Source organism: Paraburkholderia sp. GAS333 (assembly GCF_050435665.1).
In the GTDB taxonomy this organism is placed as follows: Bacteria; Pseudomonadota; Gammaproteobacteria; order Burkholderiales; family Burkholderiaceae; genus Paraburkholderia; species Paraburkholderia fungorum_A.
In genome coordinates, this window is record NZ_JBNDKS010000002.1 from 56,478 (window position 1) to 112,456 (window position 55,979).

Genomic DNA, 55,979 nt, shown 5'->3' on the forward strand with positions numbered 1-55,979 from the left:
GACAGCTCGGCGCTGGTCTCGGACACGAGATGTTCCGATGAAACGATCTTGGTGGGATGGCGCGACATGGCGAAAATTCTCGGGGAAACAGGGTGGGAAGGTGTCGGGAGTGTACGACGAGCCGTGAATCCCGGGGAGCCTGGCAAAAACGCTTATTGAGAAATTGTTGATATTTTATTGATAATGTACGCTTCATTCATCGTGCATCGACGAGTGTGCAGTGTGCTCACTTCCTTCGACCCGACCTGGGCTGTCAAGTCATGAGCCAACCAAGAATTTTTCCGCTCGGCGATGCCGCGCTTGTCTGCGAATCGCCGCCGCCCGCGACGCTTGCGTGCCAGCGCCGCGTGTGGGCCGCAGCTGAGCTCGCGCGCGACTGGCCGCATGTGCTGGAAGTCGTGCCGGGTATGAACAATCTGACGCTCGTCTTCGATCCGCTCGAGGCCGACCGCGAAGCGCTCGCCAGCGAGTTGCTGAAAGCGTGGAACGCGGCGGGCGCGACACCGGAGCCGGGTCGCGAAGTGGAGATCCCCGTGCAGTACGGCGGCGAATTCGGCCCGGATCTGCAAGCGGTCGCCGATCACACGGGCCTGAGCGTCAACGAAATCGTGCAGCGCCATTCGGGCGGCGAATACGTCGTGTTCTTCCTCGGCTTCCAGCCGGGCTTCGCCTACATGGGCGGACTCGACGCCGCGTTGCACGCGCCGCGCCGCGCGTCGCCGAGGTTGGAGGTGCCAGCGGGCTCGGTCGGCATCGGCGGAGAGCAGACGGGCATTTATCCGGCCACGTCGCCCGGCGGCTGGCAGTTGATCGGACGCACCGAGCTACCGCTTTTCGACGCCACGCGCCGCCCGCCCACGCTGCTGCAGCCGGGCGACCGGGTTCGCTTCACCATCGCGGGGATACACGCATGATCGATGTGATTCGCGCGGGTCTGCTGACTACGATTCAGGATCTCGGCCGTCATGGCTATCGTCATCTCGGCGTGGCGATGGGGGGCGCGCTCGACCGCCTGTCGCTGGAAGTCGGCAACCGGCTGGTGGGCAATCGCCCCGACGCAGCCGGTCTGGAAATCACCTTCGGCCCGACCGTGCTGCGCTTTCTGCGCGCCACGCGGGTGGCGATCACGGGCACCGAATTCGGCGCGACGCTCGACGGCAAGCCGGTCTATTCATGGTGGAGCCTGCCGGTGCAGGCCGGTCAGGAACTCGTGCTGAACGGCGCGAAACGCGGCATGCGCGGCTACGTGTGCGTGGCGGGCGGCATCGACGTATTGCCGATGCTCGGCTCGCGCAGCACCGACCTCGCCGGCCAGTTCGGCGGACTCGGCGGTCGCGCGCTGCGTGACGGCGACCGTCTGCCGGTCGGCGCGCCGCCGCCGCGCGACCATGTCGGCTTCACGCCGGAGGCGCCCGAATTCGGCGTAAAAGCGCCCTACTGGTGCAAATTCGTGCTGGTTCACGAACCGTTGAGGCGCGGCCGTCATCCGTCGGGCGTGCCTTGGGCGATTCCGATTCGCGTGCTGCGCGGCCCCGAATACGACAGCTTCACCGAAGCCGCGCACGAATCGTTCTGGTCCGACGAGTGGCTCGTCACGCCGAACAGCAACCGGATGGGCTATCGCCTCGCCGGTGCCGAACTGAAACGGACGCAGAAAACCGATCTGCTGTCGCACGCGGTGTTGCCCGGGACCATCCAGGTGCCACCGAACGGCCAGCCGATCGTCTTGATGAGCGACGCGCAGACCACCGGCGGTTATCCGAAAATCGGCGCGGTGATCCAGGCGGATTTGTGGAAGCTCGCGCAGGTCCGGCTGAACGCGTCCGTACGCTTTATCCCGACGACGCCTTACGAAGCGCGTCAGGCTTTGCTGGAAGAACGCACGTATTTGCGGCAGATCGACGCCGCGATCGCGATGCATGAAGAACGCTGCGCGCGCCAGTTGGCGGTCGCGGCGGGGTAACCGGAATACGCGGGACCACCCCGGTTTTTGCTCGAACGGGCTCTCCCCTTCGGGAGTCCGGTGCAAAAGACGCCGGGTTGGAAAGCACCTGCAATCAGTAGAGGAACACCATGGAAATCGATTTGAACGCCGACCTCGGCGAAGGCTGCGGCTCCGACGAGGCGCTGCTCGCGCTCGTCAGTTCGGCGAACATCGCGTGCGGCTGGCACGCGGGCGGCGCCAACACGATGCGCGACTGCGTGCGCTGGGCGGTGCAGAAAGGCGTGTCGATCGGCGCGCATCCGAGCTTCAACGATCCGGAAAATTTCGGCCGCAAGGAAATGGATCTGCCGGCCGGCGAAATTTACGCGGGCGTGCTGTATCAACTCGGCGCGCTGTCGGCGATTGCTCAGGCTGAAGGCGGCCGCATCGCGCACGTCAAGCCGCACGGCGCGCTGTACAACCAGGCCGCGCGCGACGCGAAAATCGCCGACGCGATTGTGTCGGCGGTGCACGATTTCGATCCGTCGGTGGCGGTGTTCGCGCTCGCCAACAGCGGTCTCGTGACGGCGGCACGCAACGCAGGTCTGACCGCGATCGAAGAAGTGTTCGCCGACCGGGGTTATCGCGCGGACGGCTCGCTCGTGCCGCGCAACCAGCCCGGCGCGTTGCTCGACGACGAAGAGGAAGTACTGGAGCGCACGCTCGCGATGATCCGCGACCAGCGTGTGCGAGCCGTGGACGGTCAATGGGTGCCGCTGAACGCGCAAACCATCTGTCTGCATGGCGACGGCCCGCATGCGCTCGCGTTTGCGAAGCGTATTCGCGGCGCGCTGGAAGCGGCCGGCATCGAAGTGCATGCGGCGGGCGCCGCGCGCGTCTGAGCGACAGCGCTGATTTAAACGCCGACGTCACCGCAACAAGCAGCGCAATTCAACCCTTGTGACACCTCCGACGCCCCGCTCTCACGCGGGGCGTTTGCCAGGTGCCGAACGTATTCGCGGTATTTGCATCGGCTAGCCGATGCGGGTGCCGGCAGTGGAAGTTCGAAGTCACACGGCCATCAAGAGCCGTGACAACAAGAAGGCATAGGGACGGGCCGCCCTGCGCCATAACCATGTTCGCCGTCACGAGCGGCGAGGTTGAACCCTGTTTGGAGATCCAGATGCAGACAACTGTCAGTCTATGGCCGCTGATTGGCGTGGCCGTTATCATCGTCGGCTTTTTATTGCGCTTCAATCCGATGCTGATCGTGGCCGTCGCCGCGATCGTCACCGGCCTCGCCGCGAATTTTCCACCCGAAAAAATTCTCGCGCTGATCGGCACCGGCTTCATCAAGACGCGCAATATCCCGCTGATCATTCTTCTGCCGCTCGCGGTGATCGGCCTGCTCGAACGGCATGGCCTGCGCGAACGCGCACAAGCGTGGATCAGCAGCATCAAGGCGGCGACCGCCGGGCGTCTGCTGATCGTTTATCTGCTGGTGCGCGAACTCACGGCTGCGGTCGGTCTGACCGGACTCGGCGGACATCCGCAAATGGTGCGTCCGCTAATCGCGCCGATGGCCGAAGGCGCAGCCGAGACGCGCTTCGGCAAACTCAGCGACGCGGTGCGATTCCGCCTGCGCGCATTCTCCGCTGCCACCGACAACGTCGGCCTGTTCTTCGGCGAAGATGTTTTCGTCGCCTTCGGCGCCATCGTGCTGATGACCACCTTCCTGAAAGAGGCAGGCATTGTCGTCGAACCGATTCACGTGGCCGTGTGGGGCATTCCGACTGCGATCTGCGCGTTCATCGTGCACGGCTTCCGGCTGTATCTGCTCGACCGGCGGCTCGAACGCGAGCTGCGCGGCAACGCGCCGTCTTCGTCGACGCAACCCGCTGCGGGAGACAAGGCATGACCTTCACCATCAACTATCTGTTCTGGCTGCTGGGCCTCGTGCTGCTGGTGATCGGCGGCATGATCGTCACGGATAAGGACCACCCGCGCCGTTTCACCGCCGGCGGCTTCTGGATTCTCTACGCGCTGATCTTCCTGATCGGCGACCGGTTGCCGCCCGCCGTCGTCGGTGTCGCGGTGATCGTGATGGCGCTGATTGCCGGCTTCGGCGGCGTCACGGCGGCAAAGCCCAAAACCTTGTCGCTCGAAGCGCGCAAGGCGAGCGCCGCGCGCCTCGGCAACAAGCTGTTCGTGCCTGCGCTGACGATTCCGGTCGTGACAGTGATCGTCACGCTGTCGGCGAGTCATCTGATCTTCGGCGGCGTTCCGCTGATCGAAAAAGCCAACGTCACGCTGATCGGCTTCGGCATCGGCTGTGTGATCGCACTCGCGATTGCCTGCGTGATGACGCGCGACACCGTCGGTCAGTCGATGAAGGAAGCGCGCCGGCTGGTCGACGCGTTGTCATGGGCCGCCGTGCTGCCGCAAATGCTCGGCATGCTCGGCCTCGTGTTCTCCGACGCGGGCGTCGGCAAGGCGGTCGCGCACGTCACCACGTCGTACATCAGCCTCGATTACCGCTTCGTCGCGGTGGCTGTGTACTGCATCGGCATGGCGCTGTTCACGATGGTGATGGGCAACGGCTTCGCCGCGTTTCCGGTGATGACGGGCGGTGTGGGCGTGCCGATTCTGGTCGGCGTGTTCCACGGCAACCCGGCGGTGATGGCGGCAATCGGCATGTTTTCCGGCTACTGCGGCACGCTGATGACGCCGATGGCCGCGAACTTCAACATGGTGCCGGTCGCGTTGCTGGAGTTGCCGGACAAGAACGCGGTGATCAAGGTGCAGATACCGACGGCGCTGACCATGCTGGTCATCAACATCTTTCTGCTGAATTTCCTGATGTTTTTATAGCGAGCGCGTCAGCCCGGTTCGACCACGAAGCCGCGCTGCCGCAACAGCTGCAGCACGCCCTTCGGGCCGCCCAGATGCAACGCGCCGATGGCCACGAACACCGGCTTGTTCGGCGCGGCGATCTGCAGCATCCGCGAGACGAAACGGCGGTTGCGTTCGTAGACGATCTTGTTGTCGATCGAATCGGAAACGCGCTTGTCGCGCGCCAGATTTTCGGATTTGGCGGCCTGCCACGCGGCGATCGCATCCGCATCGCCGACCTGCCATAGCCGGTGCAACGCTCGCACATCCGCGACGTTTTGCGCGGGCGTTTGCACGAGATCCTGCGCGAGCATTTCGCGCTGCTGCGCGAGCGACAGATTCGTGAACGCACGCATTTGCTGCGGCAAGGTTTCGAGGCCGACGATCTTGCCGCGCGTCTTCAGATACACGTTCTGCAATTGCGCTTCCGAGCCGTACTCAGTCTGCAAGCCGGCGCTCAGCGAATCGTAGGTTTCGACGACCAGCGACGCGAGCCACGGCCGCATCTTCTTGATTGCATCGAGCGCGGCGGGATTGCCGCGCAATCTCATCGCCAGCTTGTGCCACAGCGGCTCGGGCAACAAGCCCGGCAGACAGTCGTGCCGGCAGACGCCGTACTTCGACACATCGTCTTGCGACACCAGCAGTTCGTCGGGCGACAGTTCGAGCGCGAGCGTCGGCGACGCGGCCAGCGCGGCGAGAATCTGCGGACGGAACGGCTGCGTCGCCGGATAGTCGTTCGGATCGCCGACATGCAGCGTGCCCAGCAGATAGATCGTGGTCGTGCCGCGCGTGGCGACATAGAACGGCATGCGCGCCGGCTGCGCGCGCACCGGACCACTGGCGGTCGTGCCCGGCGTAGCGGGCGGCAACGAAGGCGCGCTGTGAAAGCCCGGCAGACTCGCGGGCGGCGATGGCGGCACACCCGGCACCTGAACCGCCGGACGTCCCGCCTGCGCGGGCGTATTGGCGGCCGCTCCCGCGGCGTAGGCGAGACCGGACGGCGCAAGACGCATCGCGGGAAAAGTACAGACGCCAAGGAGCACGGCACCGGTCAGTGCGCGCGCTCCCCAGCGGCGCGCGAAAGCGGCACGGCGGCCACCGTCACGCGAGCGGCGCGCAATACGACGCGCCGCCACTGCATCAGGCATCCACGTCCCCCACCTCCTCGGCGCGATGACACGAGACCTGACGGCCATCCACTTCACGCAGCTTCGGCTCTTCGCTGCGGCAACGGTCGATCACATACGGGCAGCGCTGATGGAACGTGCAGCCCGACGGCGGATTCAGCGGCGACGGCATCTCGCCCTGCAGCTTGATCTTGATGCTGCGATCCGCTTCGAAGATGGACGGCGTGGCCGACATCAGCGCGCGCGTGTACGGATGCCTCGGCTTCGCGAAAATCTTCTTCTTGTCGCCGAGTTCGGCGACGCCGCCGAAGTACATCACCATCACGTCGTCGGCGATATGTTCCACCACCGACAGATTGTGCGAGATGAACACGTAGCTGGTCTTGAACTGTTCCTGCAAGTCCATGAACAGGTTCAGGATCTGCGCCTGGATCGACACGTCGAGCGCGGACACGGGTTCGTCGGCGACCACGATCTGCGGATCGAGGATCATCGCGCGCGCAATCGCCACCCGCTGACGCTGACCGCCGGAGAACATATGCGGATAGCGCTTCGCATGTTCCGGGCGCAGGCCGACGGTGCGCATCATCTGCGCGATCCGTTCGGCGCGTTCGGTGGCGCTCAGTTGCGTGTTGATCGCGAGCGGTTCGCCGAGTGTCTGCTCGACGGTCTTACGCGGATTCAGCGACGCAAACGGGTTCTGGAACACCATCTGCACGCGCCGCCGCAACGCGGCGATTTTCGCGTGATCCGCACCGGCCACATCTTCACCGTCGATCAGCAGACGACCCGCGCTAGGCGTTTCGATCATCGTGAGCTGGCGCGCGAGCGTGGATTTGCCGCAGCCGGATTCGCCGACCACGGCCAGCGTCTTGCCGCGCTCCAGCGCGAACGACACCCCGTTCAGCGCCTTCACCGTGCCCGACGCGAACATGCCGCGCTTGACCGTGTAGTAACGCGCGAGCTGGTCGGCGACCAGCACGTGATCGCCCGCATGGTTCGACTGGCGCCGCGTTTCGGGTACTGCGTTCATCGTGCGCCTCCATGGGTGTGAACGTTCGCGTCGCCGCTCAGGTTCAGGGGTTTGATGCAGCGCACGCGCGCCACTTCGGCGTGACCTTGCATCGGTGCGAGCGCGGGCCGCGCCTTCACGCAATCGTCGACCACGTATTTGCAGCGCGGCGCGAACAGGCATCCTTTCGGACGGTCGTCGCGTCCCGGCACCATGCCCGGCAGCGCCGCGAGCCGCACCGCGCCGACGTTGTGCTCGGGAATCGCCGCCAGCAGCGCTTCCGTGTACGGATGATGCGGCGCGGCGAAGATATCCGGCACCTTGTTGGTTTCGATCACTTCGCCAGCGTACATGACCGCGACGCGCTGCGCGACCTCGGACACCACCGCCAGGTCGTGCGAAATCAGCACGAGCGCCATGCCGCGTTCCTTCTGCAGCTTGATCAGCAACTCCATGATCTGCGCCTGGATCGTCACGTCGAGCGCGGTGGTCGGCTCGTCGGCGATCAGCAGTTTCGGGTTGCACGCAATCGCCATAGCGATCATCACGCGCTGGTTCATGCCGCCCGACATCTGATGCGGGAACGAATTGATGCGTCCCTTCGGATCGGGAATGCCGACCTGATCGAGCAGTTCCAGCGCGCGTTTGTCGAGCGCGCTGCCGCGCAGGCCTTCGTGCAGCTTCAGCACTTCCTTGATCTGATAGCCGACCGTGTAGCTCGGATTCAGGCTGGTGAGCGCGTCCTGGAACACCATCGCGATATCTTTGCCGATGATCTTGCGGCGTTCCTTCGCCGATGCCTTCAGCAGATTCGTGCCGTTGAACGTGACTTCGTCGGCGGTGACTTTGCCGGGCGCGTCGATCAGGCCCATCAGCGCCATCATCGTGACGCTCTTGCCCGAACCCGATTCGCCGACCACGCCGACGACTTCGCCAGGCGCGACGTCGAGGCTGATGCGGTCGACGGCGGGAAGGCCGTTGAAATTCACCGCCAGGTTGCGGATGGTCAATAAGCTAGTCATTTAGGCCATCCGTTTCAGTTTGGGATCGAGTGCGTCGCGCAGCCCGTCGCCGAGCAGATTGATCGCGAGCACCGAGATCAGAATGGACAGACCCGGCATCGTGACGATCCACCATGCGCTGTCGATGTAATCGCGCGCCGAGGCCAGCATTGCGCCCCACTCCGCCGACGGCGGCTGCACGCCGAGCCCGAGAAAACCGAGCGCGGCCGCATCGAGAATCGCCGACGAAAAACCGAGCGTAGCCTGCACGATCAGCGGTGCGGTGCAGTTCGGCAACACTTGCGAGAACATCAAACGCATCGTGCTGGCACCTGCGACACGCGACGCGGTCACGTATTCCTTCTGCAACTCGCCCTGCGCCGATGCGCGCGTCAAACGCACGTAGCCAGGCAGCGCGACGATCGCAATCGCGAGCATCGTGTTGACCAGACCCGGGCCGATGATCGCGACCACGGCCACCGCGAGCAGCAGCGACGGCAACGCGAGCAGCACGTCCATGATCCGCATGATCGGCGTGTCGGCCCACTTCTCGAAGAACGCGGCGATCAGCCCGAGCACGATGCCCGGGATCAATGCGAGCACCACGGAAACGAAGCCGATCCAGAACGACAGCCGCGCGCCGTACATCAAACGCGAGAGGATGTCGCGGCCCGCTTCGTCGGTGCCGAGAATGAACTTCCAGTTGCCGCCGTCGAGCCACGCGGGCGGGATTTTCACGTTGTCGCGGTACTGTTCGATCGGGCTATGCGGCGCGATCAACGGCGCGAAAATCGCGACGAAAACCAGCAGCAGCACGATCACGCCAGCGGCGACAGCGCCACGGTTACGCGAGAAATTCGCCCAGAATTCACGGGCGGCGATTGCACGGCCACTGGGAGGTGTGACCGCCTGGGGGACTGTGTTTTGTATGTCTGCCATGTTCGTATTACCTCGTATGGCGGATGCGTGGGTTCAGCACGCCGTACAACAGATCGACGACGAGGTTCACGACGATCACCAACGTGGCGATCATCAGGATACCGCCCTGCACGACCGGGTAATCGCGGCGGCTGATCGCGTCGATCAGCCATTTGCCGATGCCCGGCCACGAGAACAACGTCTCGGTCAGCACCGCGCCCGCGAGCAGCGTGCCGACCTGCAAGCCGATCACCGTCACCACCGGAATCAGCGCGTTACGCAGCGCATGCACGACGATCACGCGTGCCGGCGACAAACCCTTCGCGCGCGCCGTGCGGATGTAATCTTCGCGCAGCACTTCGAGCATCGACGAACGCGTCATGCGCGCGATCACAGCCAGCGGAATCGTGCCGAGCACGATCGCGGGCAGGATCAGATGGCTCAGCGCGGATTTGAACGCGCCTTCGTCGGTGCCCGGCATCAGCGCGTCGATCAGCATGAAACCGGTCACGCGCGGAATGTCGTATTCGACCGCGATGCGGCCCGACACCGGCGTCCAGCCCAGATCGACCGAGAAGAACATGATGAGGATCAAGCCCCACCAGAAGATCGGCATCGAGTAGCCGGTGAGCGCCGTGCCCATCACGCCGTGATCGACCACCGTGCCGCGTCGCAAAGCCGCGAACACGCCCGCCGGCAAGCCGACGACCAGCGCGAAAAACATCGCGCAGATCGACAGTTCGACGGTGGCGGGAAAGCGCGCGAGGAATTCGCCCATCACGCTCGTGTTGGTGATGATCGAGGTGCCGAGGTCGCCGTGCAGCGCGCGGCCCAGGTAGTGGACGTACTGCATCGGCAGAGGTTCGTCGAGTCCGAGACGATGCAGCGCGGCGGCATGCATCGCGGGATCGACGCCGCGCTCGCCCATCATCACTTCGATGGGGTCGCCCGGAATCAGGTGAATCAGCGCGAACGCAAGGATCGTGATGCCGATAAACGTCGGTATCACCATGCCGATGCGGCGCAAAACAAAGCGGAACATGGTTCGTCCCTATGGTCTTGGTGAAGAAAAAACGCAACCGGCGACGAGGGCTTGTGACCCCGGTCGCCGGACCATTTCGACCAGTTTTCTAACCGTGCGAAAAGCGTACTGCGCAAATTTTATGACGTGCCAAACCGCTTACTTGACGCTCACGCCGTCAAAGCGTGCATAGCCAAGCGGCTCGATGCGCATGTCGACCACCTTCTTGCTCACCGGCTGATACACCGTCGAGTGAGCAATCGGTGAGAACGGCAGTTGCTGCGCGAAAATCTGCTGCGCTTCGATGTAAGCCTTCGTGCGTGCAGCCACGTCGGACGTCACACGGCCCTTCTGGATCAGGTCGTCGAACGGCTTGTAGCACCACTTCGAGAAGTTGTTGCCATTCACCGCTTCGCAGCCGAGCAGCGTGCCGAGCCAGTTGTCCGGATCGCCGTTGTCGCCGGTCCAGCCGATCAGCATCGTGTCGTCTTCACCGGCGTGCGCGCGCTTGATGTACTCACCCCATTCGTACGTGACGATCTTCGCCTTCACGCCGATCTTGGCCCAGTCGGCCTGGATCATCTCGGCCATCAGACGGGCATTCGGGTTGTACGCGCGTTGCACCGGCATCGCCCACAGCGTGATGTCGAAGCCGTTCGGATAACCGGCCTTCGCCAGCAGGTCCTTGGCCTTGGCCGAATCGTACGGGGCAGCCTTCAGGTCTTTGTAGAACGACCATTGGGTCGGCGGCATCGGGTTGGTCGCGAGCTGGCCCGCACCCTGGTACACCGACTCGATGATCGCCTTCTTGTTGATCGCCATGTCGAGCGCCTGACGCACTTCGACCTTGTCCACCGGCTTGTGCGTCACGTTGTACGCGAGATAGCCGAGGTTGAAGCCCGGCTGCGACGGCATGTCGATGTTGGCTTCGGCCTTCAGCGGCGCGATGTCGGCGGGACGCGGATAGCTCATCACCTGGCATTCGTCGCGCTTGATCTTCTGCACGCGCACACCGGCGTCCGGCGTGATCGAGAAGATCAGCTTCGAGATCTTCACCGCGTTCGGCTTCCAGTACGTCGGATTGCCGTCGAAGCGGATCGTCGCGTCTTTCGTGTAGCTGCGGAAAATGAAGGGGCCCGTGCCGACCGGGAACTGGTTGATGTCCGACGCCTTGCCGGCCTTCAGCAGTTGATCCGCATATTCGGCCGACAGGATCGACGCGTATTCCATCGCCAGATTCTGGATGAACGGCGCGTTGACTTCCTTCAGCGTGAACTTGACCGTGTAAGGATCGACCTTTTCGACGCTGGTGATCAGCTTGTCGAGGCCCATGTCGGTGAAGTACGGGAACTGCACCGGGTAGGCCTTACGGAACGGCTGGTTCGGGTCCAGCATGCGCTGGAACGAGAACACGACGTCGTCCGCGTTGAAATCGCGGGTCGGCTTGAAGAACGACGTGGTCTGGAACTTCACGCCATGACGCAGATGGAACGTGTAGGTCTTGCCATCCGCCGACACATCCCACTTCTCTGCAAGACCGGGTTCGACTTTCGTACCGCCGCGTTCGAATTCGACGAGACGGTTATAAACGGTGAACGTGTTGGCCGTGAAGTCGACACCCGTCGTGTATTGGGCAGGATCGAAACCCGCAGGGCTGCCTTCTGAGCAGTAGACGAGAGTCTTGTTCGGAATCTCGGCGCGCGCGTTGTTCGCGCCCACCAGCGATGCCGCTGCAGCGGCGACGAGCGTCGTAACACGCACGGCGCGCAACAGATTGTTTTGCTTCATGTTTCCTCCAGGTTCGGGGCCGGCTACCGCCAGCGTAGCGCGATATTACTTGAGCATGGCTCGCAGCAACAAGCGGAGGAAATTACCCGTGTTGACGATAGGAAACACTTAGGGCATAAGGGCGGCCGCAAGCGCCGGCGCGGGCCGGAGCTTGCGGTTCAAGCGGAGAGTGGAAGCAAAAATGCGTCCTGATGCGGCTATTTCAGCCCGACATTCATGAATTGAGTCGGACCGAACGGGTCGACCTTGAAACCCACCACGTTCTTGCTGATCGGCTGATACACCGTGGAGTGGGCGATTGGCGTGAATGGCACCTGGTCTTTGAAAATTTCCTGCGCTTCCGTATAAGCCTTGGTGCGCTCGGCCATATCGGTCGTGCCACGGCCTTTTCGAATCAGATCGTCGTAAGGCTTGTAGCACCATTTGGAAAAGTTACTGCCATTTACCGCGTCGCAGCCGAGCAATACGCCGAGCCAGTTATCCGGGTCGCCATAATCGCCGGTCCAGCCGATCAGCATCGCCTGATGCTCGCCTGCATGGGCACGGCGAATGTATTCACCCCATTCATACGTCGCGATATTGACCTTTACGCCGATTTTTGCCCAATCGGCCTGGAGCATTTCGGCCATCAGACGCGCATTCGGGTTATATGGCCGTTGAACCGGCATCGCCCATAAAGTGAGTTCGAAACCGTCGGGATAACCCGCCTGTTTCAGCAGCGCTTTCGCCTTGTCGGTGTCGTACGGTGCGTCCTTCAGATTCTTGTCGTAGCCCCACTGGGTCGGCGGCATCGGGTTGGTCGCCGCCTGGCCCGCGCCCTGATAGACCGAATCGATAATCGCCTTCTTGTTGACCGACATATCGAGCGCGCGGCGCACCAGCACGTTATCGAGCGGCTTTTTCGTCGTGTTGTACGCGATATAGCCGAGATTGAAGCCCACCTGACTCGGCATCGCGAGCGATGAATCCGCTTTCACCGCCGGAATATCGGCGGGACGCGGATACGCCATCACCTGACATTCACCACGCTTTAATTTCTGCAAACGCACGGCGGGATCGACGGTAATCGCGAAAATCAGTTTGCTGACTTTGACCACGCCTGGCTTCCAGTAATCGGGATTACCGTCGAAGCGAATCGAATCGTCCTTCGTATAACTGCGGAATATGAATGGGCCGGTGCCGACCGGATATTGGTTGATATCGGACGCCTTACCCGCTTTCAGTAACTGGTCGGCATATTCGGCCGACAGAATCGACGCGAACGGCATCGCTATCTGTTGTAAAAACGGCGCATCGACTTCTTTCAGCGTAAAGCGAACTGTCGACGGATCGACTTTCTCGATCTTCGAGATGTTTTTCGCCAGCCCCAGATCGTTGAAATACGGAAACGGCACCGCGTACGCCTTGCGGAACGGCTGATCCGGATCAAGCATCCGCTGGAATGTGAAGACGACGTCGTCGGCATTCATGTCGCGCGTCGGCTTGAAAAACGACGTGGTCTGGAATTTGACGCCGGGGCGCAAATGGAACGTGTAGGTCAGGCCGTCGGGCGAAACGTCCCATTTTTCGGCGAGGCCCGGTTCGATATCAGTGCTGCCGTGCGCAAACTCGATCAGCCGGTTGTAGACCGTGTAGGAACCCGCGCTGAATTCGACGCTCGTGGTGTATTGCGCGGTATCGAAGCCCGCCGGACTGCCCTCGGAGCAGAACACGAGAGTCTTGTCGGGCAGCGTGGCGGCCTGGGCTGGGGCGTAAATCATGGCGCTCGCGGCGACCGCGAACGCGGTAACGGCGGGCAGGCAGAACTGGTGAACCGCAAACAGCTTTCGTGACACTGTCATATCGTCCTCCGCACAGCAGCCGGATCGACTGCGCTTCGATCATAGACAGCACAAAAATGAGCTTCAACAAGGGCTTACCATTTGCTTCCAGTCCGATGCGCTGTGCTGGCGGCCGTCTTTTTTGGAATAGCCACCGCCCCATAATGGCCGGTTTCGACCACCGCCCGGCCCGCATCATGACTTCGTATCAATTCACCAATAACTGGTTCGAGACAGTTGCCAGAGGCGTCTGGGATCAGTTGATGCCGCAGCTTGCCCCCGCCAGGATTCTCGAAATCGGCTCGTACGAAGGCGCGAGCGCCTGTTATCTGATCGACGCGCTGGCTCCGCGCCATCCGCTCGAACTGCATTGCATCGACACCTGGGAAGGCGGCGTCGAGCATCAGCCGGGCGGCGACGCGCCCGCCGACATGAATTCGGTCGAGCGGCGCTTTCATCACAATGTCGCGCTGGCGGCGGCCAGATATCCGGGCCGCGCGACGATCGAAGTGCACAAAGGTTTTTCCGACGACTGCCTCGCCGGTCTGATCGCCGCGGGCAAAAAAGGCTATTTCGACTTTGTCTACGTTGACGGCTCGCATCAGGCGGCAGACGTGCTGGTGGATGCCGTGCTCGGCTTCAGGCTGCTGAGAATCGGCGGAGTGATCGCGTTCGACGACTATTTGTGGTCGGAGGCGTTGCCGTCAGGCAAAGATCCGTTGCGATGTCCAAAGCCCGCGATCGACGCGTTCGTCAATCTGAACTTTCGCAAGGTGGAGGTGTTGTCCGCGCCGCTGTACCAGCTTTACGTGCGGAAGCTGTCGGACTAGAAGCCAGCCAGAAGGCAGGCCGCGCGGCCATTGCAGCCGCGCGGATAAATCACCCGGCAGAGCGTTTAAGCGCCCAGCCGTTCACAAATCGCCTTCGTCGCCACAGCGCTGTTCAGCGTGTAGAAATGCAGGCCCGGCACCTTGGCGTCGATCAGACGCTGGCACAGGTCCGCGACCACATCCAGTCCGAACGCGCGAATCGACTCGCGATCGTCGCCAAAACTTTCCAGCCGGCGCGCGACCCAGCGCGGCACTTCGGCACCGCACATTTCGGAGAAGCGCATCAGTTGCGAAAAGTTCGTGATCGGCATGATGCCCGGCACGATCGGCACGTCTACGCCGAGCTTGTGCGCGTCGTCGACGAAACGGAAATACGCGTCCGCATTGAAGAAATACTGCGTGATCGCGGAATTCGCGCCGGCCTTCACCTTGCGGGCGAAGTTTTCCAGATCGTGACGCGGCGAGCGCGACTGCGGGTGGTATTCCGGGTAACCGGCCACCTCGATCCAGAACCAGTCGCCGAACTCGGCGCGGATAAAGCTCACCAGTTCCGACGCATAACGCAGTTCGCCGACTTCGCCCATGCCGGACGGCAGATCGCCGCGCAGCGCGACGATATGGCGAATGCCGTGCGCACGGTACTCGTTGAGAATCGCGCGCAGGCTTTCTTTCGACGAACCGATGCACGACAGATGCGGCGCTGCTTCGACGCCGCTCTTCGCAAGGTCGACGACGGTATCGAGCGTGCCTTGCTGCGTCGAGCCGCCGGCGCCGAACGTGACGGACACGAACTTGGGCTTGAACGTCGCGAGTTCCGCGCGCGTGGCGCGCAGTTTTTCGACGCCTTCCTGCGTTTTAGGCGGGAAAAATTCGAATGAAAGTTCGATCGGGTTCATGATTCAGTAGGTCAACCTAAACTGCGGTTGCCGAAAATAAGCGCGGACAGCAGCCACGAAACGATGCTGTACAGAATCGAGCCAAAGAACGCCGACCAGAAACCCGACACTTCAAAGCCCTTCAGCAGCGACGCGCACAGCCAGAAGCACAGCGCATTGACCACGAGAATGAAGAGTCCGAGCGTGATGATCGTGACGGGCAGCGTCAACAGGATCAGCACCGGGCGCAGCACCGTATTGATCAATCCGAGCACCACCGCGACGATCAGGGCGGTGCCGAAACTGCGGATGTGGATCGACGGAACGAGGTAGGTGATGATCAGCAGCGCGAGCGCGTTGATCAGCCAGGTCAGCAGCACGGTCATGTAGAGCTCCTTACAGGCAGGATGTCCGTTGAATGGGAAAGGCGGTCAAAGCACGGGCATGGCGAACAAAGCGGCGCATTGCGCGCCGCCGTGTTCTCAGACTTTCATGCTTTTACGACCGCCGGTGTATCCGGCGCAATGCGATGCACGCGCCGGGTACACGCGCTTAGTAGCGATAGTGGTTCGGCTTGAACGGACCGTTCTTGTCGACGCCGATGTAGCCGGCCTGCTCGTCCGACAGCACGGTCAGGTTCGCGCCGATGCGCGCCAGATGCAGGCGTGCAACCTTCTCGTCCAGATGCTTCGGCAGCACGTACACCTTGTTCTCGTACTTGTCGCCTTGCGTGAACAGTTCGATCTGCGCGAGCGTCTGGTTCGTGAACGAGTTCGACATCACGAACGACGGGTGGCCCGTTGCACAACCCAGGTTCACCAGACGGCCTTCGGCCAGCAGGATCACGCGCTTGCCGTCCGGGAAAATGATGTGGTCGACTTGCGGCTTGATGTTGTCCCACTGGTACTTGCGGGTCGACGCAATGTCGATTTCCGAATCGAAGTGACCGATGTTGCAGACAATCGCGTTGTGGCGCATTGCTGCCATGTGGTCGTGGCCGATCACGTGGAAGTTGCCGGTTGCCGTCACGAAGATGTCGGCCTTGTCGGCGGCGTATTCCATCGTCACGACGCGGTAGCCTTCCATCGCGGCCTGCAGTGCGCAGATCGGATCGATTTCGGTGACCCACACGGTGGCGCCCAGACCGCGCAGCGATTGCGCGCAGCCCTTGCCCACGTCGCCGTAACCTGCGACCACCGCGATCTTGCCCGCGATCATCACGTCGGTGGCGCGCTTGATACCGTCGACCAGCGACTCACGGCAACCGTACAGGTTGTCGAACTTCGACTTGGTGACCGAGTCGTTGACGTTGATCGCCGGGAACGGCAGGCGGCCTTCCTTTTCCATCTGATACAGACGGTGCACGCCGGTCGTAGTTTCTTCGGTCACGCCCTGAATGTGCGACAGACGCGTCGAGTACCAAGTCGGATCGGCGTCGAGGTGCGAGGCGATCGACTTGTACAGCGCGACTTCTTCTTCGTTGGTCGGCTTCGAGATGACCGAGCGGTCTTTCTCAGCCTTCGCGCCGAGGATCAGCAGCAACGTGGCGTCGCCGCCGTCGTCGAGGATCATGTTGGCGAATTCGCCGTTCGGCCATTCGAAAATGCGGTGCGAGAATTCCCAGTATTCGTCGAGCGATTCGCCCTTGAACGCAAACACCGGCACGCCAGCCTGGGCGATGGCCGCTGCAGCGTGGTCCTGCGTCGAGAAAATGTTGCACGATGCCCAGCGGACGTCGGCGCCGAGCGCGGTCAGCGTCTCGATCAGCACGCCGGTCTGGATCGTCATGTGCAGCGAACCTGCAATGCGCGCGCCCTTCAGCGGCTGCTGCGCCTTGTACTCTTCGCGCGTTTGCACGAGGCCGGGCATTTCCGTCTCGGCAATGTTGAGTTCCTTGCGGCCCCAGTCGGCAAGCGACATGTCGGCAACGAGGTAATCCTGGGAATTTTTGGAATCGATAACTGCGGCGTTCATCACGCCCTCCTTTCTAAATAGTGACTAGAAATTTGACGTGAGCGCGGTTCGATGCGGTGGATAAGAAAGCGCAATGCGCATTCATGGCCCTCCGATTGAAGCCTTCGAGCCTGGCGGGCGGCCGGCGAATGTTGATTCGCGGTACCCGTCGCAACGCTCCTCGAAGACGAACGGCGATTGTAGCAAATCGAGATAACTTCAGGGCGTCAGGATTGGATTTTGGGGACGGTTCCGCGTCCCCGTTGCGCGCGTCTAACTGACATGCGCCGCGCGTAATTGCATGAAGCCTGCGCGCGCGGTGTCGAGGAATTGCTGCGAGAGCCGGAACGCTTCTTCGACGTCGGCGGGATCGGGCGTTTGCAGGCCGAGCGCAATGCGAAAGTAACGTTCGGCGTGGATGCCCGCGTGGTAATGCATGCGCACGCGTTTCGCATCGTCGAGACGCGGATTGCCGAAAAGCTCGCGCAAGGTCCACGAAAACGCGCCGTCTTCTCCGCCGATCCGGCGAAAACCTTTGTCCATCGGAAAGCCGCCGAGCGCCGCAAAAGCCGCCCGCCGGATGATCAGGCTGCTCGGCACCGTATTGCTAAGCGTGGCCGCGTGCGCCGCGAAGTCGGGATGCGCGGTGAGATCGGCGGGAAAATCCGTGTAATCGACATCGAGCCGCACGGACACCGCGCCGGGGTTACCGGTGAGGAACATGCTTGCGGCGGCGAGTGCACCGGGCAGATATTCGTCGTCGGCGTCGAGGAAGGCTAGCACTCCATGCGACGCATTTAGCGCACCCCAGTTGCGCGCCCGCGCCGGGCCGCCGTTCTGCGGCATACGCAGCAGGTTCACGCGCGGATCGCGGCGGCTGAACTGGATGGCGATGTCACTGGAGCGATCGGTCGAGCCGTCGTCCACGACCAGAATCTGCGCGGCTTCCGGTTGGATCAGGCAACTTTCGAGCGCGCGCCCAAGGGTCGCCGCGCCGTTGTAACAGGGGATGAGGATCGTGATCGGCGTCATGGATCGAACCGTGCCGCGCGGCAGGCCGTTGTTGGTGGAAGGCTGGCGATGGTATCCGGCTTCCGGCCTGGCTCATCCCGAAATCCAATACGCTGAGCGGCGCAGTTGCTGACAAGGCAGCTTCAGATCGGCAGCAACCCCAGCATCGGCGCGAGCAATACCATCACGACGCCGGCGATCATCATCGTCAGGCTGGCGACCACACCCTCTTCGCTACCCAATTCCCGCGCCTTCGCGGTGCCCACACCATGCGCAGCCGCGCCGAACAACGCGCCGCGAGCGAGCCGCGTGCGCAACGGCACGAGGCCCAGCACGAGTTCGCCGAACAGCATCCCGCAGACGCCGGTCGCGATCACGAACAACGCGGTGAGGTCCTTCGGCGCATGAATCTTGTCGGAGACGGCAAGCGCAAACGGTGTCGATACGGAACGAGTCATCAGACTGCGTTGCAATTCCGGCGACAAATGCAGAAGCTTCGCCAGCATCAACGAGCCACCGACACCGACCAGTATCCCGACCGTCACCCCGACGGTCAGCGAAATCCAATGCCGTTTCAGCAACTCGCGATATTCATAAATCGGCACGGCGAACGCGACGGTGGCGGGTCCGAGCAGCCACATCAGCCAGCGGGTGTCCTCGAAATAGACGGGATACGGAATGTGCGCGACCAGCACGATGGCCGCGAGCACCGCAGGCACGGCCACGAGCGGCGTGAGCCAGAGCGTCTTGAAGCGCGCGTACAGCGCCTTCGACGCGAAGTACAGCACGACGGTCAGCACCAGGCAGCCGGCCGCGATCAGACGCGAGGCGTCGTCGGCAAAGAGGGATGAAATTGACGCGTAGAGCGGGCTCATGGACAGGCTTCCGGCAAAAATGATGCGTGCGGAAATTCAGATCCGCGAAGCCTGCCGCGCGATCAGCGCGCGGCGCAGCGCAAGACGACGCTCCAGCCGCGCGGCCTGTTCGACCGCGAAAGCCACCGCGACCATCACCATCAGCGTCCCCGCGACGACCACCAGCGCCAGCCGCCAGCCGTCCTCGCGGAACAGGCCGCCGTATTGCACCGCCGCAACCGCCGCCGGAATGAAGAACAGCAGCATGTCGGACAGCAGCCAGTCGGCGCCCGCCTTGATCCAGCGCGGCGCGATGCCGCCGCAAAATAGCAACGCGAGCAGCACGAGCAGTCCGACCACGCCGCCGGGAACCGGCAGATGCAAAGTGCGGACGACGAAATCGGCAGCGAGCCAGAGGCCGGCTATCGCGGCGCTCTGCACTGCAATCCGGGCGATCCGGCCAACCCGCGCGACGCCACCGGCCGGGCCGGGTCGGGCATCAGCGGCAGACGGAGCGAGAACGGGCGAGGCCATGGCAATCCCTGGATGGACTTCGGAAAAAAGTCAGTATAGGTTGCACTGCATCATAAATATAATGACTTACAATCATCAAAATTATTCCAAATTGGAATTTCGGAGCCCGAGATCGTGGAACTACGTGCGTTGCGATACTTCGTCGAAGTGGTTCGTCAGCAGAGCTTCACCGTCGCCGCCGAGCAGATGTTCGTCACGCAGCCGACCATCAGCAAGATGGTGAAGTCGCTGGAAGACGAAATCGGCTCGCCGCTGCTGCTGCGCGACGGGCGTCAGATGGTGCTGACCGATGCCGGCCGCATCGTTTATCAGCGCGGACAGGACGTGCTCGCGGCGCATGCGCGATTGCAGGCCGAACTGAACGATCTCGGCACGCTCGAGGGCGGCGAACTCACCATCGGAATCCCGCCGATGGGCGGGGCGCTGTTCACGCCGGCCATCGCGGCGTTCCGTCAGCGGTATCCAAAAATCGAACTGAAGCTGTTTGAGCAGGGTTCGCGCGCGATCGAAACAGCGTTGATCAACGGGGAACTGGAACTCGGCGGAGTGCTGCAACCGGTCGACCCGGAAAACATCGAAGTGCTGCCGATGACGCGTCAACTCCTCTGGCTCGTCTCACGCACGGGTTCGCGGTGGGACGCGCTGCACGAGGTGCCGCTCGCGCAACTGGCGAACGAGCCGTTCGTGTTCTACGGCGAGAGTCTCGCGTTGAACGACGTGGTGCTGAATGCGTGCCGCGCGGCGGGCTTTGCACCGACGATCGTCGGGCGCAGCGGACATTGGGATTTCATGGCGGCGCTGGTGCTGGCCGGAGTCGGCATTGCATTGCTGCCCGCGCCTTATTGCCGGCGGCTCGATCCCGCGCAATTCACGTGCTTGCCGGTCGTCGAACCGGAGATTCCGTGGGAAATGGCGATTGGCTGGCGCCGCAACGGTTATCTGTCGCATGCGGCGCGCGCGTGGCTTGAGGTGGCCCGCGAAACGCTGCCCGGCCAGGCGGGCGATGAATTCATGCTCGGCCCGGGAATCGGGATGACGAGTATCGCAGCGGCACCGCCGACGCCGTCAGCCGAATGACGAAACGCCGGTTCGCATCTGACGATGACTTGAGCCGGCTGAATGACGGTCGCGCATCGAATTAGATACTGCGCCACCGTCAGTCAATTCAAGCCGCCGACGCAGCCTTTACCTGCACGTCGTTCGAGACCGTTCCCAACGGTCCCTGCGCATCCCGCCGACTCGCTGCGATCAACTCGGCAGCACGTTCGCCGATCATCACCGTCGGCGCATTCGTGTTCCCGCCGATCAACGTCGGCATCACCGATGCATCGACGATCCGCAACCCGGTCACGCCCCTCACCCGCAATTGCGGATCGACGACCGAACGTACATCGCCGCCCATCCGGCAGGTCGCGACCGGGTGATAGATCGTATCGGCGTGTTCGGCGATGGTGCGGCGCAATTCCGCCTCCGATTGCCCCGAATGCGTGTACAACTCGCGCCCGCCGTGTACCGCGAGCGACGGCGAATCGAGAATGCGCCGCGCCATCTTCGCGCCGTCCACCAGCAGATCGAGATCGCGCGAATCGCTGAGAAAGCGTGGATCGATCAACGGCGCGGTGCGTGCATCGGGGCTGGCGAGCATGACGCTGCCACGACTGTGCGGCCGCAGCACGCAAACATGCAGCGAATAGCCGTGTCCCCAGTGCATATGACGGTTGTGATCGTCGACGATGGCGGCGCAGAAATGCAGTTGCAGATCGGGCCGGTCGAGCGTCGGACTGCTCTTCAGAAAACCGCCCGCCTCGGCGACATTGCTCGACAGCATGCCGCGCCCCTCACGCATGAACGTGACGAACTGCGGCAGCATCCGCGCGATGCCGCGCAGCGAAAAGCCCGTCGGCTCGATCGATGAAACGCGCTTGTTGATCGTGAAATCGACGTGATCGATGAGGTTCTGGCCGACCTCGGGCGCGTCGTGCAACACATTGATGCCGTGCGATTGGAGATGTGCGGCAGGCCCGATGCCCGAGCACATCAGCAGTTGTGGCGAGTTGAACGCGCCCGCCGCGAGCACCACCTCGGCGCGCGCTTCGAGCGTTTCGGTTTTGCCGCCCCGCACGATCTCGACGCCACTCGCGCGCTTGCCCTCGAAAGTCACGCGTAGCACCGTGGCGTCCGCGATCGTATGCAGGTTGGGGCGTGCGCGGTCGTAGATATAGGCGCGCGCGACGCTGCAACGGCGTCCGTCGCGCTGCGTCACCTGATAAAAGCCGACGCCTTCCTGATCCGCGCCGTTGAAATCGCCATTCGGCTTGTAACCGGCTTCGAGCGCCGCCTTCACGAAGCGCTTCGAAAACGGGTTCTGATAGCGCAGATCCGAAACGGTCAGCGGCCCGGCATCGCCGTGCCACGCGTCGGCGCCGCGCTCGTTACCTTCGGCGCGCCGGAAGTACGGCAGCACGTCCGACCACGACCACCCTTCGCAGCCCAGTCGTGCCCATTCGTCGTAATCGAGTGGATGGCCGCGCGTGTAGATCATCGCGTTGATCGCGCTCGATCCGCCGAAGCCGCGTCCACGCGGCTGATAGCCTTGCCGTCCGTCGAGCCCCGGTTGCGGAGTCGTCAGATAACCGTAATTGGTTTTGAGCTTTTGCGGCACGACGACCGCGACGCCCACCGGCATGTTGACGAACAGATTGCGGTCCGTATGCGGACCGGCTTCGATCAGCGCGATCGTCGCGTCGGGGCAGCTATCCGCGAGACGGCTCGCCAGCGAGCAACCGCCCGAGCCTGCACCGACGATGATGTAGTCGTATTGCATCCGCTCCTCCTTGTGGGCCGCGTTGCTCGCGAGCCCTGTCTCGTGCACACTTGTCTACGTGTGTTTCAACGGCATTGTAGGGAGCGTTCAGGGGCTGAGGCGGGTTCGTGCCAGAGCGATTCCTCTAAACGCAAGCGCCCCCGCGACCCTATGATGAAAGACGCGCTCGCGGCGGCCAGGCGGCCTTTCGCGGCATTCAAACAGCGCACGGCACGCGTCGTCCTCATAGCGTGCGACGTGACGCGCGGTAATGAAACAGCGCATATCTGGCGCATCAAAACACATCGTCGCGCGGCCCGGCAGCGGCGACCTCGCGGTGAACGGAGACAGCAGATGGAACGGCACAGCATCGGCCAGACGCACGAGGTGACAAACCAGGCTCCGCCGCTCGCGGACTACAACCTGTTTTCCTGCGACACCGCCCTGTCCGACGCACTCGAACGCGACGGCGCCGGCTGGCATCGCAAGACGCTGCTGCGGCACGGCGCTTCGCTCAGCACGCCTGACACGCTCGCACTCGCCGAACTCGCCAATCGTCATTCGCCCGAACTGATCACGCATAGCCCGCGGGGCGAACGGATCGACGCGCTGGAGTTTCATCCCGCGTGGCATGAACTGCTTTCGCTGCAGCGCCGCGAAGGCTTGCAGGCGCTGCCTTTTTCCGATCCGCAAGCGGGTGCAATGGTCGCGCGTTGCGCCAGTTACTTTCTGCATGCGCAACTCGAATCCGGTTCGCTGTGTCCGCTGACCATGACGTTTGCGAGCATCCCCGTGCTGCAACGCGAACCCGCGCTGTTCGAGATGCTGCGCGACAAGCTTTATGCGCGCGAGCACGATCCGCGTGATATTCCGCTCGCGCAGAAGCGATCCGCGATGATCGGCATGGGTATGACGGAGAAACAGGGCGGCTCCGATGTGCGCAGCAATCAGACTCGCGCATACCGAATCGCAGGCGGCGGACGCGGCGGCGAATACCGGCTCGTCGGTCACAAGTGGTTTTTCTCCGCGCCGCAATGTGACGCGCATCTCGTGCTCGCACGCACCGACGACCACGAAGGCGTCTCATGCTTCTTCGTGCCGCGTTTCGCGCCGGACGGCAGCAAGAACGCGGTCCAGGTTCAGCGTCTGAAAGACAAGCTCGGCAATCGCTCAAACGCGAGCGGCGAAGTCGAATTTCTCGACGCGTTCGGCGTGATGATCGGCGACGAAGGGCGCGGCGTGCCGACCATCATCGAAATGGCGAATTACACGCGGCTCGATTGCGTGATCGGCAGCGCGGCGCTGATGCGCGCGGCGCTGGTGCAGGCAATCCACCACGCGCGGCATCGCAGCGCGTTCGGCCGCCGTCTCGTCGATCAACCGTTGATGCGCAATGTCCTCGCCGATCTGGCGCTCGAATCGGAAGCGGCGACGGTGCTGTTCATGCGCCTCGCGCGCGCGTTCGAAGCGTCCGCTGCTGACGCGTCTTCGTCGAATGCCTCTCCGGTCGAGCGCGCCTGGCGGCGCATCGTTACGCCCGCATCGAAATATTGGGTCTGCAAGCGCGCGCTGGAGTTCACCGGCGAGGCGATGGAAGTCTGGGGCGGCAACGGTTATGTCGAAACCGGCCCGATGGCGCGCTTCTATCGTGAGGCGCCGGTCAATTCGATCTGGGAAGGCTCGGGCAACGTAATGTGCCTCGACGTGCTGCGCGCGATGGAGCGCGAGCCCGAAGCCGCGCAGGCGCTGTTCGCGGCATGGCACGCGGACGCGCAGGCGCATCCTGCGTTGAGCGCCGCGCTCGGCAGGCTGGTCGCCACGCTCAACGGTCCCGCCGACGCCCGCGAAAGTTCTGCGCGGCGCATCGCCCAGCAGATCGTGCTGATCGCGCAGGGCACGCTGCTCGCGAAGCACGCGCCGACCGGAGTCGCCGACGCGTTTATCGCAACGCGTCTAGCTGATCATTGCGGCGAAAGCGGTCGCGTGTACGGCACGTTACCGGCGACATTCGATCACGCGGCGATCGTCGAGCGGGCTTTTCCCGCGTGAGCTTTTTCCAGGGCTCGCGCTAACGCCAATGCGTTTCGCCACACAACAATCACTAATCAGATAAGCGCGCCCGAACGCGCAACCTCATCCATCAGGGAGTGGACAGCCATGAAGAACGATCTGCCCGAAGTCGCCGCGCTCGAAGCGCTGCTGCGCGACCAGCGTCATGCGTATTTGCGCGCGCCGTATCCGTCGTGGGAAACCCGCGCGGCGTACCTGAAAGCGCTGCGCAAGGTCATGCTCGACAATCGCGACGCGCTCGCCGACACCATGCACGCCGACTTCGGCAATCGCGCGAAACAGGAAGTGCTGCTCGCCGAGTTTCTGCTGGTGAAGGAAGAGATCGACGCCGCGCTCAGGCACGGCAAACGCTGGATGAAAGCGCAGCGCCGCAGCACCAACAAATGGCTGCTGCCCGCGCGCGCGAAGGTCGTGCCGCAGCCGCTCGGCGTGGTCGGGATCATCGTGCCGTGGAATTATCCGGTGCTGCTCGCGGTGGGTCCGCTGATCAGCGCGTTGACCGCCGGCAATCGCGCGATCATCAAGATGTCCGAGCTGACGCCGCGCACCTCCGCGCTATTCGAGCAACTGATCGGCCAGACCTTTTCGCGCGATCACGTCGCGGTCGTCAACGGCGACGCGACGCTGGCCGCCGCGTTCAGCGCGCAACCGTTCGATCACCTGCTGTTCACCGGTTCGACCAAGGTCGGTCATGAAGTGATGCGCGCCGCCGCCGAACATCTGACGCCGGTCACGCTCGAACTGGGCGGCAAGTCGCCGGCCATCATCGGTGCGCACGCGCGCTTCGATAATGCGGTGGATAACCTCGTCGCCGGCAAGACGCTGAACGCGGGCCAGACCTGCATCGCGCCGGATTACGTGCTGGTGCCGCGCGGCAAGGAGCAGGCGTTCATCGAGCGGGCGCGCGCGCGAATGGCGAAGATGTATCCCGGCTTCGAACAGAATCCCGACTACACGTCGATCATTTCGGCGCGGCACTTCGAGCGCCTGGAGCGTCTCGCCGACGAAGCACTCGCCGCAGGCGCGCAACTGCACGCGCTGACCGGCACCGCGCCCGATCCGACGAGCCGCCGCTTTCCGTTGATCGTCGTCACGAACGCGCCGGACGAATGCGCGTTGATGCAGGAGGAAATTTTCGGGCCGCTACTTCCGATCGTCCCGTACGACACGCTCGACGACGCCATCGCGTGGATCAACGCCCGGCCCCGCCCGCTCGCGCTGTATCTATATGCGGACGACAGCGGCACGATCGACCGCGTGACCCACGAAACGATTGCCGGCGGTATGGCGATCAACGAAACGCTGATGCATCTGGCGTGCGAAAGCCTGCCGTTCGGCGGTGTCGGCGCAAGCGGAATGGGGGCGTATCACGGCTACGAAGGCTTCGCCACGTTCTCGAAGATGAAGCCGGTGCTGACCCAGGCGCGGCTGAATGCACGTGGGCTGATCTCGCCGCCGTACGGCAAGCGGGTCAACGCGTTGCTGAAGTTGATGATGCGGTTTTGACGCCGATGCAGGTCGACGCGAGCGCGCAACCCCGGCGCTCGCCTGTTCAACGCGTGGGCGTTTCGCCTGCGACGTCCGTCGCTACCACGTCGGTCACGTCCTGTTCGTCGTCGCTCGCGTTGTGGGCGGACTCGACATCCGCGCCGCTCTCCAGCCGATGCAACCACGCCAGCAATTCCGCCACCGCCTGATAAAGCTGCGGCGGAATGCGTGAGTCGAGGTCCACCTGCATCAGCAGGGACACCATCTCGGGCGCTTCGTGAACATACAGACCCGCTTCCTTGGCGCGCTGCACGATCATGTCGGCGACCAGGCCGTAGCCTTTGGCGACCACGCGCGGCGTGGCATCGCCACCCTGGGAGTCGTACACGAGCGCGGCCGCACTGCGGCGATTCTTGCGGCTCATCAGATATCCCAGTCGAAATCGGAACGCGGCGCGGCATCCGCGGGATGGCCGGACGCGCTCGCCGCCGCAGCAGAAGCGGTCGATGCAGCCGCCGCCGAAGCCGACCGCGCATAAGCCGAAGCCGCCGCCTGAGCGCCCGCCGAACTCGTCGCGCTGGCCCCGCTGCCGGGCACACCTCCGCCGATCTCGCGGATCAGCAAGCCGTTCAGCTCGATCCCCGCCGCCGCCAGCCGCTCACGAAAACTCTCGCCCTGCGTCACGAGCCGCGCCGCGCCACCGGGACTCGCCTGCACGCGCGCGACCAGCCGCGTGCCGGTCAGCGTCAATTCGGCGTCGACGGTGCCGAGCGTCGGCAGCGACAGCGTCAGACGCGTGCGCCACGGCTGATCGTCCTCGCTCGCCGCCCCGCCGCCGCTGCGGTCCCACTCGTCGCCGTCCTGTTCGATGGTCCAGTCGAGCCGCGCGCCCGGCCACGCTTCGCCGGTCCAGCGAAACTGCCCGGTGGCGAGCAGATCCAGTTGCTGACGCACCAGCGGCACCGTCGCGGGATGCACGGCCGCCTGCTGCGAGGTCTGCGACGAACCGGATTCAAGGCTCGGTGCAGTCGCGTTATGCAGACTTGCGTGAGTGGATTGGGGCTGATTGTTCAGATCGGACAGCGAATTGGCCAGCACCTCGCCCGCGGCGAAACGCGCGGCTTGCGCCGTCAGGATCGATTGATTGGGGCGGGAAGCGGCGTTGGCGTTGGCATTCGCGTCCGGCGCGCCGTTGCCCGCGCCATTGGCCGCCGCCCCCGTGCCCTGCCGGTTGGCGGGATTCGGCGCGGACGCGTCGGCATCGTCGCCGGTCCAGTCGAGCGGCAATTGCGCGGCCTCGGCGACCAGCTTGTTCTGCGCTTCGTCGCCGAGACTGTCGGGCGAGCGCTGGCCCGCGAGCCACTGCGCAAGATGCGATTCGTAAAAGAGACCGCTGCCGCTGACGGTTTGTTCGAGCGCCGCCGCAAGCGCCGCGACTGGCAGCTGGGCCGCCGCGACACTGGCTGTTGCCGTTGCACCCGAAGCCGCAGCCGGCGCGGTGGTCGAGGTCGAGGCTGAAGCAGACGCCGCCGGCGTATCGAACAGCGGCATCCCTTCGACTTCCACGTCGAGCGCGGGCGCAGCCGCCCAGATCGGCGTCTGGCCGAGCACGGCCAGCGTCGCCTCGCCGCCCGAGCGCGCAATCGCGTCGAGCGTCAGCGCGACAGCCGACAGCGCGGTTTGCGCGGACGGCGGCGGCGGTGCAGCAGCCGTGGGAGGCGCGGTAGTCGGCGCGTTACCGACACCCGTCGCCCCGGTCTGCGAGGTGGCCGCGCTGCCCGGCTGGATGCCGAGCAGACTGTCGACCCGGCTCGTCAGTGCCGAAGCGATAGCCGTGTCGATTCCGTTCATGCCGATTCCTTGGTCACATTGGCGGCTGCCCGCTCAACAAAAACGCGTCGGGGCGCAGTGCGCCGGACGCGTCGTCGTACGCGGATGCAGCCGGGGTGCCCTAGCGCAACCCGTAGAGTTCCTTCAGCACGCGGGTCGGCCGGCCGGCGAACAGCGCCGACAGATTGGCCATGCGCGGATTCGCCAGATCGCGGATCGCGGCGTCGTCGGCGAGGATCTGCCGGATCAGCGCGTATTTGCGCAGACGCTCGGCTTCGTCGAGTTTGACCTCGGAATCAGCCTCCTTCAACGCCTCCACCAGATGCCGGTACTCCTCCTGCAAGTGGACCAGGTCGCTCCACAGTGCTCGCCGGGCTGCCGTCAACATGCGGCAGGAAATCGCTGCGACCGCCTCGTAGCGGGCGAAATATTCTGCGTTCGATGTCATCTCATGCTTTCCGCGGCCGGCTGGGCTGCCATCCGCGCGATCTCCGGGGCAATCCCGATCCATGCCTCTTCGAGCGTCGCCAGCAGGCCGTCGACTTCGACCAGCATTGCCTCGCTCTGTTTTATATTGGCTTCGAGCAGCCGCCGCGCCATGTAGCTATACAGCGCGTTCAACCGCCCCGCAATTTCACCGCCCACCTCAAGGTTGAGCGACGACTGCAGCCCGCTTTCTATGATCCGAATCGCCTTGCTGATCGCCTTGCCGCGATCAGGCACCTGGCCTTGCTGAAGATGCATGCGGGCCTGCGCGATAGCCTGCCTTGCGCCCTGATACAGCAACACGATCAGACGATGAGGACTTGCGCCCATCACACCCGTCTCGACGCCCACGCGTGCATACGCGTTGGCTCCAGCGTGTCCTTGGGAAAACATCAGCGCTCCTCCTCTCATACAGACTGCGGTTTGATCGTGGCGAACCGTTGCAGGGCGTCGACGACGTTTCGCAACTGGCTTATATCCGGGTTATCGGATTCGCGACGACAAAGCTTTAGCCCGATGTAAGGAGGATTAAGGGGCGTATCGCGCACGAGCAGGCTGCGCCGGACAGGCTCGTCGAACTCCTCACCTCGAGCCAAACCGGAAGCGCCCCGCCAGCAAGGGCGAAGGCAGCCTGAGCGGAACCGTCCTCGCGGGCGATCCGCCGACACTCATGCAACATGCATCAAAAATGCGCGCAGGAAGGCTTGGCGGACGGCCTCTCGCACCGTCCGAAGCCCGCTTAGACCGACATCTGCGCGATTTCGTTATAAGCGGAGACCAGTTTGTTACGCACCTGCAAGCCAAACTGGAAGCCGACGTTGGCTTTCTGCATGTCGACCATCACGTCGTTCAGCGACACGTTGGACGAGCCCAGTTCGAACGCCTGCGATTCACCGATCGCCGTTTTCTGGTCGTCGCTGATCTTGTCGAGCGACGCCTTCATCGCCGAGGCAAAGCTGCCGGCCGTGGCTGCGCCGTTTCCCTGGGTCGCTGTTGGGTCGGTCGTGCCGCCGGCCGCCTGGGTCGCCATCGCTTGCATTTGTTGCAGCGCTGACGACAGCGCGTTCACGGGCATGGTCATGTTCTCTCCATTAAATGAACGACCGGCGCATTCAGCCGTACCGATCTGAACCGAAGCATAGCAAGGGCCTCCCGGTAGAAAGGCCCGAAACTAGGGGGGAAACCCGGCTCTATTCAACCAATCGGGTTGGGCCGCGCTGCGGATAATTTCAAGGGTGAAAGTCTCTGTCCGTACGCCCGCCGACCTCGGTGCGGCGGCAAGCGGCAGAACGCAAAGGCATCCCGGAGATACCCGACGCATGGATTCGTCAGCCAACTCATTGATCAACCCCGACGCCCGCATGGGGCTGGCCGGCGCGCAGCCTGGCGCCGGCGTGGCCGGTAGCGGCCAGCCAGGCGGCACCGATGGCCTCGGGGGACTCGGCGGCATGGGCGGCAACTTCACCCAGCGGCTGTCCGGCCTCGCGCAGATGCGCGGCAACCCGCGCGCGCCGCTGATTTTCGCCGTCGCGCTGCTGGTGGCCATCGTGGCCGGCCTGTTCCTGTGGTCGCGCGCGCCGGACTACAAGGTGCTGTACAGCAACCTGTCCGACCGCGACGGCGGCTCGATCATCGCCGCGCTGCAAACAGCCAACATCCCGTACAAGTTCTCGGACAACGGTGGCGCGATCCTCGTGCCGGCCGATCAGGTGCACGAGATGCGCCTGCGCCTTGCATCGCAGGGTCTGCCCAAGAGCGGCTCGGTCGGCTTCGAACTGATGGACAACCAGAAGTTCGGTATCAGCCAGTTCGACGAGCAGATCAACTATCAACGGTCGCTGGAAGGCGAACTCGAACGCACGATCGAATCGATTTCGACGGTGAAATCGGCGCGCGTGCATCTGGCGATTCCGAAGCCTTCGGTGTTCGTGCGCGACAAGGAAGCGCCGTCGGCGGCCGTGCTGGTGAATCTGTACCCGGGCCGCGTGCTCGACGAAGGCCAGGTGGTCGCGATCACGCATATGGTGTCGTCGGCGGTGCCGGAAATGCCGGTGCATGGCGTGACGATTCTCGACCAGGACGGCAATCTGCTGACCCAGCCGACCACCGGCAACGGTCTGGACGCGTCGCAGCTGAAGTATCGCCAGCAGATCGAGCGCAATACGCAGCAGCGTATCGACGCGATCCTGTCGCCGCTGTTCGGCTCGGGCAACGCGCACTCGCAGGTCAGCGCCGACATCGACTTCTCGCATAGCGAACAGACTTCGGAAAACTACGGCCCGAACGGCAATCCGCAGCAGGCGGCGATCCGCAGCCAGCAAAGCAGCAGCGCGACCGAAATGACGCAAAGCGGCGCGTCGGGCGTGCCGGGCGCACTGTCGAACTCGCCGCCGCAACCGGCGTCCGCGCCGATCACCGCCGGCAACGGCGCGAGCGGCGTGGTCACCACGCCGGTCAGCGATCACAAGGATTCGACCACCAATTACGAACTCAACAAGACCGTGAGCCACGTCGATCAGCCGATGGGCGGCATCAAGCGCCTGTCCGTCGCGGTGGTCGTGAACTACATGCAGGTCACCGACGCGAAGGGTCACACGAGCATGCAGCCGGTCACCGCCGACAAGCTCGCGCAGGTCACGCAACTGGTGAAGGACGCGATGGGCTTCGACGCGCAGCGCGGCGACTCGGTCAACGTGGTCAACAGCGCGTTCACCGCCGAAGTCGACCCGGACGCGAACCTGCCGTGGTGGCGCACTCGCGACATGATCGCGCTGTACAAGCAGATCGCGACCTACCTCGGCATCGGCGCAGTGGCCCTGTTCCTGTACTTCGTGATGGTCAAGCCGGCGCTGCGTCGCGCGTTCCCGCCGCCGGAGCCGGTCGTCCCGGCGCTGGCGTCGCCGGACGAGCCGATCCTGCTGGACGGCATCCCGGCCGCCGAGCGCGAAGGCGCGGTGGTCGAGATCGAGACCGACAGCGAAACGCTCGCGCTCGAAAACGCGAAACACAAATATGAGCGGAACCTGGAATTCGCACGCGGTATCGCGCGCCAGGATCCGAAGATCGTTGCAACTGTCGTGAAAAATTGGGTGTCCGATGAGCGCTGAAGGCGTAATGAAAAGCGCGCTGCTGCTGATGTCGATCGGCGAGGAAGAAGCTGCGCAGGTGTTCAAGTTCCTCGGTCCGCGCGAGGTCCAGAAGATCGGCGTCGCGATGGCCGCGCTGAAGAACGTGACCCGCGAACAGGTCGACGAAGTGCTGCAGGAGTTCGTCAAGGAAGCCGAACAGCACACCGGCATGTCGCTGGATTCGAACGAGTACATCCGTTCGGTGCTGACCAAGGCGCTCGGAGACGACAAGGCCGGCGCGATCATCGACCGGATTCTGCAGGGCAGCGATACCAGCGGTATCGAGGGCCTGAAGTGGATGGATTCGGCCGCGGTCGCGGAACTCATCAAGAACGAGCATCCGCAGATCATCGCGACAATTCTCGTTCACCTGGACCGCGATCAGGCGTCGGAAATCGTCGCGTGCTTCACCGAGCGGCTGCGTAACGACGTGCTGTTGCGGATCGCGACGCTCGACGGCATCCAGCCGGCCGCGCTGCGCGAACTCGACGACGTGCTGACCGGCCTGCTGTCGGGCAGCGACAACCTCAAGCGCAGCCCGATGGGCGGTATCCGCACGGCGGCCGAAATTCTTAACTTCATGTCGAGTAACCATGAAGAAGGCGTTATTGAGAATGTTCGCCAGTACGACGCGGAACTCGCGCAGAAGATCATCGATCAGATGTTTGTGTTCGAGAACCTGCTCGATCTGGAAGACCGCGCGATCCAGCTGCTGCTGAAGGAAGTCGAGTCCGAAGCGTTGATCATCTCGCTGAAGGGCGCGGCCCCCGCGCTGCGCCAGAAGTTCCTGTCGAACATGTCGCAGCGTGCTGCCGAACTGCTCGCCGAAGATCTCGACGCGCGCGGTCCGGTCCGCGTCTCCGAAGTCGAGACGCAGCAGCGCCGCATTCTGCAAATCGTGCGCAACCTGGCCGAAGGCGGCCAGATTGTTCTAGGCGGCAAGGCGGAAGATGCGTATGTCTGATTCCAACTCCCCGGCGAAGGACAGCCTGTCGGCGTACCAACGCTGGGAGATGGCCTCGTTCGATCCGGTGCCGCCCGCGCCGGAGCCCACCGAACCCGAGTTCGACCACGGCGCGTTCGAGGCGGAACTGAACCGCCGCCGCGACGCCGCGCATGCACAGGGCATCGCGTCGGGTCATGTGGCGGGTCAGGCGCTCGGCTATCAGGCCGGTTACGACCAGGGTCATGCGCAGGGTTTCGCACAGGGTCAGACCGAAGCGCGTGAAGAAGCGGCGCGGCTTGCTGCTTTGGCCGCGACTTTCAAGGCGGCGCTCGAAGGCGCGCAGGGCGCGATCTCCGAAACGCTGGTCTCGCTCGCGCTGGACATCGCGCAGCAGGTGGTGCGCCAGCACGTGCAGCACGATCCGACGGCGCTGATCGCCGCCGCGCGCGAAGTGCTCGCCACCGAACCCGTGCTGGTCGGCGCGCCCGCGTTGATCGTGAGTCCTGCCGATCTGCCGGTGGTCGAAGCCTATCTGATGGAAGAATTGCAGACGCGCGGCTGGACCGTGCGCACCGACGCATCGGTGGAACGCGGCGGCTGCCGCGCGCAAGCCGCCACCGGCGAGGTGGATGCCGGCATCGACACGCGCTGGGAGCGCGTCGCTGCCGCGCTCGGCAAGGTGAGCACATGGTAAAGCCGACGCTCGAAGAGATCCGCGCCAGCGATCTGACACCGCTCGAACGTGAGCTGGCGTTGGCGTCGTTCGGCGCAGAGGCGCTCGCGGATCAATCGGTGAAAGGCGCGCAAAGTGCGTCGCCGGCTGCGTCGCGCGGTTCGGCACGCGGGCATGCGGCCGCCGGTTCCGCTCCCGCTCCCCTTCCCGCTTCGAGCCGCAACGCCGGCAAAGCGAATGACAAACCCGTAGTAGCAGCTGCTGCGGATGCGGACTCCGCCCCCGTTTCAGACTCCGCTCTGGAGCTGGAAGCCGACCTCCCTTCGAGCCCGGCTTCACTCCCTTCTCTGCCCCAATACGATCCCGCTCTCGACAGCAATCCGCACGTTCTGGCCTGGCGCGGCCGGCTCGACGCGTTGCGCGAGCGCAACGCCATCGCGCGGCCCATGCGCGCTTGCGGACGGCTGACGCGCGCCGCCGGTCTGGTGCTCGAAGCCGTGGGATTGCGCCTGTCGGTGGGCGCCGAAGTGATGATCGAACTGCCGCAAGGCAGCTCGCTGCCGATGGCCGAAGCCGAAGTCGTCGGCTTTTCCGGCGACAAACTGTTTCTGATGCCGACCACCGAAGTGATCGGCCTGCTGCCCGGCGCGCGCGTCTTTCCGCTCGAAAGCGCGCCGATCGCCGATCCGAACGCGGGCGCGAAACGTCTGCCGGTCGGCTGGGAATTGCTGGGCCGCGTGCTGGATGCGTCCGGCCGTCCGCTTGACGGGCTCGGCCCGCTCGGCACGCACTCCGATGCGCCGCTGTCCGCGCCGGTCATCAATCCGCTGAATCGCGAGCCGATTCACAAGGTGCTCGACGTCGGCGTGCGCGCAATCAACGCGCTGCTGACCGTGGGACGCGGCCAGCGGATGGGGCTGTTCGCCGGTTCGGGCGTCGGCAAATCGGTGCTGCTCGGCACGATGGCGCGCTACACCAGCGCCGAAGTGATCGTGATCGGCCTGATCGGCGAACGCGGCCGCGAAGTGAAGGAATTCATCGAGCAGATTCTCGGCGAGGAAGGTCTCGCGCGATCCGTGGTGATCGCCGCGCCCGCCGACGTGTCGCCGCTGCTGCGGATGCAGGCCGCTTCGTACTCCACGTCGCTCGCCGAATATTTCCGCGATCAGGGCAAGCACGTTCTGCTGCTGATGGATTCGCTGACCCGCTACGCAATGGCGCAGCGCGAAATCGCGCTGGCCGTGGGCGAGCCGCCCGCCACCAAAGGTTATCCGCCGTCGGTGTTCGCGAAGCTGCCGGCGCTGGTCGAACGCACCGGCAACGGGCCGGAGGGCGGCGGCTCGATCACCGCGTTCTACACCGTGCTGACCGAAGGCGACGATCAGCAGGACCCGATCGCCGACTCCGCGCGGGCGATTCTCGACGGTCACATCGTGCTGTCGCGCTCGCTGGCCGAGGCCGGCCACTATCCTGCGATCGATATCGAAGCGTCGATTAGCCGGGCAATGACCGCGCTCATCGACGATAACCACCTTAACAAGACGCGTATGTTCAAGCAGATGCTGTCGCGCTATCAGCGCAACCGCGATCTGATCAACGTGGGCGCGTATTCCAGCGGACGCGACGCCGTGCTCGACCGGGCGATCGCGCTGTATCCGCGGATGGAAGCATTTTTGCAGCAAGGGTTTCGCGAGTGCGCGAACTTTGAACCGAGTGTCGGCATGCTCGACGCGCTGTTTGCCTAAGGAGCCTGACGATGGCGAAGCACTTTCCGATCAAGACGCTTATCGGCCTTGCGCAGGACGACGTGGACGCTGCCGCACAACGACTGGGCCGCGCGCAGCGCGAGCGCAACGATGTCGAAGCCCAGCTCAACGCGCTGATCCAGTACCGCGACGAATACCACTCGCGGTTTAACGCGACCGCGCAGACCGGCATGCCGGCGGGCAATATGCGCAATTTTCAGGCATTCATCGACACGCTCGACGCCGCCATCGAACAGCAGCGCAGGCTGCTGACGACGGCCACAGCGCGGGTCGAAGCGGCCAAGCCCGACTGGCAGCGTCAGAAGCAGAAGCTCGGCTCGTATGAAGTGTTGCAGGCGCGCGGCGAAGCTGCCGAAGCGAAAACCGTCGCGCGGCGCGATCAACGCGACGCCGACGAACATGCCGCGCGGATTCTGCGCATGCGCACGGAAGGCGTCTGACCAGCAGTGCGTGTTGTGGCCGTACGCGTTTTAAATCTCTTGAAATGTCTTGAAGCGAGCGGCCTCCGCTTGCCCGACTAAACACTCCGTTTTGACGGTTTGACAGGATTTCCAATGTCGCTTTTTTCACAGATCGGCTCGTTACTCGGCTCGACCACCAACCAGTCGGCGAGCGCCGCCGCAACCGCCGCCGCGAACGCGATTCCGTTCTCGCAGACCTTGCAGCAGAGCATCGTCCAGCAGAACAGCGCGGCGCAGAGCCAGCAGCAGGCTTCGGCGTCGACGGCTTCTTCGGCCTCTTCTTCCACGTCGTCTTCGTCGCAGGCGGCCGCCTCGCAGGCGTCTTCGTCGAGCGTGCATGACGCACCGCCGCCGGCCGATTCGTCGACCCAAAGCGCGAGCGACGCGAGCAGCAGCGATCAGCAGAGTAGTGGCACGACATCGGCGTCGTCCGCTGCGTCGTCGGGCGCTGCGGACAACACGCAGGCCTCGAACGGCAAAACCGGCGCGACGCATCCGGCGAAAAACGGCAATACCGCGAGCGCGACCGATGCAGCGACCGCAGCGGCGTCCGCTGCCGCGCAGGCGCAGGCCCAGGCGCAAGCCCAGGCTGACGCCGCGAACGCCACCGCACAGAACGCGGACGACTCCGACACGACGCTGGCCGACGCCGCAGCAGCGCTGGCCGGCGCAGGCACGACCACGACGGCAACGGCGACGACCGGCGCAACCACCGGCAAGAAAGCCGCGACCGATCCCAAATCTGTTCAGGACGCTTTGCAGGCCGCGCTTTCCGCGCTGACCAGCGGCCAGGGCGCGGTATCGGCGCAGGCGCTGGCGGCCGGCGCGGCGGCGAACGCCAAGCCCGAGGGAACGACGACGACCGGCGGCCTGAGCGGATCGGCTGATGGCAAGACGCTGATGTCCGGCTTGTTCGGCGAGGGCAAGGGATCGAGCGCGAAGTCCGCGCTGACGGCCGCGACGACGGCACTGGCAGACCCGACCGCCGGCAAATCATCGCTGGACGCGTTGGCGGCGGCCGCCGCCAACGGCTCGCAGGCAGACAACCTCGCGACCTTCAAGAGCGCCGCCGACGCCGCGACCGCCGCGCAGGCGGCAGCACAAGCCGCTGCGAGCGCGGCGGGCACGACAACGGCAGTCCAGAGCACCGGCAACGCCAGCGCGGCCGATGCCGCCAACGCATTGACTCCGCAGGTCGGCACGAATGATTGGGAAGACGCGTTGAGCCAGAAGGTGGTGTTTCTGTCGAACGCGCACTCGCAGAGTGCCGAACTGACATTGAACCCGAAGGATCTCGGACCGTTGCAGGTTGTGTTGCAGGTCGCCGACAACCATGCCCATGCGTTGTTCGTGTCGCAGCACCAGTCCGTGCGCGAAGCCGTCGAGGCCGCGCTGCCGAAGTTACGCGAAGCGATGGAATCGAACGGAATTGGCTTGGGAAGCGCGAGCGTGAGCGACGGTTTTGCCCGCCAGAGCAGCGGCCAGCAGAACGCCGATTCCGGCCAGTCGAGCGGCAAATCCAGCGGTAATCGCGGATCGATAGCCGGCGTCGACGCAGCCGACACCGAAACCGTGGCGAATGTCCCGGTCCGCAAAACCGTGGGCCTGGTCGACACGTTTGCATGACAGGTGGAAGGCGCTTTGATCGAAGCCTCAGGGCGCCGAACAGACGCCGGACGCGCCCGGCTGAATTTGCGCTGGCGCAATAGCTAAAGCCGGGCCGCGTGCACTGAAGCTCGCGTCCATTCAGTCGCCGCGCCCACAAGCGCGAACGCCGCCGGAATACATGACGTGTTGTAAGAGCCGAGCACGCAGTTTCGCCAGTTCAGCCTGGACTTAACCAGCCAGCGCAGGCTCCATCGCGAGACCGACAAGGGGCGGCTGAGGGAACGACCGCGACGGCGCGCGCAGCGTCGCCGGAAGAATGACTGCCTTGTCACGAACGCGGAGTGTGCGGGAGCACAGATTCCAGATGCACCACTGCCCCCTCCAAGCCAGGGGACCCGCTTAATGGTTAGCGGGGTAAAGCCCGCTTTCTTTGCTTACTTTCTTTGCGGCGGCAAAGAAAGTGAGTGCCGCCCCGCACAGGGGCAACGCTGATAGACCACCGTGACTTCAAGGAAAGGCCAACACCCCGAAGCACACCGCCAAAGGGCGCAGCCCAAAAAAACTCCCCCCGGCACAGGCGCAACGCCAATAGACCACCGTGATCGCAAGGAAAGGCCAACACCCGAGGCCCGCAACCAGCCCCCCGCCCCAAGTTAAAAACCAGAGATAGCCTGCAATAACCCTTCTTTTCGACCCATCGCGCCGCAGGCAAATCAACAACAATCACACCACCAGCACTAACGGCAAGCAAAAGCAAACCACATGGCAACCACCACCGCACCTCAGCAGACCGCGTCCGCCTCGCCGGGCCCGATGAAGCGCATCATCCTGATCGTTCTCATTGCGATCATCGCCGCTGGAGCCGCTGGCGCTGGCGTGTGGTTCTTCATGGCCAAACGCGCGCCGGCAGCCACGGCGGCCGAAGCACCGCCGCCGCCCGCGCCGCTGTTCTTCCCGCTCGAATCGATGACGGTGAACCTGCAATCGGACGACGGCCAGCAGCATTTCCTGCGCATCGGCCTGACGCTCAAGCTGACGGACCCGAAAGTCCAGCAGGAACTGACCGATCACATGCCGGAACTGCGCAGCCGCATCCTGCTCGCGCTGTCGAACCATCACCCGGACGATCTCGCGCCGCTCGACGGCAAGCGCGCGCTCGCCACCGAGCTGCAAACATTGATCGAACAGCCGACCGACAAGGGCGCACCGCCGGTCCACGTCAACGACGTGCTGTTCACCGAATTTGTCGTGCAGTGACGTTCCGTGAAGCGATCTAGCACTGCCATCATCAACCGCCACGGGACGCACGAGGAATAAGCAATGGGCCACGAAGAGTTCATGTCCCAGGAGGAGGTCGATGCCCTCCTCAAGGGCGTCACTGGCGAGTCCGACTCGGTTGCCGAGCAGAACGACGGCCAGGGCGTACGCCCCTACAACATCGCGACGCAGGAACGGATCGTTCGCGGCCGGATGCCCGGCCTCGAAATCATCAACGACCGCTTCGCGCGTCTGTTGCGCGTCGGCATCTTCAACTTCATGCGTCGTTCGGCGGAAATCTCCGTCGGCCCGGTGAAGGTGCAGAAGTACAGCGAATTTACCCGCAACCTGCCGATCCCGACCAACCTGAACCTGGTCCACGTGAAGCCGCTGCGCGGCACGTCGCTGTTCGTGTTCGACCCGAACCTGGTGTTCTTCGTGGTCGACAACCTGTTCGGCGGCGACGGGCGTTTCCATACGCGGGTCGAAGGGCGCGATTTCACGGCGACCGAGCAGCGCATCATCATGAAGCTGCTCAATCTGACGTTCGAGCACTACACGGCGTCGTGGAAAAGCGTGAAGCCGTTGCAGTTCGAATACATGCGTTCGGAAATGCACACGCAGTTCGCGAACGTCGCGACGCCGAACGAAATCGTCATCGTCACGCAGTTCTCGATCGAGTTCGGCACGACCGGCGGCACGCTGCACATCTGCATGCCGTACTCGATGATCGAGCCGATCCGCGCCGAGTTGTCGTCGCCGATCCAGGGCGAGGCGATGGACGTGGACCGCCGCTGGGTGCGGGTGCTGTCGCAGCAGGTGCAGGCAGCCGAAGTGGAACTGACCGCCGATCTGGCGCAAGTGCCGGTCACGTTCGAGCAGATCCTGAACATGCGCAAAGGCGATGTTCTGCCGATCAACATCCCCGAGCACATCACCGCGAAAGTCGACGGTGTGCCGGTGATGGAGTGCGGCTACGGAATTTTCAATGGTCAGTACGCGTTGCGGGTCCAGAAAATGATCAGCGCAGCCGACACGATGAAGGAAGGTGGATATGAGTGACCTGAACGCAAAACCCGAAGCCGAAGCGGCCGCAGGTGAGCCGCAACTGGCCGCCGGTGCGGTCAGTACCGAAGACGACGACGCAATGGCCGACTGGGCCAGCGCACTCGCCGAACAGAACGACAACCCGGAAGTCAGCGCCTCGACGGCGGGTGTGTTCCAGCCGCTGTCGAAGGTCGAGCCGACCTCGACGCGCAACGACATCGACATGATCCTGGACATTCCCGTCCAGATGACCGTCGAACTCGGCCGCACGAAGATCGCGATCCGCAACCTGCTGCAACTCGCGCAGGGTTCGGTGGTGGAACTGGACGGCATGGCCGGTGAACCGATGGACGTGCTGGTGAACGGCTGCCTGATCGCCCAGGGCGAAGTGGTGGTGGTGAACGACAAGTTCGGTATCCGTCTGACCGACATCATCACGCCGTCTGAACGTATCCGGAAGTTGAATCGATGAAACGCGTTGCCGGTCGCGCCATGCCGAACGTTTCGCGCGATATCTCCACTGTGCTGCTGCGCGTCGCTTTCACGGCGATCTCACCGGCAGCGCTTTTCGCACCGCTAGCCGCGCGGGCCGCCGACCTCAACGCAGTCAACAACGCCGCGAAAATCGCGTCGGGTGTCGGCGCGGGCACGGCTGTCCCGGCGCTCGGCGTCGGCGCGGTGCTGCAGACGGTGGTCGGTCTGCTGATCGTGATCGCGGTGGTGTTCGGCTGCGCGTGGCTCGCACGACGCTTCGGCTTGCAGCCGGGTAGTCGCGGCGGTCTGGTGAAGACCATCGGCGGTGCATCGCTTGGTGGCAAGGAGCGTGTCGCGGTCGTCGAGATCGGCGATACGTGGCTCGTGCTCGGCGCGGCGCCCGGCAATGTGCGGCTGCTGCACACGATGCCGGCAGGCTCCGCTTCGGCGGATGCGGTTTCGATCGGCGGACAGTCACCGCAGGGCGCAGCGTTGCCCGGCACCTTCGGACAACGCTTTCGCGACGCGCTGAAAGGCGAAGTTGGCAAACGTTTCAACGCGCAAGGCGGCGGGGACCGGTAATGCTGCAGTTCAGTTTTCAATCCGCGCGTGCCATGCGCAACCATGGCGCCACCGGCGGCTCGCAGGCAGCGTCGACAGTCATGGCCGTGTTGCGCCGCGTCGCCCCGCTTCTGCTGATCGTGATGCCGGCGCTGCTGCTGGTGTTGCCGTCGCTGTCGTTCGCACAAACCGCCGGTTTGCCGGCGTTCAACACGAGTCCCGGCCCGAACGGCGGCACGACCTATTCGCTGAGCGTGCAGACGATGCTGCTGCTCACGATGCTGTCGTTCCTGCCCGCGATGGTGCTGATGATGACGAGTTTCACGCGCATCATCATCGTGTTGTCGCTGCTGCGCCAGGCGCTCGGCACGACCACCACGCCGCCTAACCAGGTGCTGGTCGGTCTTGCGCTGTTCCTCACGCTGTTCGTGATGTCGCCGGTGCTCGACAAGGCCTACAACGACGGCTACAAGCCGTTCTCGGACGGCACGATTTCGATGGATCAGGCGGTCTCGCGTGGCGTTGCGCCGTTCAAGACCTTCATGCTGCGTCAGACCCGCGAAAGCGATCTCGCGCTGTTTGCCCGCATCTCGCACGCCGCGCCGATGCAGGGCCCGGAAGACGTGCCGCTGTCGCTGCTGGTGCCATCGTTCGTGACCAGCGAGCTGAAAACCGGCTTCACGATCGGCTTCACGATCTTCATCCCGTTTCTCATCATCGACATGGTGGTGGCGAGCGTGCTGATGTCGATGGGGATGATGATGGTGTCGCCCTCCACCATCTCGCTGCCGTTCAAACTGATGCTGTTCGTGCTGGTCGACGGCTGGCAGTTGCTGCTCGGCTCGCTCGCGCAGAGCTTCGTTTAATCCCTTCGTTTAACCCTTCAACCTTCCCGGCGAAATTCACCATGACACCCGAATCAGTCATGACGCTGGCCCACCAGGCGATGTACGTCGGCCTGGTGCTGGCAGCTCCGCTCCTGCTGGTCGCGCTGGTGGTCGGCCTCGTGGTGAGCCTGTTCCAGGCCGCCACGCAGATCAACGAATCCACGCTGTCGTTCATTCCGAAGCTGCTGGCAATTGCTGTCACGATGGTGATCGCCGGTCCGTGGATGTTGACGACCATGCTCGACTACCTGCGTCACACGCTCACCAGCATTCCGACGCTCGTCAACTGAGCGGCTTGCCGCCGCCCCCGCCCGCCCTCTCATGTTCACGGTCACCTACGCTCAACTGAACGCCTGGCTGACCGCCTTCCTGTGGCCGTTCGCGCGCATTGCGGCGCTGATCGGCACCGCGCCGATCCTCAGCAACGTCTCGATGCCGATGCGCGTGAAGGTCGGCCTCGCCGCCTTCACCACGCTGATCGTCGCGCCGACCATCGGCGCATTGCCGCAGGTGACGGTGTTTTCCGCGGACGGCGTGTGGATTCTCGTCAACCAGTTCCTGATCGGCATTGCACTCGGCGTGACGATGCAGATAACGTTTCAGGCGATCGACGCGAGCGGCTACTTCATCGGCCTCGGCATGGGGCTGGGTTTTGCGACCTTCTTCGATCAGCAGTCGACCGGTTCGGGCGTGGTGATCTCGCGCTACATGACGACAATCGCGATGCTGGTGTTTCTCGCCGTCGACGGTCATTTGCAGATGCTGGCCGCGCTGGTCGCCACGTTCCAGTCGGTGCCGGTGTCGGCCAATCTGCTTGCGCCGCACGGCTGGCAGACGCTCGCCAACTGGGGCGGCTCGATCTTCTCGTCGGGCTTGCTGCTGGCGCTGCCGGTGGTCGTCGCGCTGCTGATCGCCAACCTCGCGCTCGGCATCCTGAACCGCGCCGCGCCGCAGATCGGCGTATTCCAGATCGGCTTTCCGCTGACCATGCTGGTCGGTCTGCTGCTCGTGCAACTGATGCTGCCGAACATGATCCCGTACTTCGTCCATCTGTTCGACATGGGTATCGACGAGATGGGCCGGGTCGCGGCGGGGTTGAAATAGACTGACGGGCTTTCGCGGATTCGCATGCGCCGTTGCTCCCGCTGCATGCAATAAAAAAGCCGGCTCGCGCCGGCTTTTTTGACATCTGCGCGGACGATGTCCGCGCAATCCATCAGCTGTTGATGTACTGGAACAGCGACATGTTCTGGATCTGCACGAACGCCTGCTGCGAAGCCTGCAACGCGGCCTGCTGCAACGTGTACTTGCTGATCGTCGAGACCATGTCGACCGAGGTCAGATCCGCGAGATTGCTTTGCGTTTGCAGCGAGTTGGTCTGCGTGACGGTTTGCAGCGCCGTCACTTCCTGCGCGCGACCACCCACCGACGCCTGCACCGCCGTCACATTGCTCAGTGTGTTCGCCAGTTGCGACAGACCCGTGTTCATCGCGTTTTGCAGGGTTGCCTGCGCAGCCGGGTTGCCCGTCGTCGGATTCTGCAACGCGGCGATCATCGCGTTCAGATTCGCGAATACATCGGTGCCTGCCGAATTGGCCGGCTGCACCGTGAACTGGTCGCCCGCCGCCGGCGTGCCGGTGATCGCCACCGTCTGGCCGCCCATCGTAATGTCGGAGCCTTCCGTGTAAGGCGTCGCCGTGCCTGCCACGCCGGTCGTCGTATCGGTGATCGTGTACGACAGCGTCGAGCCGCTGCCGCTGAACGCGATCTGATACGAGTCCGCATTCGCCGCGTTGGTCGGATCGTTCACCGTCACCGAACCGATCACGCCCGTACCGGTGTTGGCCGAATTGCCCGCCGCGATCGGCTCGGCATTGGTCGCGCTGACGCTCATGAACACCGCCGCGCCGTTGTCGCTCGTCGCGACCGCATTGCTGCCCGTGACCTGCACCGCACGCGTGCCGGTGTCGCCCGAATAGACGACAGCGCCGCTCGCATTGGTGGTGAACGCCGTGGTGGTGTTCTGGAAGCCGGAGAACAGCGAATTACCCGCGCTGTCGGTGGCGTTCGCGTAGGTCAGCAACTGGTCGCGCAGGCTCGTCAACTGCGATGCGATGGCCGTGCGGTTGGTGTCGTTCAGGATACCGCTGCCGACGCTCAGTGCAGCCGTGTTGGCGCTTTGCAGCGTGGTCAGCACGTTGCTGAGCGTCGAGCTTTCGGCCTGCAACGACGACAACGCCGTGTTCTGGTTGGTCGTGTATTGCGACAGCGCCGTCGCCGTCGAACTAAGCTGCACGGCCTGAGCCGCGCCGAGCGGATTGTCGGCGGGCGTGCTCAGCGAGACGCCGCTCGAGATTTCCTGATAGATCTGCGACAACTGGGCCTGCTGGTCACTCATTGTCGAGACGTTCATGCTGAAGTACTGCTGGCTTGAGATACGCATGGTTTAACGCCTTACGAGAAGATGCCGAGCAACGTCGAGAACAGGGTCTGAGCAGTCTGGATCACCTTGCTGTTCGCCTGATAGAGCTGCTGATATTGAAGCAGGTTGGCTGCTTCCTCATTGATGTTGACGCCCGACACCGACTGCTGCGCGGTCGTGATCTGCGTGACGAGCGCGGTTTGCGCGGTGCTCGAACTCTGGATCTGCGTCGTCTGGTTACCGATCGTGTTGACGTAGTTCGCGTACGCCTGCGTCAGCGTGGACGTGCCGCCGCCGAGCGACTGCGCCGACGTCAGGTTCGACAGCAGCTGTGCGTTGCGGCCGTCGCTGGCCGCGCCAGTGTTCGGTCCGATCGTGAACGAGTCGCCGTCGGCCGGCGTACCGCTGATCGTGACCGTCACATTGTTCATGCTGGCGGCGCTGGTCGAATTGGTCGGATTCGTGATCGTCAGCGTCGCGCCCGAGCCGGCCGTGTACGGCACCGCCGTCGTCGACGACGTGATGTTGTACGACTGGGACGGCGGTCCTGCCACCGTCACTGTGGAGTCCAGCGGGAAACCGGTGAGGCCCGTGCCGGCGGTGTACGTGATCGTCGACGCGGTGGTCGGCGCGGTGTAGCCCGCCGTCACCGTGCCCTGGGTGATCTTTGCGCTGCCCGTATTCGCTGCCGACGCCGAAGCCAGCACCGGCGCCGCAGCGGCGATTGCCGACGGCGACGTGGTCGCCAGCGCAAAGCCGTTCAGCGCGCCGCGTGTGGGCAGGACTTCGAACGAGTCGCCCGGTTGCATCGTGCCGGTGCTCGAGAATTGCAGGCCGTCGATCGGTTTGGTGAGATCCAGTGCGGAGCCCACCACGGAGCCGGTCGAATTGTCCGTCAGCGTGTAGGTAGTGCCGTTATAGGCAAGCGTGTAGTCGCCGGTCGTCGGCTGGGTCGCGTCCGCGAAAGTCGCGCTCACCGTTGCATTGCCGGTGTTCTGCGTGCTCGCGTTGACCTGCGGTGTGCCGACCGTGAACAGCGCGCCACCGGCCGAGCCGTTCAGCGTGATGCCCAGTTCGTTCTGCGCGTTCACCTGCGCGGCAAAGCTGGTGGCGATAGCGCCAAGTTGCGCTTCGGCCGGATCGAGCGTTTGCGAACGGAATTCCGCGAGACCGCCCAGCGTGCCGCCAGACAACTGGCTGTCGGACAGCGTCTGTGGCGTCGGTGTCGGCTTCGCGCCGACCTGGCCGAGATAGGTCACCGACACTTCGGTCGGATCGGTCGTCGACGTCGCCGTGCCCAGCGCAAAGCTGTTGTCCGCGGACACCAGCGGCTGGCCATTCGACATGTACACGCTATAGCTGCCGTTGCTGGCCTGCACTGTCTGCACGCCGATCAGCTGCGACAGGTTCGACACGGCTTCGTCGCGCTGGTCCATCAACTGGTTCGGCGTCTGGCCCTGGTTGCTGGCCGAGAGAATCTGGCTGTTCAGCGAAGCGATCTGCGCGGTGTACGTGTTGATCTGCGTGACCGCGTTGCTCATCTGCGTGTTGACGCTCGAGCGCAGGCTGTCGTATTGCGCGCCGGCCGCATTGATCTGGTCGGCGAGGGTCTGCGCATCGCTGACGGCGGTCTGCCGCGTGGCGGTGTCCGACGCGTCGTTGGCGACGTTCTGCAAACCGGTGAAATAGCTGTTGATGGCGCTCGCAATCCCCGTGGTCGGGCTGCCGACCAGGTTATTGAGCTGCGTGATCATCGTGTTGTACGCGGTCAGCGAGCCACTGGTCGATTGCGCGTTGTTGAGCTGGGTCGCCAGATACTGGCTGTACGAGCGCTGCACGGTGGTCGTGGAGACGCCCATCGGCAGATAGCCCGAACCGGTGTAGGTGCCGGCCGTTTCCGAATAGACCGGCGTTTCCACTGAGTAGCCGGCGGTCGACGCGTTGCTGATGTTCTCACCAGTCGTCGTCAAACCCCACTGGGCTGCATTAAGTCCGCTGAGGCCGATAGATATGAGATTGCCCGACATGCGTCATCCTGAAGGGCGACATCACACACATGCCGCCGAGTTACTGAATAAATTGTTTAACGGCCCCCCGCACAGAAAATTGAGGGCCATTCCGATGTATTCGATGCCTCAGCGCACCTGTTTTGCGCGCCGGTTCAGCGCACCAGCGAACGGCGCTTCATTTCGAGTTGCGTGATCAGGCGCTGCAACGTGTTTTCGGCGCTGCCCGGCAGCGTCAGAAAACGGAAACCGAGTTGATAGCGCTGCGTGCCGTTCGGCAGCGCCGTCGCGCGGTGCGACACGAGTTGCAGATCGAGCGACAACCGCCCGAGCGCGCCCAGCACCAGCTCGCAATCTTCGAAACGCATGCCCATCGGCAATTCGGCGACGCGCACGTCGGCCGTGCGCATGCCGACGCCGCCCAGCGACAGATCGTGCACTTCGAAGCGGAACGACGCGCCATCGGGGAACCGGCCCGTACACACGTACGGATCGAGAACCGGCGCATCGACGCGGAAATACTCGCGACGCTGCACGTAGAACAGCACATCGGGGAAATCGGCTTCGAACGCGGGCATGCCCTCGAACTTCGTCTCGCGCGGCGTGCCGACCGAGAACTCGACGCGCACGCCGTCGGGCGCCGCGTGGAATTTACAGCGGGGCGCGGCCAGCAGGCCGGAGTTCTGATTGGAGACGCCGCCCCAATCGAAGGTGAAAGTGCGGCCGCGCACGTCGACGTCGAGCAGGCGCGTGACTAGCTGCCCGCCCGGATATTCGACGGTGAGGAAATCGCCCCGATTGACGAGATTGCGCAACTGAACGCCGATTTCCAGCGGATTTCGACGGCCGAAATCATTGGCCCCTTCGTCTTGTGATACGTGCACGTGGGCCTGCATGTCGCGTTGGCCGTTCGACTGGTTCATATCCATGGGCTTGCCGGTATGCATGTTCTTGCGGGCGCGTGCCGAGGGCTCCTGCCGGGGCCTTCGAACGGTCTGTTTCAAGGCCGCGGCACACGCATTCAACCGGACGTTACAGCGCTTTTCCGGTATCAGATCTAACTGATTAGCGGCAGCGCCCAGCCAAAATTTAGGGGCGTGTAATGAAATATTTGCCGCAAACGTTAAACCGTGCTCCGCCTTCACGCGGCTGGGCCGGTCGCCGCTGGGCGACCGGCCTCGTCCGTCTTGTTATGCACCTGGCCCCGTCGCGTGCATGGATTCAGCCTGGAATTTGGACAACTTCGGGCGCGTGCCGCGCTTCGCCTCGTAGCGAACCGGCCTGAGCGGCGCGTCCCGTTCGGATGGCCGTTCAGGCCATCTTCTGCATGATCGACAGCAATTTTTTCGCGTAATGCGGGTCGGTTGCATAGCCCGCACGCTGCATGCCGTTCGCGAAACCCGCCACGTCGCGCGACGAATTCAGCACCTGCGCGTAACGCGGGTTGCTCTTGAGCACGCTCGCGTAGTCGGTCATCGCTTCCTGATACGAGTCGTACGCGCGGAATTTCTCGACCGTGCGCTGCGGCTTGCCGTTCACGTATTCGGTCGTGACCGTGGACACCGTCTTGCCGGTCCAGTCCTTGGTCGCCTTGATGCCGAACACGTTGTGGCTGGTCGAGCCGTCCGCCTTCTTGATCTCGCTCTTGCCCCAGCCCGATTCGAGCGCGGCCTGACCGATGATGAAGCGCGCCGGAATACCCGTCGCGGCGCTGGCGGCCTGAGCGGGCGCGGCCAGCTTGTCGACGAACGCGTCGACTTTCGACGAGCTGCCGTCGCCGCGCAACGGCGGCGTCAGCGAGCTGTTGCCCGTGTAGGGCTTGCCCATCGCCAGCTGACCGTTGGCCTGGGCGTTGCCGTAGGCTTTCGCGAGTGCGTTCAGCGCGGCGGTCTGGCCTTCGTCGCCACCGCCGGCGCTACTGCCGCCGCCGAGCGCGTTGGCCATGCTGGCCAGGCTGTTCGCCCCGCCGGCACCGCTTGCGCCGCCAACCTGCATGCCCTGATTGCGCATCAACTGTTTCAGCATGGCATCGGCCACGCCGATGCCCTTCTTCGACAGCTCCTGCGACATCTGCTGATCCATCATCGACGTGAAGGTCGCGCTGTCGTGGGAGTCGAACGGGCCGTCCTGCGGCGTCGCATCGCGCATGCTTTTCAGCATCATCTGCGTGAACACGGCGTCGAATTGCTGGGCGGCCATCTTCATGCCGGCTTGCGGCGACGCCTTGGCCTGCGCGCTCAGCGCGCCAAAACCCTGCACGTCGAGTGCAAACCGGTTGGTCAGGTCGTTCGCGGTATTGGTCGTATCCGAATTCATCTGGCGTCTTCCTTAGATGATTTCCAGGTCGGCGCGCAACGCGCCCGCCGCCTTCATGGCCTGCAGGATCGACATCAGATCCGCAGGCGTCGCACCGAGTGCATTGAGAGCCTTTACTACATCGGCCAGGTTCGCGCCGGCCGTCACCATTTTCAGTGCGCCGTTGTCCTGCTTCATCTGAATCTGAGACTGACGCGCGGCCACGGTCTGGCCGTTCGAGAACGCGCCCGGCTGGCTGACCACCGGTTGCGTGTTGATGACCACCGACAGATTGCCGTGCGCCACCGCGCAGGTCTGCAACGTGACCATCTGGTTCATCACGATCGAGCCGGTGCGCGCGTTCAGGATCACCTTCGCGGCGGCCTGCGCCGGCTTGACGTCGAGATTCTGCAATTGCGCCATGAACATCACCTGCTGCTGCGGATCGGTCGGCGCGCGCAACTGGATCGTGCGGCCGTCGAGTGCCATCGCCGTGCCGCTGCCGAACGCGTTGTTCACCGCCGAGACGACGCGCTGCGTGGTGTCGTAATCCATGTCATTGAGGTCGAGCTGCATCGTGCCAGCCTGCGACACCGACGTCGGCACCGCGCGTTCGACGATCGCGCCGCCCGCAATCCGGCCCGCTGCCAGCGTATTGACCTGCACCTTGCTGCCGTTGGCGCTCGCACCGGCGCCGCCCACAGCCATATTGCCCTGCCCGAGCGCGTACACCTGGCCGTCCGCGCCCTTGAGCGGCGTAAGCAGCAGCGTACCGCCGCGCAGGCTCTTCGCGTTGCCGAGCGAAGAAACGGTAATGTCGATCTGCTCGCCCGGACGCGCGAACGGCGGCAGCACCGCCGTCACCATCACCGCGGCGACGTTCTTCAACTGGATGTTCGACAGCGACGATGTCGAACTGCTCGAACCCGCCGCCTGGTTGTTGATCGAGATGCCGAGGTTCGCCAGCATGTTGGCGAGCGTCTGCGTGGTGAACGGTGTCTGGGTGGTCTGGTCGCCCGTGCCGTCGAGGCCGACCACGAGGCCGTAGCCGATCAGCGGGTTGTCACGCACGCCCTGGATCTGCACGAGGTCTTTCAGCCGTTCGGCATGCGCGGGCGTGACGGTCACGGCGGGCAGCGCGGCACAGGCCAGCGCGACGAACGCGAGCAAGCGTGCGGTTCGGGAAGCCGCGCGACGGACAGCGAAGCCCGCAGTCGAAACAGCGTGACCAGCGCGGCGAAGAGAGACGATACGCATGATCACCACGGCGACACGTTAAGGAAGAAGCGTTGCAGCCAGCCCATGTTCTCGGCTTCGTCGAGATAACCCTTGGCCGAGTACTCGATTTTCGCGTCGGCCACCTGGGTGGAATACACCGCGTTCAGGCTGGAAATCGTGTTCGGATTGACCACGCCGGAGAAGCGCACGAATTCGTTACCCTGATTGATCAGCATCTGTTTTTCGCCGCTGACCGTCAGGTTGCCGTTCGGCTGCACGCCCGTCACCGTCACGGTGATCGTGCCGTTGAACGTGTTCGACGCATTCGCGCCGCCGGTGCCCGCGAACACATTGCTGCCGTTCGCGCTCAGATTGGCCTTGCTGAACAGGCCGCTGAGAAAGCCCGCGGTCGGCACGGCCATGGCGGTGCTGCCCGAGCGGTTGGCATTCGCGCCTGACGACTTGGTCGCGTTGATGTTTTCGGCAATCACGATCGTGATGATGTCGCCCACATTGCGCGGCCGCTGGTCTTCGAACAGCGGTCGGCCCGCGTAGCCCGGATTGAAGATCGAACCGGGTGCCTGCATTTGCGGCGGCATCGGCGGGACGGCCGTCATCGGTTGTTGCGTGATCGGCTGCTTCGGCACGAGGCCGCAGCCGCCCAGCGCGGCGAGCAGCGTGAGCTGCACCAGCGCCTGAGCGGTGCGCGAATGAACCGGGATGCGAGAGATGTGCGACATCATGATTACCGCCTTTAATTCCCTGCCGCTCAAACCGACATCTGGCTGAGGGTCTGCAGCATCTGGTCGGACGTGGTCACGGCCTTGCTGTTGATTTCGTAGGCGCGCTGGGTCTGGATCATGTTCACCAGTTCCTGCACCACGTTGACGTTCGAGGCTTCCACGTAACCCTGATTCAGCGTGCCCGCGCCGTTCAGGCCCGGTTGCGCGATGTTCGGCGCGCCCGACGAAGCCGTTTCCGAGAACAGGTTCTCGCCCTTCGCATCCAGACCGGCCGGGTTGATGAAGGTGGCGAGCTGCATCGTGCCGAGCTGCTGCGTGTTGGTCGAACCGGCCACGGTGATCGATACCGAGCCGTCGCTGCCGACCGTCAGCGAGGTCGCGTTGGTCGGGATCGTGATGGCCGGCAGCACCTGATACCCGCTCGACGTGACCAGCTGGCCCTGCGCGTTGGTCTGGAACGAGCCGTCGCGCGTGTAGGCGGTGGTGCCGTCGGGCATCTGCACCTGGAAGAAGCCCTGGCCGTTGATCGCGAGGTCCTTCGAGTTGCCGGTTTGCTGCAGGTTGCCCTGGGTGTACAGACGCTCGGTGGCGACCTGTTGCACACCCGTGCCGAGCTGGATACCCGACGGCAATTCGGTTTGCTGCGTCGAATTCGCGCCCGGCTGACGGATGGTCTGATACAGCAGATCCTCGAACACCGCGCGCGAGCCCTTGAAGCCGTTGGTGCTGACGTTCGCGAGGTTGTTCGAGATGACGTCCATCTGCGACTGTTGCGCGTTCATGCCGGTAGCGGCGATGTAGAGCGAGCGATTCACTATGTTTCTCCTTTGTGGGTGGCGTTTAGCGCTTTAGCGCCTGGTGCCACCCCATGCAAAGCTGTCGACGTGAGCGGGCGCTTCAGCGCTTACCCCCGTCCCATGCAAAAACTGCTATCCCAACGCGGCCCGTCAGCTGAAGCTGAGCAGCTCGTTCGCGGACTGGTCGTTCTTATCCGCGTTCTCCAGCAGCTTGGTCTGCATCTGGAACTGCCGCGCGTTGGTGATCATCGAGACCATCGCGCTGACCGGATTCACGTTGCTGCCTTCCAGCGACGCCGGCGCGACCGTCACGGCCGGATCGGCGTCGGCGGGATTGCCGTCGGCGGTACGAAACAGGCCGTCGTCACCGCGCGTCATGGTTTGCGGATCGGGATTCACCAGCTTCAGCTGATCGATCGTCACCACGGCCGTCGGCGGATCGCCCGGCGTCAGCGCGGACACCGTGCCGTCCTTGCCGATGGTGATTTCCGCGCCCGGCGGCACCGACACCGGGCCGCCGTTGCCGAGCACCACCTGATTGGTGGCGTTCACCAGTTGCCCGTTTTCGTCGATGTGCAGATTGCCGGCGCGCGTATAAGCCTCGCCGCCGTCGGTGGTTTGCACCGCGAGCCATCCCGGCCCCTGGATTGCCACGTCGAGCGGATTGCCCGTCTGCTGGATCGGCCCCGGTGTGTAGTCCGCGCCCGGCGTCGACGACAGCACGAACGTGCGGGTGGTGTTGTCGTTGATCGAGCTGCCGTCGCCGAACGACATCGGCACGGCGCGGAACGTTTCGAGCTGCGCGCGAAAGCCCGTGGTCGAGGCGTTCGCGAGGTTGTTCGCAACGATGGCTTGTTGTTCGAGCGCCTGGGCGCTGCCCGACATCGCGGTGTAAATCAGCCGATCCATGATGGCTCCCGTTCGGTTACAGGTTGATCAGGGTCTGGTCGACGGTCTGCTGGGTCTTGATCGTCTGCGCGTTCGCCTGATAGTTGCGTTGCGCCGTGATCAGGTCGACCAGCGCCCCGGTCAGATCGACGTTCGAATCTTCGGTTTCACCCGGCACCAGGCTGCCGAGCTGGTTGGTGCCCGGCGTGCCGATCTGCGCCTGGCCTGACGCCAGCGTCTGACCGTATTCGTTGTTGCCGAGGTCGACGAGACCGTTCGGGTTCGTGAAGTTGGCCAGTGCGATCTGCCCGAGCAGGGCCGTCGCGCCGTTCGAGTACGTGCCCGTCACGTTGCCGGACGCGTCGATCGAGAAGTTGGTCAGGCTGCCCGCCTTGTTGCCGTTGGCCTGCATCGCGGCGACGTTGTCGCTGCCGCCGTACTGCGTCATGCCGGTCACGTTCAGCGTCAACGCTTGCGGCGTGCTCGAGCCGTCGGTGTTCGGAACCGTGAAGTTGAAGGCGAGCGGCGTTGCAGTCGGATTACCCGATGCGTCCGTCGTGCCGGTCAGCACGCCCGACGAATTGAAGGTCGCGCCGCCGATCAGCGAAGCCGTGCCGGTCGAGGTGCCTGCGTAGACGTTCCACGTGCCGGAGCCGGTCTTCGCGAAGTACAGGTTGACCTGCTGCGAGCCGCCGAGCGAGTCGTACGCGGTGACGCTGGTCGCGGCGTTGTAGGTCGCGCTGGAGTTCTGGTTGAACGCGATCGGCTGCGCGGTGATCGCATAGCTGTCGCCGGTAGCCGGCGTGCCGCTGAACGCGATGGTCTCGCCGTTGCCGAGGGTGATCGCCGTGCCGGCGGTGTACGTGCCGCCGGTGACGGTGACCGCGCCGGTCGTCGTGTCGGTGACGTTGTAGGTCGTGGGGCTCGTGAAATCGACCGAGTAGCTGTCGGTGTTGGTGCCCGCCGCCGCGTTGGTGACGACCGCGCCGGTGGTGGTCAGCGAGCCGCTGTTGGTGGTGCCGGCGGCCACGGTCGGCGTACCGTACATCAGGTCGTCCTGGGCGCCCAGGTTCAGGCCCGAGCCGGTGATCGTGGTCGTCACGACCGGTGCGATGTCGCCGGTCGGAATCTGCAGCGGCACGGTTTGCGCGGTGTTGATGATGCCTGCCGAATTCGCCGCATAGCCCATCAGCTCCAGGCCCTGCGTGTTGGTGATGTAGCCGTCCTTGTTCATCTGGAACACACCGTTACGCGAATACGTCAGCGTGCCGTTGTTGTTCATCTGGAAGAAGCCGTTGCCGTTGATCGCGGCATTCAGCGCGGCGCCGGTGCTGGTGAACGAGCCTTGTGCGAACTGCTGCTGCACACCGCTCAATTGCGTGCCGATACCGACCTGGTTGTTCACCGCGGTAGCGACGGAGCTGGCGTACACGTCGGCGAATTCAGCGGTGCCGCTCTTGAAGCCGACCGTATTGGCGTTGGCAATGTTGTTGCCGATCACGTCGAGATCGCTCGACGCCGCGGACAAACCGCTCAGACCTGTGTTGTAACTCATGATGACTCCGTATCTGGAAAGTCGTAACTAACTGGTGACTCGGAATTAGAGAATCGCGTTGATGCCGGTCAGCGGCACCGTCGAGCCGTTCGACAGCACGAGACCGCTGGTGCCGTCGGACTGCTGCACGACGCTTTCCACGGTCGCCGCGCTGAGCGCCGTCGCGGTGGCAGGCTGGCCGCCCGCCGTCGCGCTGACGGTAAAGGTGTAGGTGCCGTCGGCCAGCGTGTTGCCCGACGAATCGACCGCCGTCACGCCAACCGGTGTGACGCCCGCTGCCTGCTTGCCGAGGTCGATCGTGTTGACCACCGTGCCGGACGAGTTCTTGATCGTGAGCGTGACGTCGTCCGCTGCGGCCGGAAGCTGGACACCGATGGTGCTGGCCTTGCCGCTGGAAACCGTCATGGTGCTGCCCGACGCGAGCACGCTGCTGCCGATCAGCAATGCGGCCTGCGACGACTGGCCGGCCGCGAGTTGCGTCGACAGCGAAGTCAGCGACGTATTCAGCTGGCTGATGCCCTGCACCGTGCTGATCTCGGCCAGCTGCGAAGTCATCTGCGAGCTGTCCATCGGGCTGGTCGGGTCCTGGTTCTTCAACTGCGCGACGAGCAGTTGAAGAAAGGTGTTCTGCAGGTCGGCGGCCGACGTGCCGGACGAGCTGCTGCTCGATCCGGTGGCACTCGTCGCGCTGTTCGTGCCGTTCATCGTGTCGAGCAGGGTCTGCGAAACGGTGGCGCCGCTGCTGCCAATAGTGGTGGTCAAGGTAAGTCTCCTCAGGTTCCGATCGTGAGCGTTTTCAGCATCAGTGTTTTGGCCGTGTTTAGCGTCTCGACGTTGGCCTGATAGGAACGCGAAGCCGAAATCATGTTGACCATTTCCTGCACCGGGTCGACGTTGGGCAGCGTGACGTAACCGTCCGCGTTGGCCGCCGGGTTGCCGGGTTCATAAGCCGTTTTCATCGGCGACGGATCGTCGACCACGCCAGTGACCTGCACCCCGCCGACCTGCTGGCCGGACGCGCTGCGCGCGCCGCCGAGCGGGCTGACCGCGAACACGACCTGCTTGGCCTTGTACGGCTGGCCGTCCGGGCCGGTGGTACTGTCCGCGTTGGCGAGATTCGACGCCGTCACGTTGAGCCGTTGCGACTGCGCTGACATCGCGGAGCCGGCAACACCAAAAATATTCATCAGGGATGGCATGGTTTCCTGACCTCTCCTGCCGGTTCGACCCGGCCTCAAGTTAAGTCCCGTAGCGATTTGTGCTTGCTTGCTGCTGTATCTGTTACTGCATGCTCTGCATGTCTTTTACGAGCCTGACGTGATCGCCGAGAGCATCGTTTTGATCTGGTTCGATACCACTGTCATGCCGGACTCGTAGTGCAGCGTGTTGTCGGCGAACTGAACGCGCTCGGTGTCGATATCGACCGTGTTGCCGTCGAGCGCGGGTTGGGTCGGAATGCGGTATTGCAGGCTGCCGTAGTCGTCGGGCGAGCCGCCGGTTGCCGTCAGCGTGGCCTTGCCGGCCATGTGGCCCGGTTCCGTCGACACCATCGTCATGCCGCTCGTCACGCCCGCCGGTTGTGTCATCACCAGCGTCGAATTGTTCGACGCGCCCTGGCCGGCGGTGCTGCCGCCGGTCTTTTTCAGCGCGCCGGCCAGCGACGAAGCGAAGTCGACGTCGCGCGCCTTGTACCCGGGGGTATCGGCGTTGGCGATATTCGACGACAGCAGCTCCTGGCGGTAGGCGCGCACATCCATCGCCTGGCGGCCAAAGGCGAATTCGGCATCGAGTTTGTCCAGCATAGAAATCTCCCGAGAAGGTTCCCGAGGCGTCCCCGCCCGCGCCTCACTCGAGGATCGCATTGACCGGGAAGGCCTTTTTGCATGAGGTGCATCTTATGGGCCGAACGCAAGCGGCAATCGGACGAATAACCGGGAAAGGGGGCTTCTATTCAACGTTTGCGGCTGGGGCGCGCTCTCTAGAATGCAAGGCGTACCGATGCATTCGATGGAGAACCGTATGGACCAGCCCACTTCCGATCTGCCGCAGCGTGCGAGCCACGCGACGGCGTATCGCGCGAGTGCCGGTTTGCGTGCTTCGCGCGGCTCGCTGCCGGCACGCACCATGCGGGTCGCGCCGCGTCTGGCGCTGCGCGCCACGTCGCGCCTCCTGACGCGGATGGTGGTAAGCGTCGCGCTGTGGGTAGCGGGCGGCATCGTGCTGCTGCCGGGTAATACGCAAGCGCAGGAAGCGAGCGGGCCGATCGTGATCGCCGGTCCGGCTGAGAACAATCCGGCGGCGCTGAACGAAATCGCGCAAAAGATGGCAGCGGCGACGCCCGCGCAGCGCGCGGCGGTCGCCACCGCATTGGCCGCAGCCGCTGCACAGACGGCCGGACGCGAGCCGCAGAACCGCGACGCCGATCCGTTTTCGCGCGCGGCCGGTTCGAACGGCGCGATCGTGATTCCGGGCGCGGGAGAACCCGCTGCCGCGCCGGCCATGATCCGCACTAATTTCAAGCCCGATGCCAACGGCGTCGTGACGATTCCGCCGCAGGGTTCGTCGATGAACGTGGCGCGCGTCAATGCCGCGCAAAGCCCGCGTACGGCGACGACGGTCGTCCCGGTCGTGGTCGCTCCGGCGCAGCCCGGCGTGACCAACGCGCAGCCGGTTGCCGCGAGCGCGCCCCAAGGCGGCTTCGACAGCCTGGCTTCGCGCGGCCTGCCGCCCGAATTCAGCGCGAACGGCAAGCCCATCGCATCGCCGATGCCGAGCCGTCCCGCAATCGCCAAATCACAGGCACCGGCCGCAGTACGCCCAGTGGCAGCGGCCGTTGCGCCAGCAAATGCGCAGCAGCCCGCCGCAGCCGCTCAACCGGCGCCGCTGCCCGGCCAGCAGGACCCGGAAGCCATTCACACGGCCGCTCTCGCTTTCCTGCAACAGCAGGCAGTCGGTTTGCCCGGCAAGGTCGATATCACCGTCGCACCGGCTTTCCCGCGCGGCATCG

55 protein-coding genes and 1 riboswitch (2 of these 56 cut by a window edge) are annotated in these 55,979 nt (G+C 64.0%); of the genes, 23 read left to right on the forward strand and 32 right to left on the reverse strand.

The genetic code is table 11. From position 1 onward, the window contains the following. Positions 1–68: the 5' end (the start) of a winged helix DNA-binding protein gene (locus ABH945_RS09460; RefSeq protein ID WP_042327041.1), read on the reverse strand. 445 nt of this gene lie to the left of the window's left edge; only the first 68 of its 513 coding nucleotides appear in the window; it begins with the start codon at positions 66–68; its stop codon lies beyond the left edge, outside the window. Positions 69–260: 192 nt separating this feature from the next. On the opposite strand from ABH945_RS09460, the gene pxpB reads away from it, so the two are divergent. The 5 genes from pxpB (at position 261) to ABH945_RS09485 (ending at position 4,795) form a co-directional block, all read left to right on the forward strand. Next, positions 261–914, forward strand: a complete 654-nt coding sequence (gene pxpB / locus ABH945_RS09465) for a 5-oxoprolinase subunit PxpB (RefSeq protein ID WP_429250416.1) — start codon at positions 261–263, stop codon at positions 912–914. Beyond that, positions 911–1,963 (forward strand): biotin-dependent carboxyltransferase family protein, encoded by a 1,053-nt coding sequence (locus tag ABH945_RS09470; protein WP_074762423.1) that lies wholly within the window; start codon positions 911–913, stop codon positions 1,961–1,963. Before pxpB ends, ABH945_RS09470 begins: the two co-directional genes overlap by 4 nt. A 110-nt stretch (positions 1,964–2,073) precedes the next feature. Beyond that, complete coding sequence (gene pxpA, locus ABH945_RS09475) at positions 2,074–2,826, forward strand: 5-oxoprolinase subunit PxpA (RefSeq protein ID WP_429250417.1); 753 nt, start codon at positions 2,074–2,076, stop codon at positions 2,824–2,826. A gap of 281 nt (positions 2,827–3,107) precedes the next feature. Beyond that, positions 3,108–3,842 carry a DUF969 domain-containing protein gene (locus ABH945_RS09480; RefSeq protein WP_074762425.1) on the forward strand — a complete coding sequence of 245 codons (735 nt, stop codon included), beginning with the start codon at positions 3,108–3,110 and terminating at the stop codon, positions 3,840–3,842. After that, the gene (locus ABH945_RS09485) at positions 3,839–4,795 is read left to right on the forward strand and encodes a DUF979 domain-containing protein (protein WP_074762426.1); all 957 of its coding nucleotides are present in this window, start codon (positions 3,839–3,841) and stop codon (positions 4,793–4,795) included. The genes ABH945_RS09480 and ABH945_RS09485 overlap by 4 nt, the downstream gene beginning before the upstream one ends. An 8-nt stretch (positions 4,796–4,803) precedes the next feature. On the opposite strand, the gene ABH945_RS09490 is transcribed toward ABH945_RS09485, so the two are convergent. From ABH945_RS09490 to ABH945_RS09520, 7 genes are all read right to left on the reverse strand, one after another. Further along, positions 4,804–5,967: a TraB/GumN family protein gene (locus ABH945_RS09490; RefSeq protein WP_429250418.1), complete on the reverse strand. Its 1,164-nt coding sequence runs from the start codon at positions 5,965–5,967 to the stop codon at positions 4,804–4,806. Further along, positions 5,960–6,979 carry a peptide ABC transporter ATP-binding protein gene (locus tag ABH945_RS09495; protein WP_074762428.1) on the reverse strand — a complete coding sequence of 340 codons (1,020 nt, stop codon included), beginning with the start codon at positions 6,977–6,979 and terminating at the stop codon, positions 5,960–5,962. The genes ABH945_RS09490 and ABH945_RS09495 overlap by 8 nt, the downstream gene beginning before the upstream one ends. After that, positions 6,976–7,980, reverse strand: a complete 1,005-nt coding sequence (locus ABH945_RS09500) for an ABC transporter ATP-binding protein (RefSeq protein ID WP_074762429.1) — start codon at positions 7,978–7,980, stop codon at positions 6,976–6,978. Before ABH945_RS09500 ends, ABH945_RS09495 begins: the two co-directional genes overlap by 4 nt. Then, entirely contained in the window at positions 7,981–8,898 is a 918-nt protein-coding gene (locus ABH945_RS09505; RefSeq protein WP_074762430.1) for an ABC transporter permease subunit, read from the reverse strand. Between the two features lie 7 nt (positions 8,899–8,905). Next, positions 8,906–9,919, reverse strand: coding sequence for an ABC transporter permease subunit (locus ABH945_RS09510; protein ID WP_074762431.1), 1,014 nt, complete (start codon positions 9,917–9,919; stop codon positions 8,906–8,908). A gap of 138 nt (positions 9,920–10,057) precedes the next feature. After that, positions 10,058–11,686, reverse strand: coding sequence for an ABC transporter substrate-binding protein (locus ABH945_RS09515; protein ID WP_429250419.1), 1,629 nt, complete (start codon positions 11,684–11,686; stop codon positions 10,058–10,060). Between the two features lie 197 nt (positions 11,687–11,883). Continuing rightward, positions 11,884–13,527: an ABC transporter substrate-binding protein gene (locus ABH945_RS09520; protein WP_429250420.1), complete on the reverse strand. Its 1,644-nt coding sequence runs from the start codon at positions 13,525–13,527 to the stop codon at positions 11,884–11,886. Positions 13,528–13,703: 176 nt separating this feature from the next. Here ABH945_RS09520 and ABH945_RS09525 point away from each other — a divergent pair, with 176 nt between their 5' ends. After that, positions 13,704–14,336, forward strand: coding sequence for a class I SAM-dependent methyltransferase (locus tag ABH945_RS09525; protein ID WP_429250421.1), 633 nt, complete (start codon positions 13,704–13,706; stop codon positions 14,334–14,336). 65 nt (positions 14,337–14,401) lie between these two features. Here ABH945_RS09525 and metF read toward each other — a convergent pair whose 3' ends face one another. The 6 genes from metF to ABH945_RS09555 all read right to left on the reverse strand — a co-directional run bounded on the left by metF (position 14,402) and on the right by ABH945_RS09555 (position 19,563). Further along, the gene (gene metF, locus ABH945_RS09530; RefSeq protein WP_074762434.1) at positions 14,402–15,232 is read right to left on the reverse strand and encodes a methylenetetrahydrofolate reductase [NAD(P)H]; all 831 of its coding nucleotides are present in this window, start codon (positions 15,230–15,232) and stop codon (positions 14,402–14,404) included. 11 nt (positions 15,233–15,243) lie between these two features. Beyond that, on the reverse strand, positions 15,244–15,597 hold the full coding sequence (locus tag ABH945_RS09535; protein ID WP_074762435.1) for a phage holin family protein: 354 nt from the start codon (positions 15,595–15,597) through the stop codon (positions 15,244–15,246). Between the two features lie 166 nt (positions 15,598–15,763). Further along, positions 15,764–17,185: an adenosylhomocysteinase gene (gene ahcY / locus ABH945_RS09540; RefSeq protein WP_074762436.1), complete on the reverse strand. Its 1,422-nt coding sequence runs from the start codon at positions 17,183–17,185 to the stop codon at positions 15,764–15,766. A gap of 32 nt (positions 17,186–17,217) precedes the next feature. Beyond that, positions 17,218–17,353, reverse strand: a riboswitch (S-adenosyl-L-homocysteine riboswitch). Between the two features lie 84 nt (positions 17,354–17,437). Continuing rightward, the gene (locus tag ABH945_RS09545) at positions 17,438–18,196 is read right to left on the reverse strand and encodes a glycosyltransferase family 2 protein (RefSeq protein WP_429250422.1); all 759 of its coding nucleotides are present in this window, start codon (positions 18,194–18,196) and stop codon (positions 17,438–17,440) included. A 122-nt stretch (positions 18,197–18,318) separates the two neighbouring features. Further along, the gene (locus tag ABH945_RS09550) at positions 18,319–19,050 is read right to left on the reverse strand and encodes an LrgB family protein (protein ID WP_074762438.1); all 732 of its coding nucleotides are present in this window, start codon (positions 19,048–19,050) and stop codon (positions 18,319–18,321) included. A 36-nt stretch (positions 19,051–19,086) separates the two neighbouring features. Continuing rightward, positions 19,087–19,563, reverse strand: coding sequence for a CidA/LrgA family protein (locus tag ABH945_RS09555; protein WP_074762439.1), 477 nt, complete (start codon positions 19,561–19,563; stop codon positions 19,087–19,089). 114 nt (positions 19,564–19,677) lie between these two features. On the opposite strand from ABH945_RS09555, the gene ABH945_RS09560 reads away from it, so the two are divergent. Further along, on the forward strand, positions 19,678–20,640 hold the full coding sequence (locus ABH945_RS09560) for a LysR substrate-binding domain-containing protein (RefSeq protein WP_429250423.1): 963 nt from the start codon (positions 19,678–19,680) through the stop codon (positions 20,638–20,640). An 88-nt stretch (positions 20,641–20,728) separates the two neighbouring features. Here the strand turns inward: ABH945_RS09560 and ABH945_RS09565 are convergent, their stop codons facing one another. Continuing rightward, positions 20,729–22,387 (reverse strand): GMC family oxidoreductase, encoded by a 1,659-nt coding sequence (locus ABH945_RS09565; protein ID WP_429250424.1) that lies wholly within the window; start codon positions 22,385–22,387, stop codon positions 20,729–20,731. Between the two features lie 333 nt (positions 22,388–22,720). Between ABH945_RS09565 and ABH945_RS09570 the strand changes: the two genes are divergently transcribed. Continuing rightward, complete coding sequence (locus ABH945_RS09570; protein WP_429250425.1) at positions 22,721–24,415, forward strand: isovaleryl-CoA dehydrogenase; 1,695 nt, start codon at positions 22,721–22,723, stop codon at positions 24,413–24,415. Positions 24,416–24,523: 108 nt separating this feature from the next. Beyond that, complete coding sequence (locus tag ABH945_RS09575) at positions 24,524–25,942, forward strand: coniferyl aldehyde dehydrogenase (protein WP_429250426.1); 1,419 nt, start codon at positions 24,524–24,526, stop codon at positions 25,940–25,942. A 46-nt stretch (positions 25,943–25,988) separates the two neighbouring features. Here ABH945_RS09575 and ABH945_RS09580 read toward each other — a convergent pair whose 3' ends face one another. The 5 genes from ABH945_RS09580 to fliE form a co-directional block, all read right to left on the reverse strand. Further along, positions 25,989–26,348, reverse strand: coding sequence for an EscU/YscU/HrcU family type III secretion system export apparatus switch protein (locus ABH945_RS09580; RefSeq protein WP_074762443.1), 360 nt, complete (start codon positions 26,346–26,348; stop codon positions 25,989–25,991). Further along, positions 26,348–27,775, reverse strand: a complete 1,428-nt coding sequence (locus tag ABH945_RS09585; protein ID WP_429250427.1) for a flagellar hook-length control protein FliK — start codon at positions 27,773–27,775, stop codon at positions 26,348–26,350. Before ABH945_RS09585 ends, ABH945_RS09580 begins: the two co-directional genes overlap by 1 nt. A gap of 100 nt (positions 27,776–27,875) precedes the next feature. Then, positions 27,876–28,202, reverse strand: coding sequence for a flagellar protein FliT (locus tag ABH945_RS09590; protein WP_074762445.1), 327 nt, complete (start codon positions 28,200–28,202; stop codon positions 27,876–27,878). Next, positions 28,199–28,633, reverse strand: coding sequence for a flagellar export chaperone FliS (gene fliS, locus ABH945_RS09595; protein WP_074762446.1), 435 nt, complete (start codon positions 28,631–28,633; stop codon positions 28,199–28,201). Before fliS ends, ABH945_RS09590 begins: the two co-directional genes overlap by 4 nt. Before the next feature lie 346 nt (positions 28,634–28,979). Next, complete coding sequence (gene fliE / locus ABH945_RS09600; RefSeq protein WP_429250428.1) at positions 28,980–29,321, reverse strand: flagellar hook-basal body complex protein FliE; 342 nt, start codon at positions 29,319–29,321, stop codon at positions 28,980–28,982. Between the two features lie 238 nt (positions 29,322–29,559). Here fliE and fliF point away from each other — a divergent pair, with 238 nt between their 5' ends. From fliF to fliR, 13 genes are all read left to right on the forward strand, one after another. Continuing rightward, positions 29,560–31,347, forward strand: a complete 1,788-nt coding sequence (gene fliF / locus ABH945_RS09605) for a flagellar basal-body MS-ring/collar protein FliF (RefSeq protein ID WP_074762448.1) — start codon at positions 29,560–29,562, stop codon at positions 31,345–31,347. Then, positions 31,337–32,332 carry a flagellar motor switch protein FliG gene (fliG, locus tag ABH945_RS09610; protein WP_074762449.1) on the forward strand — a complete coding sequence of 332 codons (996 nt, stop codon included), beginning with the start codon at positions 31,337–31,339 and terminating at the stop codon, positions 32,330–32,332. Before fliF ends, fliG begins: the two co-directional genes overlap by 11 nt. Then, positions 32,319–33,008, forward strand: coding sequence for a flagellar assembly protein FliH (fliH, locus tag ABH945_RS09615; protein ID WP_429250429.1), 690 nt, complete (start codon positions 32,319–32,321; stop codon positions 33,006–33,008). The genes fliG and fliH overlap by 14 nt, the downstream gene beginning before the upstream one ends. Beyond that, positions 33,002–34,732: a flagellar protein export ATPase FliI gene (gene fliI / locus ABH945_RS09620; protein ID WP_429250430.1), complete on the forward strand. Its 1,731-nt coding sequence runs from the start codon at positions 33,002–33,004 to the stop codon at positions 34,730–34,732. Before fliH ends, fliI begins: the two co-directional genes overlap by 7 nt. An 11-nt stretch (positions 34,733–34,743) precedes the next feature. Further along, a complete protein-coding gene (fliJ, locus tag ABH945_RS09625) occupies positions 34,744–35,193 on the forward strand; it encodes a flagellar export protein FliJ (protein ID WP_074762452.1) in 450 nt (149 codons plus the stop codon). Positions 35,194–35,307: 114 nt separating this feature from the next. Further along, complete coding sequence (locus tag ABH945_RS09630) at positions 35,308–36,840, forward strand: flagellar hook-length control protein FliK (protein WP_429250431.1); 1,533 nt, start codon at positions 35,308–35,310, stop codon at positions 36,838–36,840. A 744-nt stretch (positions 36,841–37,584) separates the two neighbouring features. Then, on the forward strand, positions 37,585–38,079 hold the full coding sequence (gene fliL / locus ABH945_RS09635; RefSeq protein ID WP_074762454.1) for a flagellar basal body-associated protein FliL: 495 nt from the start codon (positions 37,585–37,587) through the stop codon (positions 38,077–38,079). Between the two features lie 63 nt (positions 38,080–38,142). Next, on the forward strand, positions 38,143–39,141 hold the full coding sequence (gene fliM / locus ABH945_RS09640) for a flagellar motor switch protein FliM (RefSeq protein WP_074762455.1): 999 nt from the start codon (positions 38,143–38,145) through the stop codon (positions 39,139–39,141). Further along, the gene (gene fliN, locus ABH945_RS09645) at positions 39,134–39,598 is read left to right on the forward strand and encodes a flagellar motor switch protein FliN (protein ID WP_074762456.1); all 465 of its coding nucleotides are present in this window, start codon (positions 39,134–39,136) and stop codon (positions 39,596–39,598) included. The genes fliM and fliN overlap by 8 nt, the downstream gene beginning before the upstream one ends. After that, positions 39,595–40,182: a flagellar biosynthetic protein FliO gene (gene fliO, locus ABH945_RS09650; RefSeq protein WP_143026191.1), complete on the forward strand. Its 588-nt coding sequence runs from the start codon at positions 39,595–39,597 to the stop codon at positions 40,180–40,182. Before fliN ends, fliO begins: the two co-directional genes overlap by 4 nt. A 32-nt stretch (positions 40,183–40,214) precedes the next feature. Further along, entirely contained in the window at positions 40,215–41,027 is an 813-nt protein-coding gene (gene fliP / locus ABH945_RS09655) for a flagellar type III secretion system pore protein FliP (protein ID WP_429250432.1), read from the forward strand. A gap of 41 nt (positions 41,028–41,068) precedes the next feature. Continuing rightward, a complete protein-coding gene (gene fliQ, locus ABH945_RS09660) occupies positions 41,069–41,338 on the forward strand; it encodes a flagellar biosynthesis protein FliQ (RefSeq protein ID WP_074762457.1) in 270 nt (89 codons plus the stop codon). Between the two features lie 31 nt (positions 41,339–41,369). After that, positions 41,370–42,152, forward strand: coding sequence for a flagellar biosynthetic protein FliR (gene fliR / locus ABH945_RS09665; RefSeq protein ID WP_074762458.1), 783 nt, complete (start codon positions 41,370–41,372; stop codon positions 42,150–42,152). Positions 42,153–42,264: 112 nt separating this feature from the next. Here the strand turns inward: fliR and flgL are convergent, their stop codons facing one another. From flgL to flgB, 12 genes are all read right to left on the reverse strand, one after another. After that, positions 42,265–43,491 (reverse strand): flagellar hook-associated protein FlgL, encoded by a 1,227-nt coding sequence (gene flgL / locus ABH945_RS09670; RefSeq protein ID WP_074762459.1) that lies wholly within the window; start codon positions 43,489–43,491, stop codon positions 42,265–42,267. Positions 43,492–43,502: 11 nt separating this feature from the next. Next, positions 43,503–45,497, reverse strand: coding sequence for a flagellar hook-associated protein FlgK (gene flgK, locus ABH945_RS09675; RefSeq protein ID WP_429250433.1), 1,995 nt, complete (start codon positions 45,495–45,497; stop codon positions 43,503–43,505). A gap of 134 nt (positions 45,498–45,631) precedes the next feature. Beyond that, positions 45,632–46,372, reverse strand: coding sequence for a flagellar brake protein (locus ABH945_RS09680; RefSeq protein WP_429251075.1), 741 nt, complete (start codon positions 46,370–46,372; stop codon positions 45,632–45,634). 415 nt (positions 46,373–46,787) lie between these two features. Next, positions 46,788–47,792, reverse strand: coding sequence for a flagellar assembly peptidoglycan hydrolase FlgJ (flgJ, locus tag ABH945_RS09685; protein ID WP_074762461.1), 1,005 nt, complete (start codon positions 47,790–47,792; stop codon positions 46,788–46,790). Between the two features lie 12 nt (positions 47,793–47,804). After that, entirely contained in the window at positions 47,805–49,028 is a 1,224-nt protein-coding gene (locus tag ABH945_RS09690; RefSeq protein ID WP_429250434.1) for a flagellar basal body P-ring protein FlgI, read from the reverse strand. A gap of 2 nt (positions 49,029–49,030) precedes the next feature. Next, entirely contained in the window at positions 49,031–49,729 is a 699-nt protein-coding gene (gene flgH, locus ABH945_RS09695; RefSeq protein WP_074766180.1) for a flagellar basal body L-ring protein FlgH, read from the reverse strand. Between the two features lie 29 nt (positions 49,730–49,758). Beyond that, entirely contained in the window at positions 49,759–50,547 is a 789-nt protein-coding gene (flgG, locus tag ABH945_RS09700) for a flagellar basal-body rod protein FlgG (protein WP_074762462.1), read from the reverse strand. Positions 50,548–50,679: 132 nt separating this feature from the next. Further along, positions 50,680–51,438, reverse strand: a complete 759-nt coding sequence (gene flgF / locus ABH945_RS09705; RefSeq protein WP_074762463.1) for a flagellar basal-body rod protein FlgF — start codon at positions 51,436–51,438, stop codon at positions 50,680–50,682. A 16-nt stretch (positions 51,439–51,454) separates the two neighbouring features. Beyond that, on the reverse strand, positions 51,455–52,972 hold the full coding sequence (locus ABH945_RS09710) for a flagellar hook protein FlgE (protein WP_074762464.1): 1,518 nt from the start codon (positions 52,970–52,972) through the stop codon (positions 51,455–51,457). A 45-nt stretch (positions 52,973–53,017) separates the two neighbouring features. Beyond that, positions 53,018–53,734 (reverse strand): flagellar hook assembly protein FlgD, encoded by a 717-nt coding sequence (locus ABH945_RS09715; RefSeq protein ID WP_429250435.1) that lies wholly within the window; start codon positions 53,732–53,734, stop codon positions 53,018–53,020. Between the two features lie 11 nt (positions 53,735–53,745). Beyond that, positions 53,746–54,171, reverse strand: coding sequence for a flagellar basal body rod protein FlgC (gene flgC / locus ABH945_RS09720; RefSeq protein ID WP_074762466.1), 426 nt, complete (start codon positions 54,169–54,171; stop codon positions 53,746–53,748). A 105-nt stretch (positions 54,172–54,276) separates the two neighbouring features. Beyond that, complete coding sequence (flgB, locus tag ABH945_RS09725) at positions 54,277–54,774, reverse strand: flagellar basal body rod protein FlgB (RefSeq protein ID WP_074762467.1); 498 nt, start codon at positions 54,772–54,774, stop codon at positions 54,277–54,279. A 217-nt stretch (positions 54,775–54,991) separates the two neighbouring features. On the opposite strand from flgB, the gene flgA reads away from it, so the two are divergent. Further along, positions 54,992–55,979: the 5' portion of a flagellar basal body P-ring formation chaperone FlgA gene (gene flgA, locus ABH945_RS09730; RefSeq protein WP_429250436.1), read on the forward strand. 506 nt of this gene lie beyond the right edge of the window; 988 of the gene's 1,494 nt are visible here — the first part of the coding sequence; its start codon is at positions 54,992–54,994; its stop codon lies beyond the right edge, outside the window.

What these genes read in the sequence shown, in the direction of transcription:
- pxpB (WP_429250416.1), top strand. Translation starts at nt 261, where the DNA reads ATGAGCCAACCAAGAATTTTTCCGCTCGGCGATGCCGCGCTTGTCTGC.
- ABH945_RS09470 (WP_074762423.1), top strand. Translation starts at nt 911, where the DNA reads ATGATCGATGTGATTCGCGCGGGTCTGCTGACTACGATTCAGGATCTC.
- pxpA (WP_429250417.1), top strand. Translation starts at nt 2,074, where the DNA reads ATGGAAATCGATTTGAACGCCGACCTCGGCGAAGGCTGCGGCTCCGAC.
- ABH945_RS09480 (WP_074762425.1), top strand. Translation starts at nt 3,108, where the DNA reads ATGCAGACAACTGTCAGTCTATGGCCGCTGATTGGCGTGGCCGTTATC.
- ABH945_RS09485 (WP_074762426.1), top strand. Translation starts at nt 3,839, where the DNA reads ATGACCTTCACCATCAACTATCTGTTCTGGCTGCTGGGCCTCGTGCTG.
- ABH945_RS09490 (WP_429250418.1), bottom strand. Translation starts at nt 5,967, where the DNA reads ATGCCTGATGCAGTGGCGGCGCGTCGTATTGCGCGCCGCTCGCGTGAC.
- ABH945_RS09495 (WP_074762428.1), bottom strand. Translation starts at nt 6,979, where the DNA reads ATGAACGCAGTACCCGAAACGCGGCGCCAGTCGAACCATGCGGGCGAT.
- ABH945_RS09500 (WP_074762429.1), bottom strand. Translation starts at nt 7,980, where the DNA reads ATGACTAGCTTATTGACCATCCGCAACCTGGCGGTGAATTTCAACGGC.
- ABH945_RS09505 (WP_074762430.1), bottom strand. Translation starts at nt 8,898, where the DNA reads ATGGCAGACATACAAAACACAGTCCCCCAGGCGGTCACACCTCCCAGT.
- ABH945_RS09510 (WP_074762431.1), bottom strand. Translation starts at nt 9,919, where the DNA reads ATGTTCCGCTTTGTTTTGCGCCGCATCGGCATGGTGATACCGACGTTT.
- ABH945_RS09515 (WP_429250419.1), bottom strand. Translation starts at nt 11,686, where the DNA reads ATGAAGCAAAACAATCTGTTGCGCGCCGTGCGTGTTACGACGCTCGTC.
- ABH945_RS09520 (WP_429250420.1), bottom strand. Translation starts at nt 13,527, where the DNA reads ATGACAGTGTCACGAAAGCTGTTTGCGGTTCACCAGTTCTGCCTGCCC.
- ABH945_RS09525 (WP_429250421.1), top strand. Translation starts at nt 13,704, where the DNA reads ATGACTTCGTATCAATTCACCAATAACTGGTTCGAGACAGTTGCCAGA.
- metF (WP_074762434.1), bottom strand. Translation starts at nt 15,232, where the DNA reads ATGAACCCGATCGAACTTTCATTCGAATTTTTCCCGCCTAAAACGCAG.
- ABH945_RS09535 (WP_074762435.1), bottom strand. Translation starts at nt 15,597, where the DNA reads ATGACCGTGCTGCTGACCTGGCTGATCAACGCGCTCGCGCTGCTGATC.
- ahcY (WP_074762436.1), bottom strand. Translation starts at nt 17,185, where the DNA reads ATGAACGCCGCAGTTATCGATTCCAAAAATTCCCAGGATTACCTCGTT.
- ABH945_RS09545 (WP_429250422.1), bottom strand. Translation starts at nt 18,196, where the DNA reads ATGACGCCGATCACGATCCTCATCCCCTGTTACAACGGCGCGGCGACC.
- ABH945_RS09550 (WP_074762438.1), bottom strand. Translation starts at nt 19,050, where the DNA reads ATGAGCCCGCTCTACGCGTCAATTTCATCCCTCTTTGCCGACGACGCC.
- ABH945_RS09555 (WP_074762439.1), bottom strand. Translation starts at nt 19,563, where the DNA reads ATGGCCTCGCCCGTTCTCGCTCCGTCTGCCGCTGATGCCCGACCCGGC.
- ABH945_RS09565 (WP_429250424.1), bottom strand. Translation starts at nt 22,387, where the DNA reads ATGCAATACGACTACATCATCGTCGGTGCAGGCTCGGGCGGTTGCTCG.
- ABH945_RS09570 (WP_429250425.1), top strand. Translation starts at nt 22,721, where the DNA reads ATGGAACGGCACAGCATCGGCCAGACGCACGAGGTGACAAACCAGGCT.
- ABH945_RS09575 (WP_429250426.1), top strand. Translation starts at nt 24,524, where the DNA reads ATGAAGAACGATCTGCCCGAAGTCGCCGCGCTCGAAGCGCTGCTGCGC.
- ABH945_RS09580 (WP_074762443.1), bottom strand. Translation starts at nt 26,348, where the DNA reads ATGAGCCGCAAGAATCGCCGCAGTGCGGCCGCGCTCGTGTACGACTCC.
- ABH945_RS09585 (WP_429250427.1), bottom strand. Translation starts at nt 27,775, where the DNA reads ATGAACGGAATCGACACGGCTATCGCTTCGGCACTGACGAGCCGGGTC.
- ABH945_RS09590 (WP_074762445.1), bottom strand. Translation starts at nt 28,202, where the DNA reads ATGACATCGAACGCAGAATATTTCGCCCGCTACGAGGCGGTCGCAGCG.
- fliS (WP_074762446.1), bottom strand. Translation starts at nt 28,633, where the DNA reads ATGTTTTCCCAAGGACACGCTGGAGCCAACGCGTATGCACGCGTGGGC.
- fliE (WP_429250428.1), bottom strand. Translation starts at nt 29,321, where the DNA reads ATGACCATGCCCGTGAACGCGCTGTCGTCAGCGCTGCAACAAATGCAA.
- fliF (WP_074762448.1), top strand. Translation starts at nt 29,560, where the DNA reads ATGGATTCGTCAGCCAACTCATTGATCAACCCCGACGCCCGCATGGGG.
- fliG (WP_074762449.1), top strand. Translation starts at nt 31,337, where the DNA reads ATGAGCGCTGAAGGCGTAATGAAAAGCGCGCTGCTGCTGATGTCGATC.
- fliH (WP_429250429.1), top strand. Translation starts at nt 32,319, where the DNA reads ATGCGTATGTCTGATTCCAACTCCCCGGCGAAGGACAGCCTGTCGGCG.
- fliI (WP_429250430.1), top strand. Translation starts at nt 33,002, where the DNA reads ATGGTAAAGCCGACGCTCGAAGAGATCCGCGCCAGCGATCTGACACCG.
- fliJ (WP_074762452.1), top strand. Translation starts at nt 34,744, where the DNA reads ATGGCGAAGCACTTTCCGATCAAGACGCTTATCGGCCTTGCGCAGGAC.
- ABH945_RS09630 (WP_429250431.1), top strand. Translation starts at nt 35,308, where the DNA reads ATGTCGCTTTTTTCACAGATCGGCTCGTTACTCGGCTCGACCACCAAC.
- fliL (WP_074762454.1), top strand. Translation starts at nt 37,585, where the DNA reads ATGGCAACCACCACCGCACCTCAGCAGACCGCGTCCGCCTCGCCGGGC.
- fliM (WP_074762455.1), top strand. Translation starts at nt 38,143, where the DNA reads ATGGGCCACGAAGAGTTCATGTCCCAGGAGGAGGTCGATGCCCTCCTC.
- fliN (WP_074762456.1), top strand. Translation starts at nt 39,134, where the DNA reads ATGAGTGACCTGAACGCAAAACCCGAAGCCGAAGCGGCCGCAGGTGAG.
- fliO (WP_143026191.1), top strand. Translation starts at nt 39,595, where the DNA reads ATGAAACGCGTTGCCGGTCGCGCCATGCCGAACGTTTCGCGCGATATC.
- fliP (WP_429250432.1), top strand. Translation starts at nt 40,215, where the DNA reads ATGCGCAACCATGGCGCCACCGGCGGCTCGCAGGCAGCGTCGACAGTC.
- fliQ (WP_074762457.1), top strand. Translation starts at nt 41,069, where the DNA reads ATGACACCCGAATCAGTCATGACGCTGGCCCACCAGGCGATGTACGTC.
- fliR (WP_074762458.1), top strand. Translation starts at nt 41,370, where the DNA reads ATGTTCACGGTCACCTACGCTCAACTGAACGCCTGGCTGACCGCCTTC.
- flgL (WP_074762459.1), bottom strand. Translation starts at nt 43,491, where the DNA reads ATGCGTATCTCAAGCCAGCAGTACTTCAGCATGAACGTCTCGACAATG.
- flgK (WP_429250433.1), bottom strand. Translation starts at nt 45,497, where the DNA reads ATGTCGGGCAATCTCATATCTATCGGCCTCAGCGGACTTAATGCAGCC.
- ABH945_RS09680 (WP_429251075.1), bottom strand. Translation starts at nt 46,372, where the DNA reads ATGCAGGCCCACGTGCACGTATCACAAGACGAAGGGGCCAATGATTTC.
- flgJ (WP_074762461.1), bottom strand. Translation starts at nt 47,792, where the DNA reads ATGAATTCGGATACGACCAATACCGCGAACGACCTGACCAACCGGTTT.
- ABH945_RS09690 (WP_429250434.1), bottom strand. Translation starts at nt 49,028, where the DNA reads ATGCGTATCGTCTCTCTTCGCCGCGCTGGTCACGCTGTTTCGACTGCG.
- flgH (WP_074766180.1), bottom strand. Translation starts at nt 49,729, where the DNA reads ATGTCGCACATCTCTCGCATCCCGGTTCATTCGCGCACCGCTCAGGCG.
- flgF (WP_074762463.1), bottom strand. Translation starts at nt 51,438, where the DNA reads ATGGATCGGCTGATTTACACCGCGATGTCGGGCAGCGCCCAGGCGCTC.
- ABH945_RS09710 (WP_074762464.1), bottom strand. Translation starts at nt 52,972, where the DNA reads ATGAGTTACAACACAGGTCTGAGCGGTTTGTCCGCGGCGTCGAGCGAT.
- flgC (WP_074762466.1), bottom strand. Translation starts at nt 54,171, where the DNA reads ATGCCATCCCTGATGAATATTTTTGGTGTTGCCGGCTCCGCGATGTCA.
- flgB (WP_074762467.1), bottom strand. Translation starts at nt 54,774, where the DNA reads ATGCTGGACAAACTCGATGCCGAATTCGCCTTTGGCCGCCAGGCGATG.